54 protein-coding genes, 1 tRNA gene, 1 other RNA gene and 1 pseudogene (1 of these 57 running past the window's edge) are annotated in these 57,671 nt (G+C 30.4%); 32 read left to right on the forward strand and 25 right to left on the reverse strand.

Annotation, left to right across the window (positions count from 1 at the left end):
• The 9 genes and pseudogenes from AJ886_RS02965 to AJ886_RS03005 form a co-directional block, all read right to left on the reverse strand.
• Positions 1–341: pseudogene (locus AJ886_RS02965) on the reverse strand (motility associated factor glycosyltransferase family protein); the annotation flags it as partial.
• 9 nt (positions 342–350) lie between these two features.
• Positions 351–1,601 carry a DUF2920 family protein gene (locus AJ886_RS02970; RefSeq protein ID WP_070287098.1) on the reverse strand — a complete coding sequence of 417 codons (1,251 nt, stop codon included), beginning with the start codon at positions 1,599–1,601 and terminating at the stop codon, positions 351–353.
• Positions 1,601–2,116, reverse strand: a complete 516-nt coding sequence (locus tag AJ886_RS02975) for a type II secretion system protein (protein ID WP_070287099.1) — start codon at positions 2,114–2,116, stop codon at positions 1,601–1,603. The genes AJ886_RS02970 and AJ886_RS02975 overlap by 1 nt, the downstream gene beginning before the upstream one ends.
• Entirely contained in the window at positions 2,117–3,124 is a 1,008-nt protein-coding gene (gene tsaD / locus AJ886_RS02980; protein ID WP_052776840.1) for a tRNA (adenosine(37)-N6)-threonylcarbamoyltransferase complex transferase subunit TsaD, read from the reverse strand.
• Positions 3,121–4,515, reverse strand: coding sequence for a M99 family carboxypeptidase catalytic domain-containing protein (locus tag AJ886_RS02985; protein WP_070287100.1), 1,395 nt, complete (start codon positions 4,513–4,515; stop codon positions 3,121–3,123). The genes tsaD and AJ886_RS02985 overlap by 4 nt, the downstream gene beginning before the upstream one ends.
• A gap of 1 nt (position 4,516) precedes the next feature.
• On the reverse strand, positions 4,517–5,587 hold the full coding sequence (dxr, locus tag AJ886_RS02990) for a 1-deoxy-D-xylulose-5-phosphate reductoisomerase (RefSeq protein WP_070276017.1): 1,071 nt from the start codon (positions 5,585–5,587) through the stop codon (positions 4,517–4,519).
• Positions 5,584–6,309, reverse strand: coding sequence for a phosphatidate cytidylyltransferase (locus tag AJ886_RS02995; protein ID WP_070274853.1), 726 nt, complete (start codon positions 6,307–6,309; stop codon positions 5,584–5,586). Before AJ886_RS02995 ends, dxr begins: the two co-directional genes overlap by 4 nt.
• 8 nt (positions 6,310–6,317) lie before the next feature.
• Complete coding sequence (locus tag AJ886_RS03000; protein WP_002855905.1) at positions 6,318–6,656, reverse strand: hypothetical protein; 339 nt, start codon at positions 6,654–6,656, stop codon at positions 6,318–6,320.
• 1 nt (position 6,657) lies between these two features.
• Positions 6,658–7,965, reverse strand: coding sequence for an NFACT RNA binding domain-containing protein (locus tag AJ886_RS03005; protein WP_070287101.1), 1,308 nt, complete (start codon positions 7,963–7,965; stop codon positions 6,658–6,660).
• A 61-nt stretch (positions 7,966–8,026) separates the two neighbouring features.
• Between AJ886_RS03005 and AJ886_RS03010 the strand changes: the two genes are divergently transcribed.
• The 8 genes from AJ886_RS03010 to AJ886_RS03045 all read left to right on the forward strand — a co-directional run bounded on the left by AJ886_RS03010 (position 8,027) and on the right by AJ886_RS03045 (position 13,989).
• A complete protein-coding gene (locus AJ886_RS03010) occupies positions 8,027–8,602 on the forward strand; it encodes a molybdenum cofactor guanylyltransferase (protein WP_002855734.1) in 576 nt (191 codons plus the stop codon).
• A complete protein-coding gene (locus AJ886_RS03015) occupies positions 8,599–9,588 on the forward strand; it encodes a phospholipase A (RefSeq protein WP_070276014.1) in 990 nt (329 codons plus the stop codon). The genes AJ886_RS03010 and AJ886_RS03015 overlap by 4 nt, the downstream gene beginning before the upstream one ends.
• A gap of 85 nt (positions 9,589–9,673) precedes the next feature.
• Positions 9,674–10,642, forward strand: coding sequence for an ABC transporter permease (locus AJ886_RS03020; protein WP_002862026.1), 969 nt, complete (start codon positions 9,674–9,676; stop codon positions 10,640–10,642).
• A complete protein-coding gene (locus AJ886_RS03025) occupies positions 10,635–11,573 on the forward strand; it encodes an iron chelate uptake ABC transporter family permease subunit (RefSeq protein ID WP_070287102.1) in 939 nt (312 codons plus the stop codon). The genes AJ886_RS03020 and AJ886_RS03025 overlap by 8 nt, the downstream gene beginning before the upstream one ends.
• Positions 11,570–12,325, forward strand: a complete 756-nt coding sequence (locus AJ886_RS03030) for an ABC transporter ATP-binding protein (RefSeq protein ID WP_002871403.1) — start codon at positions 11,570–11,572, stop codon at positions 12,323–12,325. Before AJ886_RS03025 ends, AJ886_RS03030 begins: the two co-directional genes overlap by 4 nt.
• A 12-nt stretch (positions 12,326–12,337) precedes the next feature.
• Positions 12,338–13,330: an enterochelin ABC transporter substrate-binding protein CeuB gene (ceuB, locus tag AJ886_RS03035; protein WP_002862029.1), complete on the forward strand. Its 993-nt coding sequence runs from the start codon at positions 12,338–12,340 to the stop codon at positions 13,328–13,330.
• 155 nt (positions 13,331–13,485) lie between these two features.
• Positions 13,486–13,707, forward strand: coding sequence for a hypothetical protein (locus AJ886_RS03040; RefSeq protein ID WP_070287103.1), 222 nt, complete (start codon positions 13,486–13,488; stop codon positions 13,705–13,707).
• Positions 13,708–13,989: a type II toxin-antitoxin system RelE/ParE family toxin gene (locus AJ886_RS03045; RefSeq protein WP_070287104.1), complete on the forward strand. Its 282-nt coding sequence runs from the start codon at positions 13,708–13,710 to the stop codon at positions 13,987–13,989. It abuts the gene before it with no gap.
• 207 nt (positions 13,990–14,196) lie between these two features.
• On the opposite strand, the gene AJ886_RS03050 is transcribed toward AJ886_RS03045, so the two are convergent.
• The 4 genes from AJ886_RS03050 to nrfH all read right to left on the reverse strand — a co-directional run bounded on the left by AJ886_RS03050 (position 14,197) and on the right by nrfH (position 17,398).
• A tRNA-Ser gene (locus AJ886_RS03050) sits at positions 14,197–14,286 on the reverse strand.
• Between the two features lie 58 nt (positions 14,287–14,344).
• Complete coding sequence (locus AJ886_RS03055) at positions 14,345–14,899, reverse strand: hypothetical protein (protein ID WP_070287105.1); 555 nt, start codon at positions 14,897–14,899, stop codon at positions 14,345–14,347.
• A 136-nt stretch (positions 14,900–15,035) separates the two neighbouring features.
• Positions 15,036–16,868 carry an ammonia-forming cytochrome c nitrite reductase subunit c552 gene (locus AJ886_RS03060; protein ID WP_070287106.1) on the reverse strand — a complete coding sequence of 611 codons (1,833 nt, stop codon included), beginning with the start codon at positions 16,866–16,868 and terminating at the stop codon, positions 15,036–15,038.
• 14 nt (positions 16,869–16,882) lie between these two features.
• On the reverse strand, positions 16,883–17,398 hold the full coding sequence (gene nrfH / locus AJ886_RS03065; RefSeq protein ID WP_010891930.1) for a cytochrome c nitrite reductase small subunit: 516 nt from the start codon (positions 17,396–17,398) through the stop codon (positions 16,883–16,885).
• 187 nt (positions 17,399–17,585) lie between these two features.
• On the opposite strand from nrfH, the gene AJ886_RS03070 reads away from it, so the two are divergent.
• Entirely contained in the window at positions 17,586–19,670 is a 2,085-nt protein-coding gene (locus AJ886_RS03070) for an RNA degradosome polyphosphate kinase (RefSeq protein ID WP_053872787.1), read from the forward strand.
• An 85-nt stretch (positions 19,671–19,755) separates the two neighbouring features.
• On the opposite strand, the gene ssrA is transcribed toward AJ886_RS03070, so the two are convergent.
• Together ssrA and AJ886_RS03080 are read right to left on the reverse strand one after the other, a co-directional pair.
• Positions 19,756–20,114, reverse strand: a transfer-messenger RNA (tmRNA) gene (gene ssrA, locus AJ886_RS03075).
• Positions 20,115–20,525 (reverse strand): hypothetical protein, encoded by a 411-nt coding sequence (locus tag AJ886_RS03080; RefSeq protein WP_002783915.1) that lies wholly within the window; start codon positions 20,523–20,525, stop codon positions 20,115–20,117.
• Positions 20,526–20,615: 90 nt separating this feature from the next.
• On the opposite strand from AJ886_RS03080, the gene ruvB reads away from it, so the two are divergent.
• Both ruvB and AJ886_RS03090 read left to right on the forward strand, forming a co-directional pair.
• A complete protein-coding gene (gene ruvB / locus AJ886_RS03085) occupies positions 20,616–21,623 on the forward strand; it encodes a Holliday junction branch migration DNA helicase RuvB (RefSeq protein ID WP_070287107.1) in 1,008 nt (335 codons plus the stop codon).
• A 3-nt stretch (positions 21,624–21,626) separates the two neighbouring features.
• Entirely contained in the window at positions 21,627–22,670 is a 1,044-nt protein-coding gene (locus AJ886_RS03090) for an AI-2E family transporter (RefSeq protein ID WP_044778858.1), read from the forward strand.
• A 29-nt stretch (positions 22,671–22,699) separates the two neighbouring features.
• Here the strand turns inward: AJ886_RS03090 and fumC are convergent, their stop codons facing one another.
• The 3 genes from fumC to AJ886_RS03105 form a co-directional block, all read right to left on the reverse strand.
• Complete coding sequence (fumC, locus tag AJ886_RS03095) at positions 22,700–24,091, reverse strand: class II fumarate hydratase (RefSeq protein ID WP_002854099.1); 1,392 nt, start codon at positions 24,089–24,091, stop codon at positions 22,700–22,702.
• Positions 24,092–24,224: 133 nt separating this feature from the next.
• Positions 24,225–26,021 carry a glutamine--fructose-6-phosphate transaminase (isomerizing) gene (gene glmS, locus AJ886_RS03100; RefSeq protein ID WP_070275966.1) on the reverse strand — a complete coding sequence of 599 codons (1,797 nt, stop codon included), beginning with the start codon at positions 26,019–26,021 and terminating at the stop codon, positions 24,225–24,227.
• A gap of 3 nt (positions 26,022–26,024) precedes the next feature.
• Positions 26,025–28,373: a nucleotidyltransferase gene (locus AJ886_RS03105; RefSeq protein WP_070287108.1), complete on the reverse strand. Its 2,349-nt coding sequence runs from the start codon at positions 28,371–28,373 to the stop codon at positions 26,025–26,027.
• 142 nt (positions 28,374–28,515) lie between these two features.
• On the opposite strand from AJ886_RS03105, the gene mqnE reads away from it, so the two are divergent.
• From mqnE to AJ886_RS03135, 6 genes are read left to right on the forward strand one after another with little or no spacing between them, the layout of a single operon-like run.
• A complete protein-coding gene (mqnE, locus tag AJ886_RS03110) occupies positions 28,516–29,580 on the forward strand; it encodes an aminofutalosine synthase MqnE (protein WP_070284116.1) in 1,065 nt (354 codons plus the stop codon).
• Positions 29,581–29,589: 9 nt separating this feature from the next.
• Positions 29,590–30,909 carry an NCS2 family permease gene (locus AJ886_RS03115; RefSeq protein WP_070287109.1) on the forward strand — a complete coding sequence of 440 codons (1,320 nt, stop codon included), beginning with the start codon at positions 29,590–29,592 and terminating at the stop codon, positions 30,907–30,909.
• A 14-nt stretch (positions 30,910–30,923) separates the two neighbouring features.
• A complete protein-coding gene (locus AJ886_RS03120; protein ID WP_002870634.1) occupies positions 30,924–31,367 on the forward strand; it encodes a phosphoribosyltransferase in 444 nt (147 codons plus the stop codon).
• 44 nt (positions 31,368–31,411) lie between these two features.
• Entirely contained in the window at positions 31,412–32,110 is a 699-nt protein-coding gene (locus tag AJ886_RS03125) for a VacJ family lipoprotein (protein ID WP_070287110.1), read from the forward strand.
• Positions 32,111–32,119: 9 nt separating this feature from the next.
• Entirely contained in the window at positions 32,120–32,689 is a 570-nt protein-coding gene (locus tag AJ886_RS03130; protein ID WP_002893960.1) for an ABC transporter substrate-binding protein, read from the forward strand.
• Positions 32,689–35,160 carry an efflux RND transporter permease subunit gene (locus AJ886_RS03135; RefSeq protein WP_070287111.1) on the forward strand — a complete coding sequence of 824 codons (2,472 nt, stop codon included), beginning with the start codon at positions 32,689–32,691 and terminating at the stop codon, positions 35,158–35,160. Before AJ886_RS03130 ends, AJ886_RS03135 begins: the two co-directional genes overlap by 1 nt.
• Before the next feature lie 30 nt (positions 35,161–35,190).
• On the opposite strand, the gene rdgB is transcribed toward AJ886_RS03135, so the two are convergent.
• Positions 35,191–35,793 (reverse strand): RdgB/HAM1 family non-canonical purine NTP pyrophosphatase, encoded by a 603-nt coding sequence (gene rdgB, locus AJ886_RS03140; RefSeq protein ID WP_070287112.1) that lies wholly within the window; start codon positions 35,791–35,793, stop codon positions 35,191–35,193.
• A gap of 166 nt (positions 35,794–35,959) precedes the next feature.
• On the opposite strand from rdgB, the gene AJ886_RS03145 reads away from it, so the two are divergent.
• Positions 35,960–37,255, forward strand: a complete 1,296-nt coding sequence (locus AJ886_RS03145; protein WP_002862049.1) for an MFS transporter — start codon at positions 35,960–35,962, stop codon at positions 37,253–37,255.
• Positions 37,252–38,061, forward strand: a complete 810-nt coding sequence (locus tag AJ886_RS03150) for an alpha/beta hydrolase (RefSeq protein ID WP_070287113.1) — start codon at positions 37,252–37,254, stop codon at positions 38,059–38,061. The genes AJ886_RS03145 and AJ886_RS03150 overlap by 4 nt, the downstream gene beginning before the upstream one ends.
• On the opposite strand, the gene AJ886_RS03155 is transcribed toward AJ886_RS03150, so the two are convergent.
• Positions 38,054–39,715 (reverse strand): 4Fe-4S dicluster domain-containing protein, encoded by a 1,662-nt coding sequence (locus AJ886_RS03155; RefSeq protein ID WP_070274170.1) that lies wholly within the window; start codon positions 39,713–39,715, stop codon positions 38,054–38,056. The two genes, AJ886_RS03150 and AJ886_RS03155, sit on opposite strands and share 8 nt — an antisense overlap.
• A gap of 77 nt (positions 39,716–39,792) precedes the next feature.
• On the opposite strand from AJ886_RS03155, the gene selA reads away from it, so the two are divergent.
• The 4 genes from selA to AJ886_RS03175 are packed head-to-tail and all read left to right on the forward strand — an operon-like array spanning position 39,793 to position 44,212.
• Entirely contained in the window at positions 39,793–41,115 is a 1,323-nt protein-coding gene (selA, locus tag AJ886_RS03160) for an L-seryl-tRNA(Sec) selenium transferase (protein ID WP_070287114.1), read from the forward strand.
• A complete protein-coding gene (gene selB, locus AJ886_RS03165) occupies positions 41,112–42,917 on the forward strand; it encodes a selenocysteine-specific translation elongation factor (protein WP_070287115.1) in 1,806 nt (601 codons plus the stop codon). Before selA ends, selB begins: the two co-directional genes overlap by 4 nt.
• 48 nt (positions 42,918–42,965) lie before the next feature.
• Positions 42,966–43,676, forward strand: a complete 711-nt coding sequence (locus tag AJ886_RS03170) for a thioredoxin fold domain-containing protein (RefSeq protein ID WP_002882674.1) — start codon at positions 42,966–42,968, stop codon at positions 43,674–43,676.
• A 5-nt stretch (positions 43,677–43,681) separates the two neighbouring features.
• On the forward strand, positions 43,682–44,212 hold the full coding sequence (locus AJ886_RS03175; RefSeq protein WP_070209801.1) for a hypothetical protein: 531 nt from the start codon (positions 43,682–43,684) through the stop codon (positions 44,210–44,212).
• Positions 44,213–44,256: 44 nt separating this feature from the next.
• Here AJ886_RS03175 and fldA read toward each other — a convergent pair whose 3' ends face one another.
• The 3 genes from fldA to AJ886_RS03190 are packed head-to-tail and all read right to left on the reverse strand — an operon-like array spanning position 44,257 to position 45,751.
• Positions 44,257–44,748, reverse strand: coding sequence for a flavodoxin FldA (fldA, locus tag AJ886_RS03180; protein ID WP_002855629.1), 492 nt, complete (start codon positions 44,746–44,748; stop codon positions 44,257–44,259).
• Positions 44,748–45,434, reverse strand: a complete 687-nt coding sequence (locus AJ886_RS03185; protein WP_070287116.1) for a hypothetical protein — start codon at positions 45,432–45,434, stop codon at positions 44,748–44,750. The genes fldA and AJ886_RS03185 overlap by 1 nt, the downstream gene beginning before the upstream one ends.
• Before the next feature lie 2 nt (positions 45,435–45,436).
• The gene (locus tag AJ886_RS03190; protein ID WP_002855637.1) at positions 45,437–45,751 is read right to left on the reverse strand and encodes a DUF2325 domain-containing protein; all 315 of its coding nucleotides are present in this window, start codon (positions 45,749–45,751) and stop codon (positions 45,437–45,439) included.
• Positions 45,752–45,921: 170 nt separating this feature from the next.
• On the opposite strand from AJ886_RS03190, the gene AJ886_RS03195 reads away from it, so the two are divergent.
• Together AJ886_RS03195 and AJ886_RS03200 are read left to right on the forward strand one after the other, a co-directional pair.
• A complete protein-coding gene (locus AJ886_RS03195) occupies positions 45,922–47,346 on the forward strand; it encodes a catalase (RefSeq protein ID WP_053872848.1) in 1,425 nt (474 codons plus the stop codon).
• Between the two features lie 56 nt (positions 47,347–47,402).
• Positions 47,403–47,873 carry a Cj1386 family hemin-binding protein gene (locus AJ886_RS03200; RefSeq protein ID WP_002862058.1) on the forward strand — a complete coding sequence of 157 codons (471 nt, stop codon included), beginning with the start codon at positions 47,403–47,405 and terminating at the stop codon, positions 47,871–47,873.
• On the opposite strand, the gene AJ886_RS03205 is transcribed toward AJ886_RS03200, so the two are convergent.
• Positions 47,870–48,529: a transcriptional regulator gene (locus tag AJ886_RS03205; protein WP_070284101.1), complete on the reverse strand. Its 660-nt coding sequence runs from the start codon at positions 48,527–48,529 to the stop codon at positions 47,870–47,872. The genes AJ886_RS03200 and AJ886_RS03205 overlap by 4 nt on opposite strands.
• Before the next feature lie 166 nt (positions 48,530–48,695).
• On the opposite strand from AJ886_RS03205, the gene AJ886_RS03210 reads away from it, so the two are divergent.
• The 7 genes from AJ886_RS03210 to feoB all read left to right on the forward strand — a co-directional run bounded on the left by AJ886_RS03210 (position 48,696) and on the right by feoB (position 56,547).
• Positions 48,696–49,058, forward strand: a complete 363-nt coding sequence (locus AJ886_RS03210) for a RidA family protein (RefSeq protein WP_002862060.1) — start codon at positions 48,696–48,698, stop codon at positions 49,056–49,058.
• Between the two features lie 3 nt (positions 49,059–49,061).
• Positions 49,062–50,501 (forward strand): C4-dicarboxylate transporter DcuC, encoded by a 1,440-nt coding sequence (gene dcuC / locus AJ886_RS03215; RefSeq protein WP_070287117.1) that lies wholly within the window; start codon positions 49,062–49,064, stop codon positions 50,499–50,501.
• Positions 50,502–50,513: 12 nt separating this feature from the next.
• Complete coding sequence (locus tag AJ886_RS03220; RefSeq protein WP_070287118.1) at positions 50,514–51,677, forward strand: trans-sulfuration enzyme family protein; 1,164 nt, start codon at positions 50,514–50,516, stop codon at positions 51,675–51,677.
• Between the two features lie 9 nt (positions 51,678–51,686).
• Positions 51,687–53,054, forward strand: coding sequence for an adenylosuccinate lyase (gene purB, locus AJ886_RS03225; protein ID WP_070284097.1), 1,368 nt, complete (start codon positions 51,687–51,689; stop codon positions 53,052–53,054).
• 8 nt (positions 53,055–53,062) lie between these two features.
• On the forward strand, positions 53,063–54,403 hold the full coding sequence (locus AJ886_RS03230) for an MmgE/PrpD family protein (protein WP_070287119.1): 1,341 nt from the start codon (positions 53,063–53,065) through the stop codon (positions 54,401–54,403).
• An 81-nt stretch (positions 54,404–54,484) separates the two neighbouring features.
• Positions 54,485–54,709 (forward strand): ferrous iron transport protein A, encoded by a 225-nt coding sequence (locus AJ886_RS03235; RefSeq protein WP_070287120.1) that lies wholly within the window; start codon positions 54,485–54,487, stop codon positions 54,707–54,709.
• Positions 54,706–56,547 (forward strand): ferrous iron transport protein B, encoded by a 1,842-nt coding sequence (gene feoB, locus AJ886_RS03240; protein ID WP_070287121.1) that lies wholly within the window; start codon positions 54,706–54,708, stop codon positions 56,545–56,547. Before AJ886_RS03235 ends, feoB begins: the two co-directional genes overlap by 4 nt.
• On the opposite strand, the gene AJ886_RS03245 is transcribed toward feoB, so the two are convergent.
• Positions 56,544–57,671: the 3' portion of a hydrogenase small subunit gene (locus AJ886_RS03245; protein ID WP_070287122.1), read on the reverse strand. 366 nt of this gene lie beyond the right edge of the window; 1,128 of the gene's 1,494 nt are visible here — the last part of the coding sequence; the start codon falls outside the window, past its right edge; the stop codon is at positions 56,544–56,546. The two genes, feoB and AJ886_RS03245, sit on opposite strands and share 4 nt — an antisense overlap.

Below are 57,671 nucleotides of genomic sequence, written 5' to 3' on the forward strand. Positions count from 1 at the left end.
GTACTTAAAGCTAGGATAAAAAGTTCTATTTCACTTTCAAATACAAAAAGATGTTTATAGTGTTTAGCTAAATTTTTAATAAGCAAGGCATTGCCTATACCATAAATACATACGAAAGGATATCTAGGAGTTTTTTCTAAAATACTTTGATAGAAAAAATTTAATTCTTCTTCTAAGTTTTCATACATGAAAACATTATGAGTTTTATCAAAGATATTTAAATTTTCATCTATATTAAAATGAGAACAAGTTTTATTTTGTATGAAATTTAAAAGTTTATTTCCTAAGGGTTCATTTACTCCACTTAATAAAGCTTGTATGTTTTTTTCTAGTATGGTCATTAGGTTTCCTTAAATTTTATCTATTTTGAGTGATATTTTGTCATCTTTTTCGCTAAATTGATACAACAAATCCTCACAAGGATAAGAGATACATTTTTCTTTACGATCTTTTTTTGAGTTTTGTTTTATTTTTTCTAGCATTAAAGGAAGTTCTTTAGAAATCAAAGTTTTTATAGACATTCCCATGCCATGTTCTAGATTTTTAATAAATTTACCATCAATTTGATTTGGATTTTTTATCATATAAAGTTCTGCATCAAACCCAAATTGTTTTAAATATTTATAAAGTTCTAGTTTTTCATCAGGTGGAGCTATTTCTTTATCATAAAAAGAGTGATAACTAATACAACATGGTTTTGGATAATTTGCTTGAATTTCAAGATGTATTGGCTCTAAGATATATCTTATCATTCTTCTTGACACTGAAAAAAAATTATTTGAACTTGAATTACTTGTCCAAAAAGTTTTGCTAGAACAACAAACTCTAATATTTTGATAAAAATCAAAAGTACCAAACTCTGAATATTCCATAAAATCAACTTCTTTACCAAACCCAACAAGCTTCCAAAGAAATTTAGCATAACTTGAGTTATCTATAACTCCATCTATTAGCCAAGGTGCAATTTTAGCGGCTAAATGTGCCAAATATCCCCCATGAGAACTACCTATCATGATAACTGGTATACCCCCCCCCATAGTATCAAAAGGAGTATGTTTTTTAAGATAAAGCGCAACATTTAAAAGATCTTGAGCTTGCATGATCCCAAAATTTTGATACTCATTTTTTGTAGGTTGCAAACTCACATGTAAATTTAAAAAATAATTTGGCGTAAAATCACCTTTTTGCTTGCCTTTGGTTATTTGATTATTTATAAAATGAAAAATTTCACTCATTTGTTTATAGTCTTGAATTTTATCAATATCATAAGGAAGCTTGATATCCGTAGCTTCACAACTTGCTTTTAAAATAAGCTTGTCTATATCATCCAAATAAAAAGTAGAGCCTGTTTGAGGACGATTACCTATACAATGATAATTCACACTTGCTACAGCCACATTAAATTCGTCTGCTACAAATTCAGCTAAGTGTTCACGGTAATTTTCATCCGCATCTCCACCAAGCCCAGGGATAATAAACACTAAAGCTTTTACTTCTTTTTCATCATCAAAACAAAGCTTAAATTCAAGCTTTGATTCTCTTTTTATACCAAGTTCTGCATCATCACAAGAGTCAATCTCATAAGTTTTACTCACTATCATTACATTCCCCCTATTAAAAGATAAGTTTTGCTCGCTAGGTTTTTAAAATTTTCATTCTTGCTTAAGATCACACAAGCTTTATTGCTTGAAGGGCTTGTAAAGTTTACATCTTCCAAATCTTCATGGCTTTGATTGGCTGCGTTGATGATAGCATTTTTACTTGCTTCATTGCTTGAAATTCCCATGAGTATAAAATCAGCTTTATTTATAAAAACAAGTTTTAAGCATTCTTTATCATCGCCTACGCGAAAATTTACTTCTTTTACGCCGTTAAAATTACTAAGATCAACATTTTCAATCCCACTTACATTACTCATCGTTTTTATAGAACTTAAATGATCATTTTTTAAAGTATAAATGCTTATATCATTGATCAAAGTTTTAAGGTTGTTTAAAGACTTGCTAACTTCAGCTTCATCCTTGCTCGAACTCATTTTTGGCAAAGCAATAGCAGCTAAAATTCCTAAGATAACAATCACAAAAACAAGTTCTAATATAGTAAAAGCTTTTCTCATCTATATCCTTGAAAAATTTTTATTTTTAGGGCTTAAAATATCTTCTTCTATGCTTACAAATTCCTTTTTTTCGTAAGCATCAACCGCGGCTCTTGCTATCATCAAAGCATTATCAGAGCAGAATTTTAAAGGAGCTAGTTTTAAATTTGCATTATATTTTTGACATAAATTTTGCAAACGCGAACGCAAGTTAAGGTTTGCACTAGCTCCTCCTACAACGCCAAAATTTTTAAATTTATAAAGATTAAAAATTTTTTCTAATTTATCCATGATATGATCACAAGCCGTATTTTCGAAGGCATAGGCTATTTCTGCTTTTATATCATCGCTTAAATTTTCATGCTTTAAAATTTCCAAACGCACTGCATTTTTAAGTCCTGAAAAACTGAAAGCAAGTTCTTTAGAATGCTTTAAAGGTATGTTAAAAGAGATATTTTTAAGTTTGGCATTTTTTGCTAAATTTTCTATGATGACCCCACCAGGGTAACCTAAATTCATCATTTTAGCCACTTTATCAAAACTTTCTCCAAAACTATCATCATTTGTGCTTGCTAAAAGCTCTAAGTTTGCATCATCTTTAAGATAAAGCACCATAGTATGCCCACCACTAACAAGCAAAATTCCCATATCTAAAGAAATTTTTTCTTCTAAAAAAAGACTATAAATATGACCTTTAAGATGATTTATAGGGATTAAGGGTAAATTTAGAGCACTTGCTAAGGTTTTTGCCATAGAAATTCCACTGAGCAAAGAAACGCTAAGCCCAGGTTCATTTGTCACAGCTATGGCACAAAGATTTTTAAAATGCTCTTTGCATTGCTTAAGTATCTTTGGTAAAGCCTCGCTATGAAGTCTTGCAGCAAGTTCGGGTACCACTCCCCCATAGATACTATGATCTAATTCTTGGGAAATTTTTTTATGAAATTTACACTCTAAGGTATTTTTATCAATGATAGCTATAGAACTATCATCGCAAGAACTTTCTATAGCTAGGATAAGATTTTTCATTCAAATTCCACTAAAATAGAACCTAAGAATTTATCTTTTGATCTTGCCATTTTAAGAGTGTTTAAATCCAAATTTTTAGCATTTTTGATCAACTTGCTATTGGTATTTGCCTCTAAAAGTTGTTGCAAATTCGCCCCTCTTAACTCATAAAATTCCACTCTATAAATTTTGCCTGCCATATCTAAAGAGTATTGTGTTTGCATATTTTTTTTATGAACTAAAATACCACTTTCATCTTTTCCATGATCAAAGCCTATGATATTTACGCGCACATTAGCTATCTTTGGGATAAGAAAATTCTCTTTTACTTTTACCTTAGTTCCAAAAGGAACGGTGGTTTCATTGCCATCAACTTGAAAAGTTACCTCATTAAAAGCATCACTAAATTCTAAATACTCAGGATATAATCTTGTTTGAAAACGATTGCCATACTGGATATAAAAAGAATTTCCTTCTGCGATAACAGCGGTAAGTTCATTACTTGTATTATAATTTAACTCTTTATTTACCGGAAAAGGCACATAGTTGATAACCTTTCTTGGATTTTTTAAAGAAAGTAAAATTCTATCATCAAAAAGTTTCACTTCAAGCTCTTTATTTATGGCTTTATCAACCCCTTGTGGGGTAAGTTCAAAATCTCTGCTAAATTCAATTCCAGCGGTTTTTAGATAATTTTCAATTGCCAAAAGATGATAATAAGCTCTTAAATTTACAGGTAGATTTTTACTCGCTTCATTTGCAAAAGCAGCTTTGTGATTTGAAATCACAAAATAAGTTAAAGCTTTAAGCATTTCCGTATCACCAAGCTCTTGGGTTTTGGTGTTTTTAAGATGATAAGCATGCTTTGGATCAGCAAGTGAAGAATTGACACTATTTACGGTTTGAGTAGCGATATTTTCAAGATCAGGGTATTTACTTGCATTGATTTCGCTTGTGTCAATCACACTTGAATTTCCCCAACGCTTAGGATTTTGCATCGCATCAATATAAGTAGGTTTATAAAAACCCCAACCATCGTGAAGATTGATCACCATACTAACTTCAGGAAGTAAAATAAGCTCTTTAATGCGTTGAACTCTTTTATAATCAGGATCTTTTGGGCTAATACTTGCAAATTTACGGTTTAAATCCCCATTATTCCCACGCGAACGCTTGATAATGCTATCAAAAGCTAAATTTGGAGCCACTATAATCTTACCCTTAGTGATATTATAATCACTCAAAAGCAAACTTGCCGCATGAAATCCACCAGGCTCATCGCCTTGAATTCCACCAAAAATTAAAACCGTATTATTATCATCTAGGCTTTTTCCATTTTCTCCTACGCTAAAGTCTAGTTCTAAAGCAAAAATACTTGTTATAAAAAATAAAATTGTTAAAAAAAATTTCATTTTAACTCCTTAAATACTCTCTTGTTTTAAAATCATACTCAAAAACTTCTTCTATGCTTGAAATTTTAGGCACTCCAAAGTGATCAAGAGCTTTAAAAATGTATTTAGCAATGTCTAAAAATCTACTTTTATTTTCTAAAAAATTATAAACACCAACTTCATTAGCAGCATTGATGATAACACCTAAATTTGGCTCTTTTAAAAATGTATTTTTAAGCTTAAAAATAGGATATTTTTTTGTGCTGATTGGATGAAATTTTAAAGCGGGCATTTTGCTAAAATCAACAGCCTCTAAAATAGGTGTATCTTGTTTTTCAAATATAGCATCTGAAATAGCTAGTTTCATATCTGCTTTTGAAAAATACGCCGTGCTAGCTCCATTTTTAAATTCACACATTGCATGCACTAAAGATCTTGGTTCTATTAAAGCATCAATTTCTTTAAAATCATATAAATGATAAGCCTCTATAATCTCAAAAAGCTTATTTGCCATAGTCGCACTATCTATAGTGATCTTTGCTCCCATGTTCCAATTAGGATGTTTTAAAGCATCTTTGACACTAACTTGATTTAAATCTTTGATTTTGTACTTATAAAAAGCTCCACCACTTGCTGTGATATAAAGTTTTGCTATATTTTTTTTACCTTCGAGTAAAAATTTTAAAGCCGCATGCTCACTATCAACGGGTAAAAATTTAGCCCCTTTTAAAAAACTCCCCGCCACCACAAGACTTTCTTTGTTAGCTAAGGCTATATTTTTGCCAAGTTCTTTAGCCTTTAAAGTGCTTTTAAGTCCTGCAAAACCTACAATAGCATTGAGCAAAAGTTTGTCTTGGCATTCTGTTAAAATTCGCTCTAAACCTTCTTGCCCTATAAAAACTCTATCGTGTTTAACTAAATGCTTATTTTTTGAATCTTTTATGGCAACAAATTTAGGCTTAAACCTTGCGATTTGTTCATTTAAAAGAGCGATGTTATCTCCACAAGCTAAAGCAGAAATACGAATGTTTTTTAAAGCAGCAAGTTTAAGAGCATTTACTCCTATACTACCCGTACTTCCAAAAAGTATCATAAAAGAGCAACCATCACAAAAGCAGCAATGATCACCGCATCGATCCTATCAAGCACACCCCCATGACCAGGGATAAGATCTCCACTATCTTTTACACCTGCTTCTCTTTTAAAATAACTCTCAAGCAAATCTCCAATTACTGCAAAAATCGCTACAAAAAACGAACAAAGCAAAGAAAGCCAAAAACTATAAACAAAAACTCCCAAAATAGTTCCAATAACACTCGCACAAATCAAGCCACCTATAACACCTTCTAAGGTTTTGTTTGGACTTGTTGGAGAAAAAGGAGTTTTACCCATAAGTTTTCCGATAAAATACGCCCCACTATCACAAGCTGCAACGATAATGATAAGCCAAAAAAGCGCAAACATACCCTGATCTAAATACACTTGCCAAAGTGCTAAAATAGGCAAACTAGGATACATATAAATAAGAGCTGGTTTTAAGGAAGCCTTTTTATAAACCAAATATCCAACAACTAATAACAAAGCTAAAATCCCAAAAAGTAAAGCTTTATGCGATAAACTTCCCAAAATAAAAGCTATAACCAAAGGGATAATAGAAATATTTTCTAAAGCAAAAAGTTTTTTTGCTTCACTAAAAGATAAATACAATAAAACCGCAAAAACGATAAAATTGATAAAAAATTGATCAATCAACGCGATAATAATAATAGCCCCTATCATCACAAGAGCTGAAATAATTCTAGTTGTATTAAACATATTTTTCCTTATATACTAATATCTAAGCGATGAATGCTTTGTGCGTCTTTAAAATTTGGATCTTTAGACTCATCTTCTTCATTTTTCTCATCATCGCTGGTTTTAGCTTCTTGATTGTGTTTTTTCTTTTTTTCTTCTTGTTCGGCTTTTTCTTTGATCTCTTCTTTGATTTCATGAGTCTCATTGACTTTTTCAAGCTTGTTTAAAGTTTTTTCTTTTTCATTAAATTCAGCCATATTTAGCGTAGCTGCAAAACCTTCTTTTGCAAGCTCATTGCTTGCTTGTGTAGCTGGATAAGCCATATTTTGATTTATATAATTGACATTTCCTAATGGGCTAACTGGCATTTTAATCCTTTGTGATATTAATACTTTTAAAATTTGTATAATTTACAAACGCCTTTTGCTGAACCTTAACAAAATTTTTTAAGGTATAATCGACCCAATACGAACCTTTCTTTAACTTAGAAAAGCTTACACAAAGCCTTGCGGCAAATTCTATCACATCAAGGCTGATTTTTTGCTTGTTTGATACAATCAAAGTATGTGCACTAGGAATATCCCTTACATGAAGCCACAAATCATCTTTTTTAGCATTTTTAAGTAAAAATTCATTGCCTTTTTCATTTTTACCCACGCAAATTTTAAACTCATTAAAATAAAAATTTGCTACAAGATCTTCTTGTTTATGATCTTGATTTTTTTTGCTATTTTTTTTAGGTAGTAAAATTTCAAGTTCTATCTCACTCTTAGCTTGAAACAATAATTCTTTCAAACTCAAGGTAAAATCTAACTTTTCTTTTAAATTTTGCCTTTGTATGTTTAAATTTTTAGCTTTTTGTTCTAATTTTTTAGCATTTTTATAATATAAATTAGCGCTTTGCTTAGGACTAAATTCAAGCTTAAATTCAAGCTCTTTGCCTTCAAAATCATCAAGCTTAAATTCCCTTTCATAATCTTTTAAAACACTCAAATTTGCAAACAATACATCTGCCCTTTTTCTGTATTCTAAAGCTTTTAAGAGTAAAGAATTTTCTTCATCTAAACTAGAAAATAGTTCTTGTAAATTTTGTATTTTTTTATCCACTTGTGTAAGTTTTAAATTTTTTATTTGTTTGATTTTACTCTCATAAATGCTTGTAAATTTGTGAGAAAAATAATCTTTAAAATCTTTAATTTCCTCAAAACTTTCATCCATTTTATAAGGTTTTAAAGACTCTAAAATCACATTAGGTTTTACGACACGATAGCTTTTATCAATATGCCTTAAAGCCTCTATGATCAAATCTTTTTCATCTGTAAGAATAACATTGGTATTTTTACCCGTAAATTCAAAATAAATCTTGCTCTCATAGCTTTTATAAGCCTTATTAGCTTTTACACTAAAACATAAAATACGATTGCCTTCAAGGACTTTAACTTCCTTTATAAAAGCATTGCTAAAATACTTTTTAAGCATAAAATCAAAAGGTGCATTATAGTTTTTTGCATTAAATTTAGCTGTATAAATCGCACTCATTGCACGAGTGAGATCGAAAATAAATCTTTCTTTATCAAAGCTTAATTCCAAAATATTGTCATTGATACGCTTGATAAAATCGATTTTTTTAAACTGAGAAAAAAAAGTTTGCAATTGTAAAAGTTCTGTGTATTTCATAAAAGAAATTATAAAATATTTTAGCGAATTTGTGGTAGAATTAAACTAAAAAAGGAAATTTGTGCAGCTTAATGAGCTAAATTGCGTGATTTTATGTGGTGGTAAATCTAGTCGTATGGGACAAGATAAAAGCAAATTGATTCTTAAAAATCAAAATTTAACTCAATTTCAAGTAAATAAATTTTCTAAAATTTTTAAAAATGTCTATGTGAGCGCAAAAGAAGACAAATTTGAAAACCATTTTAGCTTGATAAAAGATTCTTTAGAATTTGAAGTTTACTCTCCTATGCTTGCGCTTTACTCTATACTTTCAAATTTTAAAAATGAATTTGTTTTTGTTTTAAGTGTAGATAGTCCTAAAGTAGGTGAAAATGAGCTTTTAAAAATGCTTCCTTTTTTAGAGCAAAACTATAAAATAATCATAGCCAAAACCCCTTTACATAAACATCCCTTATGTGGCTTTTATCACAGCTCTTTAGCTCAAACTTGTAAAAATTTCTTAGAAAAAAATGAACAAAAAATAGGACTTTTATTTTCTGAGATTAAAACCAAATTTGTGGAATTTGAAGATGAAGATGCTTTTTTAAATCTTAATTTTTATGAAGAATATGAAAAATTTAAAAGTGAGTTAAAATGAGAAAAATTGCTTTATTTTTAAGCTTATGTGTTCTTATATGGGCTAGTGATTTGCAACAAGCTTTAGAGTATGAAAAACAAGGCGATTATAAAAAAGCTATGGAAATTTACAAAAAACTCGCTTTAAAAAATTCACCTGTTTTAATTTCTCAAGAACAAAATAAAACTAAACAAACTACTCAAAATGAAAAATCTATTATTGCAGCCAAAGAAGAAAGACAAGATTTTGCTCGTCTTGCTTTGGCAAATTATCTTGAAGAAGATGAATACTTTAACCCTCTTGGCATTAGCGCTTATAAAATGAATTATTTTCTACCTTTGGCTTATAGTTTTAACTCTCTAGAAGAAAATCACAATAAAAGTGAAGCTAAATTTCAACTTAGCATTAAAAAAAGGCTTTTTGAAAATTTGCTAGGATTGGATGAAAAATATTATATAGCCTATACTCAAACTTCTTGGTGGCAAATTTATGAGCATTCTTCTCCTTTTAGAGAAACCAACTATCAGCCCGAATTTTTTATAGATTTTCCTTTGTATCTTAAAGATTATGAATTTTTTAACAACCTACGCGTAGGCATATTGCATGAAAGCAATGGCAAGGGAGATGAGAATTTGCAATCTCGCTCATGGAATAGAATTTATGTATCTACTGCTATTTTATATAATAAATTTTTATTTGTTCCACGCCTTTGGTATAGAATTCCTGAAAGCAAAAAAGATGATGATAATCCTGCCATCTTGCATTATATGGGAAATTTTGATGTAAATTTAGCGTATTTGGGTGATGATTATTTTATCAATCTTATGCTAAGAAACAATCTTAAATTCCGCAATAACAAAGGTGCTATACAAGTTGATCTAGGATATGATATTTTTAACAATGGGATTTATTGGTATTTACAATACTTTAATGGCTATGGAGAAAGCCTTATAGACTATAACAAACACCTGCAAAGACTTTCCACTGGATTTTTGATTTCTTACTAAAATATCCTTTGTAGTTTTATCATTTCTTAAAACAAATTTCATTACAATTTCATTTTTGATAATTATTATTACTATAAGGAAAGATTTGTTTTTTAAGCATATATTGAGTTTAAAAGTGCTTATAGCTTTACTTTTATTCTTTGGAATGATAAGTTTATTTATAGGAGTTATCAGTATCAATGTAAAAGATATTCTTAATCTTAACTCCACTCAATTAGAAATCATAACTCTCACAAGAATTCCTAGACTTATAGCGATTTTACTCACAGGAATGAGTCTTAGTATATGCGGGCTTATCATGCAACAACTCACGCAAAATAAATTCGTTTCTCCAACTACAGCAGGGACTATGGATTGTGCTAAATTTGGCATACTTATTTCTTTAATATTTTTTGCTGGAACGTCTTTTTTCACTCAAGCTATCATTGCATCTGTATTTGCGCTTTTGGGTTCTTTTATATTTATCCAAATTTTAAGAAAAATCAAACTCAAAGATGTGATTTTTGTACCTTTGATAGGCTTGATGTTTGGAGGCATTATTAGTGCTATAACCACTTTTTTTGCCTATGCTTTAAATTATATACAAAATATCCAAGGCTGGTTACAAGGCAGTATGGCAAATGTTATGCAGGGAAATTATGAATTGCTCTACATTTCTTTACCACTTTTTATACTTGCTTATTTTTTAGCTCATAAAATCACCATAGTTGGCATGGGCGAAGATATAGCTTTAAATCTTGGAATCTCTTATAATGGTATATTATTTTTAGGCTTGATGATTGTAAGCATTATCACTAGTTTAGTGATTGTAAGCGTTGGGATTATCCCTTTTTTAGGGCTAATTATCCCAAATTTAGTAGCTCTTTATCTAGGTGATAATCTTAGAAAAAATCTTATCTATATAGCACTTTGCGGGGCTCTGTTTTTACTTGTTTGCGATATCATTTCAAGACTTGTCATCTTTCCTTTTGAAATGCCTTTAAGTATCACTACAGGTGTTTTAGGATCTTTAATCTTTATCCTTCTTTTGCTAAAAAGGAAAGTTTATGCGTAAAAAAATGCTGATTTTAAGTTTTTTAACACTTGGTATGATAGGGATTTTTATACTTGTGGGTTTAAGTGGCTTTGATGAGTATGCTTTAAAAAGTCGTTTTTTACAAATTGCAGCTATTATCATAGTAGCTATTTGCATCGCTGTTTCAACAGTGATTTTTCAAACTTTATGCAATAACAAAATTCTAACCCCTGCTATCATAGGATTAGATTCTTTATATATGTTGCTTCAAAGTGCTCTTATCTTTTCTTTTGGTGCAGCTAATTTAAGTGTTTATAAAAACGATATCAATTTTTTAATCACTCTAATTTGTATGGTAGTTTTTTCACTAGGACTTTATAAAATTTTATTTAGTAGCGATAGAAGCATTTATCTTATCATGCTTTTAGGCTTAGTTTTTGGAACACTTTTTAGCACTTTAAGCTCTTTTTTTGAAGTATTAATCGACCCTGATGAATTCATGGTAATACAAGGAAGAATGTTTGCTAGTTTTGATAATATTGCTTTTGATGTTTTAATTCTTGCTTATATCATTAGCTTTTTAAGTTTTATATGGATTTTTCGCTATATGAAATTTTTAGATCCTTTAAATTTAGGCAAAGATTTGGCGATAAATTTAGGGATAAATTACCAAAAAATTTCAAAACAATTGATGATTATCATAGCTATTTTAACTTCTATTAGCACCGCGCTTGTAGGTCCTATAACCTTTTTAGGGCTTTTGGTAGTAAATATCACTTATGAGCTATTTAAAACTGCAAAGCATAGTATTTTGCTAAGTGCTTGTATACTCATTAGCATTTTAGCTTTGCTTGGAGGGGTGTTTTTTGTCTCTAGAGTTTTTGATTATAATGCCACTATAAGCGTGGTTATTAATTTCTTAGGTGGGATATATTTTATCTATCTTGTATTAAAGGGTAATAAATTATGATTAAACTAAAAAATATCACCAAATTTTATGACAATAAAGCCATTATTTCAGATCTTAGCCTTGATTTTCATAAAGGCAAAATCACTTCTATAATAGGAGCCAATGGTGCTGGAAAATCCACTCTTTTAGCTCTAGCAAGTCGTTTGATAAAACCTAGTAGTGGAGAAATTTATATCGATGGAATGAATTTAAAAGACTATAAAGAGCAAATCTTAGCACAAAAAATTTCCATTCTCAAACAACAAAACAATATCAATTTAAGATTAAAAGTTGAAGAATTGGTCGCTTTTGGACGTTTTCCGCATTCTCAAGGAAGACTTAATGCAAACGATAAAATCAAAATCAATGAAGCTTTAGAATATATGGGGCTTAGTAACTTAAGAAATGAATTTTTAGATACATTAAGCGGGGGACAAAAACAAAGAGCTTTTATAGCCATGATCATCGCTCAAGATACTGAATTTATAATGTTTGATGAACCTTTAAACAATCTTGATATGAAGCATAGCGTACAAATCATGCAACTAATGAAAAATTTAGTCAAAGACTTTAACAAAAGTATAGCTGTTGTATTGCATGATATTAATTTTGCTTCGATTTATTCTGATGAAATCATAGCCTTAAAAGATGGGAAGCTTTTAAAACAAGGCTCAAAAGATGAAATCATCAATCAAGAAAATTTAAAACAAATTTATGATATGGATATACCCGTAAGTCAAATTGATGGTAAGAAAATTTGTATTTATTTTTAAAAAGGAGAAAATATGAAAAAATCTTTAGTTTTTGCATTTTTTGCATTTTTTTTAAGTCTAATCTTAACAGCTTGTAATTCAAACTCAAATGAAAACAACGCAAGCTCTACAACAAAAACCAACACTGCTACGGTGAAAGTTTTGCCTATCAGCATGAGCGATGAAGGTGATAGTTTTTTAGTAAAGGATAGTCTAGGAGAAAATAAAATCCCTAAAAATCCTTCTAAGGTAGTGATCTTGGATCTTGGAATTTTAGATACTTTTGATGATTTAAAATTAAACGATAAAGTCGCAGGCGTTCCTGCTAAAAATTTACCAAAATACCTACAACAATTTAAAAACAAACCTAGTGTAGGTGGAGTGCAACAAGTTGATTTTGAAGCCATTAATGCTTTAAAACCTGATCTTATCATTATTTCTGGACGCCAAAGTAAATTTTATGATAAGTTAAAAGAAATAGCTCCAACTTTATTTGTAGGTCTTGATAATGCAAATTTTTTAAGCTCTTTTGAAAATAATGTTTTAAGCGTTGCAAAACTTTATGGTTTAGAAAAAGAAGCTTTGGAAAAAATTTCAGATATTAAAAATGAAATTGAAAAAGCCAAAAGCATAGTTAATGAAGATAAAAAAGCTCTTATCGTTCTTACAAATTCTAACAAAATTTCAGCCTTTGGCCCTCAATCTCGCTTTGGGATTATTCACGATGTTTTAGGGATTAACGCAGTAGATGAGAATATAAAAGTAGGCACACACGGCAAAAGTATCAATTCTGAATTTATACTAGAAAAAAATCCTGATTATATTTTTGTTGTTGATAGAAATATCATTGTAGGCAACAAAGAACGCGCTCAAGGCATACTCGATAATGCACTTGTTGCTAAAACCAAAGCAGCACAAAACAAAAAAATCATCTATCTTGATCCAGAATACTGGTATTTAGCAAGTGGAAATGGACTAGAGTCTTTAAAAACTATGATTTTAGAAATCAAAAACGCTGTAAAATAATACAACCTCGCAAGGGCTAGTCTCTTGCTTTGATACTTAATAAAATACTTGGAATTCTCAATAAAGTTTTAATGGCAGACAGAGAGGGATTTGAACCTTTTTTTTAAATAAAAAATGTTTTTATGTTATAATAAATCTTTAAAAAGGAGTAACAAATGAACTTAGAATTTTCAAAAGAAACTCAACATTTTTTAACCAATTATTGCAAAGATAACAATTTAAGTGAAAAAGAAGTTTTAGAACTTGCTTTAAGTTATTTAGAACATAAAATAAGAATTGACGGTTATAAAAAGGATATAGAACTTTACAAGCAAGATAAATCAAAAACTTTAGATTTTGATGAAACTTTTAATGATATTAGAAAAGATTTAGAATAAATGAAAATTGTTCCAACTCCTAAATTTAAAAATGAGCTTAGGCATATTGTTAATTTTAGAAAATTAGATAGTTCTTTTTATGCTAAAGAATTTCTTAATGATATTAATTCAATTTGTAAAAATCTTTCTTTTACGCCTTATAAAAATAGAAAATCTTTGTCTTTTGATAATGAAAATATAAGAGATTTGATTTTTAAAGGTTATATTATCCCTTATCTTATCGATAAAAGTAAAAATGAAATTGTGATTTTAGGCATATATAAAAGTAATCTTTGGGATTGATTTTATATTTTATTTTTTTAAAATTCTTACTTCCATATTAGCATTCTTTTTCATCTAATTTCTTAAATAATTCCAAAATATCTTATTTTCTAATGGATTATTTTCCAATTTTAGAATAATATTTATTTATTATAGTTCTAGATTATTCTTTTTTTCAAATATATAATGTTGATATATAAATACTTGGAATTTTCAAGAAAGTTTTAGTGGCGGACAGAGAGGGATTTGAACCCTCGAGACCCGTTAAGATCTGCACCCTTAGCAGGGGTGTGGTTTCAGCCGCTCACCCATCTGTCCAATAAAGTGTGATTATACAAAAAAATAAATAATACCTAGCTTAAAAAGCTAGGAAAAATCAAAGGCTAAGATAAGCCAAAAGCAAAGTTACAACAACCCCTACTCCAAGAACTGCAAATTGTTTACTTCTATCTTTTTTATTTGCAAACAAAGTAATCATAAGCCCTGAAATATAAAGCATAAATAAAGTAATACCAAAACCTACGCTAAGCACAGAAAAATACCAAGCACCCTTATCTTTATGAAGCATAATCATATCTCCAAGTAAAGATCTTGTTTTTAAGGTAATATTGTATTCATTAGTAGAATTTTGAGTTATATTAACACTATAATGAGTTCCACCTATTGTTATACCTTTATCTTTACTTTTAATTATATTTGTATTAGATGGCACTTTTAAACCATTTGTTTTTAAATACTCTATTAAAGCTTCTCTTTCTTTACCACTTTCTATAACTTTTGACAATTGATACTGCTCAACTTTTAAACCCACATCTTGATTAATACCAAAAATATATGCTATACCCGTTAAAGCAAAAAGAAAAGCGCAAGGTAAGAAGAATAAACTAAGATAGATATGAACCTGTCTAAACAATTTATTTTTATTAATCATTTCAACTCCTTTTTGATTATCAAAATTTGTGATATTTTGACAAAACAAAGTGAAGTAAAAGTGAACTTCAAATAAAAAGTTTATATTTTTTAAAACAAATAAAAGAAAAAGCCCTATGATTTATAGGGCTTAAGAATTATTTTTTATCAATCACTTGATAATTATAAGGAACAAGCTCTTTATCATGCTCTAAAAGTTCTTTTGGAGGATTACCATTAACATCTTTTTCATCTGCATAGTAACGCTCTCCAGCTTTATGGCCATTAACATCTACTTTATAGTAAAGCTCTCCTGGATTAAATTTTTGAATATCTTCAAAACCTAAATTTGAAGTTTTAAAATCTTTAATTCCGTTTGCTGTCGCAATTTCTACAAGTTTAGTTTGTCCCATTCTTGCCATATCAACAGCTTGCAATAACATTCTTGAAGCTTCGCGAGGATTATGGAAACCAGTTGAGTTTTCAGCATTAACAAAATCCGCTCTCATTTGGGCTTTACGATGAAGTTCTAAAACTTCTTTTAGTTCTTCGCTAATTTTTTTCGCATCAGCTTTTCCATCGCTTTGGAATTTTTCCATATTGCCTAATTCATCGCGTAGTTTTTTAGTATCCATAATCAAACTAACAATTGCGTACTCTGCAGTTCTTTGATCATGTGCAACGCTATTTTGTATGTCAAGTACTTGAGCTTTTAAATAATCTTCGCTTTGTTTATGACAAGACTTACAAGCAGAGTTAATATCTCTTAAAGGAGAAGTGATATTGTGTTGAGTAACCTTTTTAGCCCCTTCTCTAACATAAGGCATATGACAATCCACGCAACTTACTCCATTTGCAGCATGCACACCGCCACTATAAAGTTCACTTTCTGGGTGTTGAATTTTAATAATTTGTGCCCCTGTTAATTTATGAGTAAAATCAGCTCCAAATACTCCACGAATTTTATCATAATAATCATCTAGCATTTCAATTCTAAATGGTTGTCCTTTTTTCCACTCACTCCAAGGAAAAGTTAAAACTATACCATCGGTTTCAATCTCTTTAGCTTTATTTCCATCTCTCCAAAATTCATACTCATCATAATTTTTCTGAGTTCCATTCCACCATTTTTTAGAACTATCATCTATAATAGTTTCACCCATTACTTTTACTTTTTCCCCTGTTGGTTTAAAATAGTATTCAACATGGCATTGAGAGCAAACTAAAGTTCTCATTTCTTCCCTTGTAGCTTTTACGCCTTGTACCGGATCTTTTTCATATCCCCTAGAAACTAAAGCATTAATAGCTGCTGGACGAGTAAGTCTTAAACTCATATCATTTGGATTGTGACAATCTGCACAAGTTACGCCCATTCTTTTACCACCATGTGGGCCTGCATGTTCAGGTGAATTTTCTACTATACCATCAACAGCTGGGATATTTTTAATCATAGTCCAATAATTTGTAGAATTAAAAGCAGTAAAATCCCCTTTAGCAACATTTTTTATAAGCCATGGAGTCCATCCACTATGACAATTCATACAAGCTGCAGGTTGACCTTTAAAAGCAGCAAGTCCATGGGCATTAAGAAAATCTTTGTTGTTTCTTGCTGTTTTCATTTGATCTACTTGAACCCAAAAATGCCCTCTTTCTTCATTGAAATCAAGGCTAAAAGGATATCCTGCCCAAAGTATGGTTAATTGAGGAAAGCGAATCAATTTTGAATAAGCTAAATTACCACCAAACTCAGTAGCCTTAGGCTCTTCTTTTTCAACTGTTAAATACATTTTTAGTTGCTCTGGGAAAACCTTACCCCATTTTTCAAAATTTGGATCATCATCGCTAAGCAAAGAAAAATCAGCATTTGCTGCAATAGCATTTTTATTTGCTTCATCTTCTTTTTTTTGATTGATATCATTATTTAGCCATAAAACTCCCGCTATAAGTAAAACCAAAACAACAATACCCAAGCGTAAAATATTTTTTTTCATTCATCTTCTCCTTATTAAATTCCGTGTTTATGTCCAACATCTTTATGACAAGAAGCACAATTTAATGACTTGTCTGCATGTGGATTTGTTGTAGCATTGATAGCTGTTTGAGCAAAATCTGCATGACAGCGTATGCAGTTTTCTTGCACCATTTTTCTGCTTTTTTCAGTCGCACTCAAATTTGTAGGCAACTCATCAAGTTTAAAAGTAAAAGCATAAGCATGCCCTAAACCACTTTGCGCTTTAGCTATCCATTTAGCTACAAAATTATGTGGCAAATGGCAATCCACGCAAGTTGCCCTAGGTTCGCCTTTGACTTTTTGAGAGTGCGGCCCTGCCATGTATTCATTATAAACTTCATTCATAATATGGCAGTTATTACAAGATTCGCTTGCATTGCTTAAATAAGATGTGCCCTTAGCGTTATAAAAAGTATAAAACCCAACCGCAAAGAAAACAAAAAGCAAAACAAGAAAAATAGTAAAAAGATTCGAAGTTTTCTTCAAAATTTTCCTCCTTAAAATTATCATTTCTTAAAATCTTCAATAGAACAATAATGTCACAGAATTTCCCAGAAATAAATTTTGTAATTTTAACATAGATGAATTTAATATAATTTTAAAGATATATTTACTCTTAATTAACCTAAAAAATTTGAAACTTTTATTCAATAATTTTAAAATAAATGATAAAATATAACAAAAAAAGGAAAAATTAATGCAAATAAGTCCTGATATGTTTATCAATCGCGAACTTTCTTGGCTTCGCTTTAATTCTCGTGTTTTAGACCAATGTTCTAAAAATTTACCCTTATTAGAAAAATTAAAATTTATAGCTATATATTGCACTAATTTAGATGAATTTTATATGATACGCGTTGCAGGCTTAAAACAACTTTTTTCAGCTGGAGTTAATGCAAGCAGTAGCGATGAAATGACCCCTTTACAACAATTAAAAGCCATACGCAAATATTTACACCAAGAAAAAGAGCTTTTGGAGCATTATTTTAATGAAATCACAAGTGAATTAGAAAAAGAAAATCTTTTCATAAAGCATTATGAGAATTTAGATGAAAATTTAAAACAAAAATGTGATGAGTATTTTTTCTCTAATATTTTTCCTGTTATTGTTCCAATAGCTGTTGATGCGACTCACCCTTTTCCGCATTTAAACAACTTATCTTTTTCACTAGCGGTTAAAATTTGTGATAAAGCACATCCTGAACTTGTAAAATTTGGAATGATTAGAATTCCAAGAGTTTTACCTCGTTTTTATGAAGTAAGTGCAAATATTTATGTTCCTATAGAAAGTATAGTCCATCAACACGCAGAAGAAATTTTTCCAGGCTATAAACTCTTAGCTTCAGCAGCATTTAGAGTGACTAGAAATGCAGATATAGTAATAGAAGAGGAAGAAGCTGATGATTTTATGATGATTTTAGAGCAAGGCTTGAAGCTTCGCAGAAAAGGAGCTTTTGTAAGATTGCAAATTCAAAAAGATGCAGATGAGCAAATCGTAGAATTTCTTAATACTCACATGAAAATTTTTCATAAAGATGTTTATGAATATTCTATTTTACTCAATCTCCCTAGCCTTTGGCAAATCGCAGGAAATAAAACCTTTACACATCTTTTAAGCCCACTTTACACGCCTAAAACTTTACCACCTTTTGATGAGAATTTATCTATTTTTGATGCTGTAGAAAAAGAAGATATACTCATCATACAACCTTTTGAAAGTTTTGATCCAGTTTATAAATTTATCAAAGAAGCAAGCAAAGATCCTGAAGTAATTTCCATAAGAATGACACTTTATAGAGTTGAAAAAAATTCCAATATAGTTCAAGCTTTAATTGATGCTGCAAGCGATGGAAAACAAGTAACTGTGATGGTAGAATTAAAAGCACGTTTTGATGAAGAAAATAATCTTCATTGGGCGAAAGCTTTAGAAAATGCCGGAGCTCATGTTATTTATGGCATTACAGGTTTTAAAGTCCACGCTAAGGTTTCTCAAGTCATACGCAAACAAGGGGATAAGCTTAAATTTTATATGCATTTAAGCACAGGAAATTACAATGCAAGCAGTGCTAAAATCTATACTGATGTGAGTTATTTTACAAGCAAAGTAGAATTTGCAAGAGATACGACAAAATTTTTTCATATCTTATCAGGCTTTAGTAAAAACCGTCGTCTTCAAACTCTTTCAATGAGTCCAAATCAAATCAAAGAAAAAGTTTTAGAAATGATACGCATTGAAACAAGCAAGAAAAATGAAGGTGTGATTGTAGCTAAAATGAACTCTCTTGTAGATAGTGATATCATACAAGCTCTTTATGAAGCAAGTATGGAAGGAGTGCAAATCGATCTTATCATACGCGGAATTTGTTGCTTAAAACCTGATGAAGAATACAGCAAAAACATACGCGTTAGAAGCATCATAGGAAAATACTTAGAACATGCTAGAGTATTTTATTTTAAACATAGTGAGCCAAATTATTTTATATCGAGTGCAGATTGGATGCCAAGAAATTTAGAGCGTCGCTTAGAACTTATGACTCCTATATATGATGAAAGAAGCAAAGCTAAATTAGCTCAATTTTTACGCTTACAGCTTAGCGATAATGTTTTAGCTTATGAGCTTAAAAACAATGGAGAATATGAAAAAATTCCTTCTTCTGAAAAAACCATAGATTCTCAACAAACCTTAGAAGAATATGTAAGTAAAATTTATAAAACACTTAAAAAAGATACAGATCAAAGTCGTGCAACGCACTTAGCTTCCAAACTTTTCAAAGAAAACTAAAAGTTTTTAGGGTTTTATACCTTAAAAACTTTAAACTATGAATTTTTATTAATCTTCAAATTTCAATAAATATTAATTTTAAAACTGGTGGAAGCGAGGGGAATCGAACCCCTGTCCAAAAATAATCCCACAAAGACCTCTACATGCTTAGTAAAGATGACTACTTCACCCTACTTCGCTCATCTTCCAAAACTCAAAAGCAAGGCTAAGACTTTATTTCACCTAAACGCTTGTCAAACGCAAGGCTACACTATCAAAAATGACCGAAAATTAAGCTAGATAGTATGACTTAAATTTCAGGCTCGACTGAACTTACGCAGCTTTAGCGTAAGCAGGAGCGAATTTAACGTTGTTTGCGTTTAATTTTATTTGGGCTTTTTACGCTTTGCCCAAAGCGACATGCCATCTAAGCAGACTTACTCCTGTCGAAGCCAAGTCGCTCCCTTATTTAGAAATAATATTTGGAACATTAACAATTAAAGGATTAAAAACCGCTAAAACAGAATCATCATTTTCATATGAACGACAATATTTTTCAAACTGATCACTCATCAAAAGCATCCAATCCGTAAATTCATCACTAGCAGGCCCGTTAAAGCGATTTGCTTGTGCCATCATCTCTTCGCAAAATACGCAAAAATCAGTCACTTCTTCAAGATTTAAGCGTCTTGCTGCCCAAGCGGTATTGTGTGCTAAAGTTTCAAGCTCTTTTATGGCTTCTTTATAACGCACACTATCGCTTCCAAGCTTGATGATTAAAGGTTCAAACCTATCGCACATGGTTCTAAAAAATTGTAAAAATTTTTCTATATCGTCAATTTCATAATCTAATTCTAATTTTGTTAAAATTCCCATTTTTAAACCATAATCATTAAAGTTTAATGTAAATTCTAGCAAATTTTAGCTAAAATCTTATTTTAATTTTTCCAAAATATAAGCAAAGATATGGATAGAATAGTAGAAATAGAAAAATACTCCTTTGACGAAACTTATGAAACTTCGTTGCGTCCTTCAAATTTTGATGGTTATATAGGTCAAGAAAGCATTAAAAAAAATTTAAATATCTTTATAGCTGCAGCCAAAAAACGCAATGAATGTTTAGATCATATACTTTTTAGTGGTCCTGCAGGACTTGGAAAAACAACACTAGCTAATATCATCTCCTATGAAATGGGTGCAAATATCAAAACAACGGCCGCTCCTATGATAGAAAAAAGCGGGGATTTAGCAGCCATTTTAACCAATCTTAGCGAAGGGGATATACTTTTTATCGATGAAATTCATCGTTTAAGCCCTGCTATCGAAGAAGTACTTTACCCTGCGATGGAGGATTATCGCCTTGATATTATCATAGGTAGTGGTCCAGCCGCCCAAACCATAAAAATCGATTTACCAAAATTTACTCTCATAGGGGCTACAACGCGTGCAGGTATGCTTAGCAATCCTTTACGTGATCGTTTTGGTATGCAATTTAGATTAGAATTTTACAAAGATAACGAACTTGCTCTCATCTTGCAAAAAGCAGCTTTAAAACTTAATAAAACTTGCGAAGAAAAAGCCGCACTTGAGATCGCTAAAAGAAGTCGTTCAACTCCTAGAATAGCCCTAAGGCTTTTAAAAAGGGTAAGAGATTTTGCTGATGTTAATGATGAAGAGATTATCACAGAAAAAAGGGCTAATGAGGCCTTAAATTCTTTAGGAGTGAATGAGCTTGGTTTTGATGCGATGGATTTAAGATATCTTGAACTTTTAACCGCTGCTAAGCAAAAACCTATCGGGCTTGCAAGTATTGCTGCGGCTTTAAGCGAAGATGAAAATACCATAGAAGATGTAATTGAGCCTTATTTGCTTGCTAATGGCTATATAGAACGCACTGCAAAAGGACGTATAGCTAGCACAAAAAGCTATAGTGCTTTAAAATTAAACTATGAAAAAACTTTATTTGAGGAGTAAATTTTGCAAAATGGAAAAATCTTTCTTATAAGCTTTATTTTAGTTATTTTATTTCTTTTGCTTTATCTTTTTAAAGGTTTTTTACTTGTGATTATCATAGCTAGTTTAATGGCGGTAGCTACCTCAAACATCAATGCGAAATTTTTAAATCTTACTAAAGGACATAAATTTTTAGCTTCCATTCTTACAACAGCTTGCATGGTTTTGCTTTTCTTTGCACCTTTTGTTTATGCCATGATAGAACTTGCCAAAGCTTTAAAGAATTTTGATATCAATTTAGTCACACAAACACTTGATTATGTCAAAAACTATCAATTTACCTTGCCTGAAAGCTTTAATTTTTTAGAACCTAAAATCAAAGAATTTTTAGCTTCTATAGATTTAAATAGCATTTCCAAACAAATCCTAAGTTATGCTTCAAGTTTTACAAAATCAGGAGCTAAATTCCTTATAGATATGGTTTTAATTTGCGTGTTTTATTTCTTTGCAAATCTATATGGAACAGAACTTGTTATCTATCTTAAATCCATCATTCCTATTGATAAAAAAGAACTCGATGATGTTTTAAGCGAAGTGGGTAATGTTATGGCTGTTGTGCTTTACTCTATGGTGATTGTAGCGATATTTCAAGGTGCACTTTTTGGTTTAATCACAATATTTTATGGTTATGATGGAATTTTAATGGGAGTAATTTTTGCTGTAAGTTCTCTCATACCTGCTATAGGAGGAGCTTTAATTTATGTGCCTGTAAGTCTTTATGAATTTGCCTCAAACAATCTTAACTCAGCTCTTGTTATTTTTATTTATTCTGTAATTGTAATTTCTTTTATAGCAGATACTTTAATCAAACCCTTAATCATCAAATGGATCAACAAAAAACTTGTAAAAACTCCAACCAAAATCAACGAACTTTTAATTTTCTTGGCTATGATAGCAGGAATTTCTACCTTTGGTTTTTGGGGTATTATACTAGGTCCTGCGATTTTAACCTTTTTTGTATCAACTTTAAGAATGTATGTGATTTTAAAAGATAAGAATTTAATTTAACTTGCCTTAAAAAAGGCAAGTTTTATGTTCTAGGCTTTTGGACCTATCATTTTAGTAGGATCAACAAATTTATTGAAATCTTCTTCGCTAACCAAACCAAGCTCCATTGCGCTTTCTTTTAAAGAAATACCTTTTTTATGGGCATTTTTGGCTACTTTAGCAGCGTTTTCATAACCTATGTGTGGATTTAGAGCGGTAACTAGCATTAAAGAATTATGAAGATTATGATCGATTTTTGCACGATTTGGTTCTATGCCTACAGCACAATGGATATTGAATGAATGCATAGAATCAGCCAACAAATCAAGACTTTGCAAGAAATTATAAATAATCACAGGCTTAAACACATTAAGCTCAAAATTTCCTTGACTTGCTGCAAATCCAATAGCTGCATCATTTCCCATCACTTGTACAGCAACCATAGTAACAGCTTCGCACTGGGTAGGATTTACCTTACCTGGCATAATCGAACTTCCTGGCTCATTTTCAGGGATGATAAGCTCACCAAGACCGCATCTTGGGCCTGAAGCTAACCATCTTATATCATTTGCAATTTTCATTAAATTTGCAGCCAAACCCTTCATTGCTCCATGAGTGAAATTGATCGCATCATGACTTGTTAAAGCATGAAATTTATTTGGACTTGAAACAAATTTCGTACCTATAAGTTGAGTTAGTTCTTCACTTACTTTTTGGCTTAATTCTGGATGCGCATTAAGCCCTGTTCCTACTGCGGTTCCTCCTATGGCAAGTTCTCTTAAAGTTGGTAAAGAAGCGATGATTTGCTCTTTTGAATGCAAAAGCATAGAAAGATATCCACTAAATTCTTGTGCTAGAGTAAGTGGCGTAGCATCTTGTAAATGCGTGCGTCCTATCTTGATAATACCATCAAATTCTTTTACTTTTTTTTCAAAAGTTGCAATAAGCTCATCAAGCGCAGGGATGAGCTTTTTCTCTACTTGCTCAACCGCAACAATACTCATAGCAGTTGGAAAAGTATCATTTGAACTTTGACTCATATTAACATGATCATTTGGATGTACAAGCTTTTCTTTTCGAAAATCTCCGCCCATGATTTCAGTGGCACGATTTGCAATAACTTCATTCATATTCATATTGCTTTGCGTACCTGAACCTGTTTGCCAAATCGCAAGTGGAAAATTATCATCAAATTTACCTGCGATAATCTCATCACAAGCTTGAACTATAGCATTTTTTTTAGCATCATCAAGTTTGCCAAGTTTGTTATTGACTAAAGCTAAAGATTTTTTAAGATTTGCAAAAGCATAGATTAAAACCTTTGGCATTTTCTCACAACCGATTTTGAAATTTTCAAAACTTCTTTCAGTTTGAGCTCCCCAATATTTGTCATTTGGGACCTTAACTTCACCCATGGTATCATGTTCAACTCTGTATTCCATAGTGTTTCCTTTCTAGAAATATTGTTAGAATTATTTAAGCAAAAATAAGCATAAAATTAGCTTATAATTTAAAATTTATTTATAATTTTTGAAGTATTTGAAAGTTATGTGCAGTTTCTTTAAACTGCACGGATTATTCCACTGTTACGCTTTTAGCCAAATTTCTTGGCATATCCACATCATTACCAAGTCTTATAGAAATTTCCATTGCTAAAAGTTGAGTAATTACCATCATTTCAAAAAATTCACACATATAATGATCTTGCTCATTGGTTTTTATAAAATCATCACTCAAATCAAATTCTAAAGGCGAAATGCTAAGCACTGTAGAATCCCTAGCAATAAGCTCTTCAACATTTGATTTTGTTTTTTCATAAAGCATATGCTTTGGCATTAAAGCTATAGTATAAAGTTTAGAATCAGCCAGAGCAATAGGGCCATGTTTCATCTCTCCTGCAGGATAACCCTCAGCGTGAAGATAAGATAATTCTTTAAGTTTTAAAGCTCCTTCTAAGGCCAAAGGATAAAACACATCTCTACCTATAAAGAAAAAGCCATGTCCATCTAAATAACGCTTGGATAAACGATGAATTTTTTCATGTAAAGCCTGTTTTACACTCACACAATTTGGAGTATGTAAAAGCGCTTTAATTTCAGCAGAAACATTTAAATTTCTTTTTTGTGCCATAAAAATAGCAAGCATCCAAAGTGTTAAAACCTGAGTGGCAAAAGCTTTAGTTGAAGCAACTCCTTTTTCTATGCCCGCACGAGTTAAAAGGCTTAGATGTGCTAAACGCACTATATTAGAATTATCCACATTACAAATTGCAAAAGTCTTAGCACCCTGCTCTTTTGCAATCTTTAAAGCCTCTAAAGTGTCTGCTGTTTCTCCACTTTGAGAAATAACAATAAATAAAGAATCTTTTTTTATAATTGCTTCACGGTATCGAAATTCACTTGCAATTTCTACTTTAGCTTTAACTTTAGCAATTCTTTCAAACAAATAAGCACTTGCCATTGCAGCATGATAGCTTGTTCCACAAGCACAAAGCGTGATTTCATCTACTTGACTTAAATCTTCATTGTTTAGCTCATCAAAAACGACTTCATCGCCTTGAATACGCCCCATTAAAACTTCACTCATCACGCGATTTTGTTCATAAATTTCTTTTTCCATAAAAAAGCGAAAGCCGTCTTTTTTTGCATAAGCCTTATCGCCTGAAAGCTTAGAAAAACAAAGTGATTTTAAAACATCATTTTCATAAACGACAAGCTCATCTTTACTCGCGTATCCCAAGCTTAAATCTTCAAGATACATCACCTCATCACAACTTCCTATCAAAGGTGCATCACCTGAAGAAAAATACCATTCTTTATTTGCATTTTTACCGATAATCAAAGGAGCAGCATTTTTTGCAAAATACACATGATGGGGATCTTTTTTTGTTACTAACAAAGTAGCAAAAGCACCGCGAAGTTCTTTGATGGTTTTTTGCCAAGCTTCAAAAACTCCCAAATTTCTTGCATAAAATTCAAAAAGCTGAACAATAACTTCAGTATCTGTTTGGCTTAAAAAACTCACGCCTTCTTTTTCAAGTTTATCTTTGATTTCTTTATAATTTTCTATAATACCATTGTGAATCACGCAAGAATACTGTCCCAAATGAGGATGTGCGTTGATTTCAGTAGGCTTACCATGAGTTGCCCATCTTGTATGACCTATAGCAAAACCATAACCTTGACTTTCAAAATCCGTGCATTTATTCGCCAAATTTTCAAGTTTTCCTACAGCTTTAAAAAAACTAAGCTCTCCTTCTTGCATCACTGCCATACCCGCACTATCATAGCCACGGTATTCTAATTCTTTAAGTCCATTTAGTATAATTTGTTTTTTTTCATTATTTCCTATATAGCCTACAATTCCACACATTTTTTACTCACTTATTAATAAATTAACTAACTTTTGCTCGCTATGTTCTAGTTTTTCATTCTTTTGAAAAATAAAAATATTACGCGTCCTTTGTCTTATGGTTTGAATTTTTGCTGCGCATAAAACAAGTTCAAGTTCATTAAAAACATTCATCAAATACGCCATTAAACCCTGCTGATCTTTAGTATTAAGACCTAATTTGGCATACATTTTAGAATAATTTAAGTCTAATTTTAACTCATCTTTTTTAATGATTGGCTTTTTAATTTTTTTCAAATTAAAACCAGAAAGATTTGAATTTAAAAGCTCGCAAAGTTTTAGTTTTTGCTCATCACTAATAATATTATCATATTCAAATCTTAAATAAATTTTATCATCAAAAAGTTCAAAAAAATTCATGAAAATAAGATTTAAATTTGTTAAAGAACTTAAAATAATGGCAATATTAAAATGAAGTGGTGCAACAATTTGCAAACTAAGATTTGTTTCATTGCTAAACCAAAATTTAAAATCATTTTCTTTGGCTAATTTAGAAATCATAACAATATCTTCAAAAGTATTTTTTATAATAAAAAGATTTGATTTGATATGTATGATTTTATCTTGCAAAATTTCATCTTGTTCTAAAAAAATCTTACTTCTTTTAAGTGTTAATTCTTTTTTTACTCTTCTCGCGCTTTCTTCAAGTAGATTTTCATCTTCAAAACCTTGTTTTGCATTTTCTAAAAGTTTATCAAGAACTCTAAAATAAAAAGCATTGTAATTTAAAGCCTTAGCCTTTAGCCAAGTTAAAGTGTATAAAAGCTCTAAATTTTCTAAATTTTCTAATTTAGAAACCAAACTACTTACAACAATAGGATTATATATATCTTCTTTTTCTACAAGATCTTTTAAGGCATTATTGTTTTTAAATATTTTAAGACCCCATTCTAAAATTTCATTCTTTAAATCAAATTTGGAGCAATACGCTCTATATATGCCTGCTAAAGAAATTTCATTTTCACTTTCTATAGCGCTTAAAAGTATCACAAGCTTTAAAATCATTTTTTCATCGGTTTTAAGTTTTTGGAGTATCTCAAGCTCATCTTCGTATTTTTCAAATTCACTTAACATAAGAAAAACTTGCTCATCAAAACTATAATTTCCTTCTTCATCGCTTAAAAAACGAACTGTCCAAAAAGGCTTGCATAAATCTTTTAAAATTCCACTATCAAGCAAAAGTTTTAAAACACAAAAACTATGCCTTTTATAAAAAATTTTCTCAAAAAGTATTAAAGCTTTTTCTATATCTTTTTTACCGTATTTCAATCTTCTTAGGGCAAAAACTAAGTTAAGATCGAAAATAACCTGTTTATCTTCAAGTTTTAATAAGTATTCTAAAACTTCCACAAGAGTTTTAAATTTATATTCTTGTTTAAGAGCATGATTTAATCCATCTTGAATTTGCTTTGCTAAAAAGTGTGTATAAAAACCTATAGTATGCATACTTTGCAAAGCTTTTTGAACCAACAACTCATTTGCTCCAAAATGTTTTTTAGCTTTTTTATACATTAATTCACTCAAATCATGAACATTAATAAGTAAAAATTCATCCTCATCTTTAGCACTTAATAAATTCATCGCTGATTTTAAAGAAAGTAAAAAGTCTCCAGCTAAACGTAACTCGCTTAAATTTTTTTCATCTATAAAATTTAAAGCATAATTTTTTGGAGAAGTCTTAAAAAGAACAAGCAAACCCTCTAAGGATCTTAAATGATTTAATCCGCCAAAATCTTTTAAGATATTAAATTCTTGCTTTATAAATGGAATATCAAATTCTTTAAAATTTTCTAGCAAAAGCTTGGCAAAATCATTTTTATTTTCTTCTAAAATACTCTCAAATTTCGTCTTAATCCCTTTAAATAAAATCCTAGAACCACATATAAAACGAGTTTGTATTATAGAAGTCTTAAGCTCATTGCTAGCATTATAAAGTCCATTAAATTCTAAGACAACCAAATCAATTTGCAAATGTGCATCATTTAAAATTTCGATAAAAGCCTTAATCATAGGTTTTAAATGAAAAGCCTTAATATCTTTATAAACAAAAATCAAAGAAATGCTTTCATTAAAACAAAGACTATTATTTGCATATGCTTTGCTTGCTAAAACACAAAAAGGGATATTATCACTTGGAGGTGAAAAATCATCAAAATAATCTTTAAGAACTATATCATAAGCTTTTTTTATGAAATTATCCATATTTTTAGAATGATATAAGCTAAACGCCCCTTGCTTAAGAAAAAATTTTCTACAACTTTGGGTATAGGAACTAAGATTTTTTTTAAAAATTTCTAATTCTTTATTTAACAAAATTTCCACTCTCTTTAAATTTTAATATTTTAATAATAATCTTAACAAAAATATCTTTTATTTTGGCTTTTTCTATAAACTCTTTTTCAGTAAGCAAAAATTATAATGCTTTATTTAAAAACAGCAAAAGAGTAAAATTAAAATGAAAAATTTAATTACCAAACTAGAAAATGAAGAAAGATTAAATCAAGAAGAAGCCAATGCACTTTGGGATTTAGATCTTTTTACCCTAGGCAAATACGCCCATAAAAAACGCACCAAACTTCATGGAAAAAAAGTTTATTTTAATATCAATCGTCATATCAATCCAACTAATATCTGTGCAGATACCTGTAAATTTTGCGCCTTTTCAGCACACCGAAAAAATCCTAATCCTTATTTGATGACTCATGAAGAAATCATGAAAATTGTTGATGAAACCGTAAAACGAGAAACCAAAGAAGTACATATCGTTTCAGCTCATAACAAAGATACAACTTGGCAATGGTATTTAGAAATTTTTAAAATGATAAAAGAAAAATATCCTAATCTTCATGTAAAAGCTATGACTGCTGCTGAGATTGATTTTTTACATCGTCGTTTTAAAATGAGCTATGAAGAAGTGATAGAAAAAATGCTTGAATACGGCGTTGATTCCATGCCAGGCGGTGGAGCTGAAATTTTTGATGAAGAAGTGCGTAAGAAAATTTGTCATGGAAAAGTTAGCAGTGAAAATTGGCTTAAAATTCATAAACTTTGGCATGAAAAAGGCAAACAAAGTAATGCTACCATGCTTTTTGGACATATAGAAGAAAGACATCACAGGGTCGATCATATGTTAAGACTGCGTGATCTTCAAGATCAAACCGGTGGATTTAATGCTTTTATCCCTCTAGTTTGGCAAAGGGATAATAGCTTTATACAAACTGATAAAATCATAGATAGTGAAGAAATTTTAAAAACCATTGCCATTGCTCGTTTGGTGCTTGATAATATTAAAAATATCAAAGCTTACTGGGCAACAATGACTTTAAATTTAGCCATGGTAGCACAAGAATTTGGAGCTAATGATTTAGACGGCACCATAGAAAAAGAAAGCATACAAAGCGCAGGTGGTGCAAAATCTGCCAAAGGCACAAGTTTAAAAACTTTTATCGATATGATAAAAACTTCAAATCTTATTCCTGTAGAACGCGATAGTTTGTATAACGAGCTAAAAACCTACTAAGGAGAAAAAATGGACTTTTTTAAACTCAAAGAAAACAATACGAGTTTTAAAACTGAAGTTATAGCAGGGCTTACTACTTTTTTGGCTATAGTTTATATTATCCCTGTAAATTCTAGCATAGTAGGAAATACAGGAATGCCTATAGAAGCTTTAATCACCGCAACAGCTTTAATCACCATAGTTGCAAGTGCTTTTAATGCTTTTTTTGCCAATACTCCTGTAGCTATGAGTGTTGGAATGGGTTTAAATGCTTATTTTACCTTTGCAGTTTGTTTAGGTCAAAACATAGCTTGGCAAAGTGCCTTAGGAGCTGTTTTTATTTCAAGTATTATTTTTCTCATACTTTCTTTTACGCATTTTCGCCTTTGGGTAATCCGTAATATCCCAAAAGATTTACGTCTTGCAATTTGTGCCGGTATAGGTTGTTTTATTGCATTTTTAGGCTTAAGTCAAATGGGTGTGATCATGCATAATAAAGATACTTTAGTCAGCATAGGAAATTTCAAAAGTCCTCATGTGCTTTTTGGAATTTTCACTCTAGCTTTAATCATCTTTTTTTGGGCTATAAAACTTCGCGGAGCTTTTATTTTGGGGGTATTAGCAAGCTCTATTATTGCTTGGATTTTCCATTTAGACAATGCAAGTTTTCCTGTGCAAATCTTTTCTTTGCCAAATTTTAGCATGGAAAATGGCCTAGGAGTCATCTTTTTACAACTTGATATCAAAAGTGCCTTAAATATTACTATGATACCTATAATTCTTACTTTTTTTATCACTCAACTTTTTGATAGTATAGGAACTATCACAGGTGTGGGTGAAAGAGGAAAGATTTTTGATGATCCAAAAAATGGAGAAAAAAAACTAAGCAAAACATTAATGGCAGATGCAACAGGATCGGCTTTAGGAGCTATGACAGGCACTTCTACAGTTACAGCTTTTGTAGAAAGCACTACAGGGGTTGAAAGCGGGGGAAGAACGGGGCTTACAGCTTTAGTTGTAGCTATTTGTTTTGCTTTTACACTTTTTTTACTGCCACTTTTTAAAGCCATTCCTGCAAACGCAATATACCCCGTACTTGTAATGGTTGGAATTTTAATGTTTATGGAAGTTAAAAATATAGATTTTAAAGATAGTGCTATAGCTGTAGCAAGCTTTTTTACTATTATCATGATGCCTTTTACTTACTCTATCACCACAGGTTTTGCTTTTGGTTTTCTTTCTTATTTGCTTGTAAGAATTTTTAAACGCGAATGGGATAAAATCAATCTTGGCATTATAGTTTTAAGTTTATTATCTTTGGGTAATTTTTTACTTATGGCACTACAATAAATTAAGGATATATAATGATATTTTACTCCTATGAAGAATTTAAAGAAGATGTAAAAATTCTTGCTAAAGAAATTAAAAAAGATTTTAACCCTGATGCACTTTTAGCTATAGCAAGAGGAGGAATGAGTTTAGGACACTCTTTAGCAGTAGCTTTGAAAACACGTCAGCTTTTTGCTTTAAACTCAATTCATTACGATGATACAAAAAAACTTGATACTATTGAAATTTTTAACATTCCTGATTTAAGCAAGCACAAAAAAATTCTACTCATTGATGATATAGTAGATAGTGGAGAAAGTTTAGTAGAAATAAAAAAAGTTTTGCTTGAAAAATTTCCCCATATAGAACTTAAAATTGCAACCATTTTTTACAAAAAAACCGCTCTTTTGGAGCCTGATTTTAAAGTAAAAGAAGCTACTGAATGGGTGGATTTTTACTGGGATATAAATCTTGATTAAAAATTTGCTATAATCTTACTTTTAAAATTTTTAGGAGTTTTTGCTTGAGAATAAAATTTATATCTTTTATTTTAATTTTTTTTACTATTTTTGCTTTTGCTAAAGAACAAAATTTAGATGATTTTGAACAAGAATACCAAAACTATCAAGTAAACGATCCACTTTCAGGATATAACAAAGCTATGACAAGCTTTAATGTGGCTTTGTATGATTATGGTTTGCGTCCCGTTCTTAAGGGCTATAACGCCATGACCCCTGAATTTATAAGATTAGGAGTAAGAAATTTCTTTGATAATTTACTTGCTCCTTTGCGTTTTGTAGGCAATGTTTTGCAGTTTAAATTTGAAGAAGCTGGAGAAGAATTTAAAAGATTTACCGCCAATACCATTATGGGTTTTGGTGGACTTATGGATGTGGCATCAAAAATGGGTCTTAAAAAACATCCCGCGGACTTAGGAACTGTTTTAGCTCACTGGGGCATAGGAAGCGGTTTTCATATTGTCTTACCTATACTCGGCCCTAGTAATCTTAGAGATACTCTTGCTTTACCTGCAACTTGGTATGCAACTTTTACCGCTTACATTGATCCTACTTGGGCAAGTATAGCTATAAGTGCTTATGGATTTGGTAATGAACTTAGTTTTAGACTCGATGAAATTGATGAAATTTATCACAACACGCCTAATTTATATCCATTCTTGCGTGATGCTTACGAGCAAAGACGCAATGAACTTAGCAAATAAAGGAAAATAATGAAAAAAATATTTTTAATCTTGGCTTTATTTTTTAATGCTTTTGCCTTACAACTAGATGAAATTTCTAGTACTATGCAAAAAAACATTGATGCAAGCTTAAAACTTTTACAAGATAGCAAAGAAGACAAAAAACAAGCTGCTGATGGAATTTTTAAACTTTTTGATAGCATAATAGATTATAAACTCATGGCAAAACTCAGTCTTTCGAAAAACTATTCTAAATTAACCCCAAAAGAACAAGAAAAATTTACCACAGCCTTTGAAACAAGTCTTAAAAAAAGTTTTACCGATAAACTCAGTCTTTATAAAGATCAGGTTTTAAAGGTCAAAAATGGTGAGTTAAAAAATGAAAAACGCTATTTTTTAACTACTTCTATGGTAGTAGATGGGGAAGAAAAAAATATCATTTTCAAATTTTACAATGATAATAACAACTGGCTTATTTATGATGTAGATGTTTTAGGCGTGAGTATAGTACAAACTTATAGATCACAATTTGGAGATATTTTAGCCAACCAAGGCTTTGATGCCCTGCTTCAAAAACTTGAAAGTATTGTCATAGAATAATGTTTGCAAAGCTTTTAAAGTTTTTTATTTCTCGTCCAAAAAGTACTTTTTTTGGAACCTTGTTTATATGCCTGTTTTTAAGCTTTTTTGCTTTTAAGCTTAGTGTAGATGCAAGTGCTGAAAGTTTACTTTTAGAAGATGATGCAGATTTAAAAACTTTTAGAGAAATTTCAAAACATTATAAAAGTGATAATTTTTTACTTTTAGCCTTCAAACCCTATGATGAAAAACCTTTTTCAAATGAAAATTTAGCCAAATTAAAAAAACTTCATGAAGAATTAGAAAAGGCTCCTTTAGTAGAACGCGTTTTTAGTATCATCAATGCCCCTTTGCTTCAAAGTTCGCAAAATACGCATTTAAAAGAACTTTTAAAAAATATCCCAAATATAGAAAGCCAAGATATAAACCGCACAAAAGCCCAAAATGAAATTTTAAATAGTCCCTTTTATAAAAATAATATCATCTCAAAAGATGGAAAAGTAACAGGGCTTATTATTTACTTAAAGCCTGATACAGTTTATAATAATCTTATAGAAAAACGCGATCTTGCTACCGATGAAAAAGAAAAAGATCAAATTCGTCTTGCCATAAAAGAACATCAAGACAAGCAAAAAGTTATCACGAAACAAAGTCTAGATACTATTAAAAGCATAGTTCGCACTTATGAAAAAAATAAAGATACGCTCTACCTTGGTGGTGTAAGCATGATCGCTGATGATATGATAGCTTATATAAAATCTGATCTTGTGCTTTATGGTGTTTCTCTTGTATTTTTACTAGGACTTGCACTTTATTATTTTTTCCGTTCATGGCGTTTTGTTTTTTTACCTCTTTTTATTTGTTTTATAAGCTTAAGTGCGGCTAGTGGAGTTTTTGCACTTTTAAATTTTCAAATCACAGTTATTTCATCAAATTACGTTGCTTTAGTTTTAATTATCACCTTAAGTGTAGTTGTTCATTTGATCACGCATTTTATCGAAAGCACCCAAAATCATCCCAAAGCTAAAGTTGAGCGCATAGTGCTTGAAACCTTACTAGCCAAAGCAAATCCTAGCCTTTATGCCATTGTTACAACGATGATAGGATTTTTTTCTTTAATCCTATCAAATATCGAACCTATCATAAAACTTGGCATTATGATGAGTATAGGTATAGGTTTAGCTCTTATCTTTAGTTATTTGTTTTTAGCAAGTATCTTAGTTCTTTTAAAACCAAAAAATTATCATAAAAAAGAGTTTAAATTTAATCTTTTAGCCTTTTGTGCTAAAACCGCTCTTGATCCTAAAAAGCGTCGCATGATTTATGGAATTTCAGTTCTTGCTATAATCTTAGCTTTAATAGGCATTTCAAAACTCAGAGTTGAAAATTCTTTTGTCAATTATTTCAAAGATGGTAGTGAAATCAAAAAAGGACTTTTGGTTATTGATAAAAATCTAGGTGGAACCTTGCCTTTAGAAGTAATCATTCGTTTTCAAAATAATAAAAACAATCAAAATACAAGCGATACTCTTGATAGTTTTGAAAGTGAATTTGAAAATTTAGCCACACAAGAAACTTATTGGTTTGACTCTAAAAAAACACGCATTGCAAAAAAAGTTCATGAATTTTTAGAAAACAAAGAATTTGTAGGTTCGGTTTTAAGTCTTAATAGTCTTTTAACCCTAGGGAAAAATATCAACGATGGAAAAGAGTTAGATGATTTTGCCCTTGCATTTTTAAATGAGAATTTACCTGCTAAATTTAAACAAGACTTGCTTTCGCCTTTTGTAAGTATAGAAAATAACGAGTTAAGATTTAGTATGCGTATTGTTGACTCTGATCCGAATTTAAGACGTAATGAGTTTTTAATAGATCTTAAAAAACAGCTCAACGAGCTTGTAAAAAACGATGGAGTAGAAGTACAAATCACAGGTATAATGGTGCTTTATAATAATATGCTTCAAAGTCTTTTTTCATCGCAATTTGATACTCTTATATTTGTAATTTTAACTATTTTTATACTTTTTATCATTGTTTTTAGAGATTTAAAATTTTCAGTTGCAGCCATATTAGTAAATGTTATTCCTTTAAGCGTGGTTTTTGCTCTTATGGGGCTTTTAGGTATTCCTTTGGATATGATGAGTATTACTATAGCTGCTATTGCTATAGGTATAGGCGTTGATGATGCCCTGCACTATATTTATCGTTTTGGGGAAGAAATTAAAAACAAAAGCCTAGAAGAAGCCATTATGATTTCTCACCTTAGTATAGGTTCGGCACTTTATTATACCACCATTAGCATAGTTTTAGGTTTTAGTGTTATGATGAGTAGCAATTTTATTCCAACAATTTATTTTGGAATTTTAACCGTTTTTGTAATGATTTTGCTTTTAAGTGGAAGTTTGTTCTTATTACCAAGCTTTTTAATCACTATTTATTCTAAGAAAACCAAGTTTCCAAACCAACATAAAGAGCATATATTAAAACAATAATAGCTATATATTTTAAAAAATTTTTCATTTTTATCCTTTATTTAAAATCTTTAAAATGATTTTTGCAAGCTCTAAAGCTTTAAAACGATGAGAGATATTATTCTTCTCATCCACGCTAAGTTGGGCTAAGGTTTTATCAAAACCCTTTGGAATAAAAAGGCTATCATAACCAAAACCATTTTCACCTTTTTCTGTATCTATTACTTTTCCATGCATGGTTCCATGCGTACTAAATTCCCCCATCAAACCTACCATAGCAATAGCAGCAACATAATGTGCCCTGCTTTGTTTAAAACCTTTTTTTATCATTTCATTGACAAGTTTATCACGGTTACTTTTATCATCGCCCTTACCGCTAAATCGAGCAGAATAAATTCCTGGATTTCCTTCTAAAACATCTACGCAAATGCCACTATCATCACTTAAAGCGATAAAATCTTTTTTTTGCTTTTCATCCAAAGTATTAAAAACCGCTCTTGCTTTAATCAAAGCATTTTCTTTAAAAGTTTTTCCATTTTCTTCAATCTCAAAAGGCGTTAAAACTTCATCAAAAGCATAAATTTCAAAATCTTTTAAAATTTCTTTAAGTTCTAAAACCTTATGTTTATTGCTCGTAGCTAAGATAATCTTCATAACAAAAGCTCCAAAATAATATCAAAAACAAAAATATGATTTTATAAAATTTATCCTTGTGCGTAGCTTTTAAATACAAAATGATAAAACGATGTTAATCAATGCTTAATCCATTTCATAGTAAAATTATCCTAATTTAAATTTCAAATTTAATAGGAAATTGATAATGCTAAATAATGTCTTACCCTTATCTTTCATAGTTGGAACAAGATTTTTTGGGCTTTTTATAGTTTTGCCAGTTTTAAGCCTTTATGCTTTAAAACTTGAAGGTGCTAATGAATTTTTAGTGGGACTTTTAGTTGGTGTTTACGCCTTAACCCAAATGATTTTACAAATGCCTTTTGGTATTTTAAGTGATAAAATTGGTCGTAAAAAAACCATGCTCATTGGACTGATTATTTTTATAATAGGCTCTTTAATCTGCTCTTTTGCAGAAAATATCTACATCATGCTTTTAGGAAGAATGCTCCAAGGTGCAGGAGCTATTGGAGCTGTGGCTACAGCAATGATAAGTGATTTTATCACAGAAGAAAATCGTGGTAAAGCCATGGCGGTAATGGGTTCTTTTATAGGACTTAGTTTTGCAGCTTCTATGGTGATCTCTCCTTTAATGAGTGCAAAATGGGGTTTATCCAGCCTTTTTGATCTTAGCGCAGCTTTGTCTCTTTTATGTATAATTTTACTTTATACCGTTGTACCTAAAGAAAACAAAATCACTCATGAAAATGAAAAAACTCCTTTTTTCCATCTTATTAAACAAAAAAATTTAGCCCTTATGAATCTTACTAATTTCATGCAAAAAATGCTTATGAGTATAGCATTTTTAAGTATTCCTATTATTCTAGTAAAACATTTAGGCTTTGCTTCTGATAAACTTTGGATTGTTTATAGCGCTTCTATGGTAGCAGGTTTTATCGCTATGGGCTTTGCTGGAAGTTTAGGTGAAAAAAGAGGTTTAGCTAAACAAATTTTACTCTTAGGAATTGTTTTTTTCATACTTTCTTATCTTTTTTTTGCTTTTAGTAATTCTATGGATTTTTTTATCATAGCAGTTGTGATTTTTTTTATAGGTTTTAATTTACACGAACCTATTATGCAAAGTTGTGCATCAAAATTTTGTAAAGTTCATGAAAAAGGTGCGGCATTAGGGTTGTTTAATGCTTTTGGATATGGTGGAAGTTTTATAGGTGGTATTATCGGAGGGATATTTTTACATCTAGATGCCTTAAATCTTTTGGCTATTATTTTGGTAATTTTAGCCCTAATTTGGCTTGTGGCATTATTTTTCTTAAAAAATCCAGCTGATTTTAAAAACCTTTATCTACCTTTAGACACACCTTTAAATTTTAGTAGTTTTAGTGAAAATTTAGGGGTTGTAGATATTTATAAAAACTCTAAAAATCTTGTTGTTAAATTTGATAGCAAACTTACAAATAAAAAAGAATTAGAAGAAAAATTATGAAAAAAATATTATTTTTATTCTGTTCTTTTTTTCTAGCTTTTGCAAAACCAAGTCTAGAGATACCCAAGCTCTCAAAACAAGCAAAACAAAACTTTATTTTAGAAAATGTCAAATTTAATTATAATGACACAATATATAAAATTTTTATAGCTAAAAACAAGAATGAAAACTCAAATTATAAATATAAAATCATTTATTTACTCGATGGAAATGCTTTTTTTCCTCTTTTTTTAAATCTTTTCAACACTCCTGTCAAAGAAAATCTTTTAATTATTGGAATAGGTTATGATAATAATTTAGCTTTTGACACACAAAAACGCACTAAAGATTATACGCCTGCAACAAATTTAAATAAACAAGGTGGAGGTAGTAAAGAATTTAGAAATTTTTTAATAACCCAACTCATCCCTTATATCAACAAAATGTATCCTATTGATTTTAGCCATCGAATTCTCTTTGGACATTCTTTTGGAGGACTTTTTGCCATTGATACACTTCTTTATGATAGTAAGATTTTTAGTCATTATTTTATTATTTCTCCTTCTTTATGGTGGGATAATAGTGAGTTTTTACCTAACATCATAAAATTACAAACTTGCCCTAAAATTTACATCGGATTAGGTTCATTGGAAACAAATTCAAGTATTATCAAAGGTGTAGCTAAGCTCAATGCTCAAAAACTTAGCGAAAAAATATCCAAAGAAACTAATTGTAAAACTCATTTTAAACTTTTTAAAAATGAAACTCATGGAAGTATCATATCTAAAGCTATGCTGTGGATGAAAAAGCTTCTTGATTTTAATTAATCATTGCTTTTATCATCACTTTTGCCTTGCAATCTGCACAACAATAAAGTGTTTTGATTTTATTCTCATCATTACCAAATTTAGGTTTCATTAAATTGGCTATTTTTTCTACAGCTTTTTTGGTGGCAAATTCTTTACCGCATTCTATACAGGCAAAAAGCTCATCTTTTGCCATGGTTTGATATTCAAAATAAGAAGCTCTAAACTCCATTCCACTACGAAATAATTTTAAAGTATCTTTTTCGGCACAACTTAACTCACAATACCCACAAGTCGTACAAAGAGAAGCATTAAATTTCAAAGCATTTTCTTGTTTATCAGCGATTAAAGCTCCTACATTACAGGCACCCACACAAGAAAGACAAAGCGTACAGGTGTTAGGATTGATTTCTACCTTGCCATAACGCAACCATTCGCCACTTTCTATACTGCCAAAATCTTCATTTTTTATCATTTCTTGCATTCTTTTGGCAAAATTTTCTCTTGTAGTTAAGGTGTTGTTATGAAAATCATATTTTAAATCTTGTATGAATTCTTGCTCTTTTAAAACATTTTGCAATTCTTTTTCATTTTTAGCAACAAAAATAGCTTTTTTTTGAAATTTTCTTTCAAAAAAAGTATTTAAAAGTACAATAGCCTCATTGCTACCACGAGATACAAAGTCCGTATAAAAAACCAAATTTGCTCCACTATTTTGCAAAAGTGTTAAAAAATGCATGGAAGAAAGCCACTTTTCACCCTCTATCATAAAGGGTAAAACATCTTTTGGTAAAGCAAGATTTAAATTTTCTAAAGACATTTTTTTAGGAATGATTAAAATTTTTTTATCTTTATAAAACTCACAAAGGGTAAAAAAACTTTCTCTTGGCATGGGAGCATAATCAAGTGATCCACTAGGACATACACTAATACATCCTCCACAACCCAAACAATCCACTTGAGAAAATTCTAAATGCTTTTTTTCATCATCTTTTAAAATCGCCACAGTAGGACAAATTTCAGCACATTTTGCACAATGCTCACTGCGTCTTTCGTGGTATTGACACACGCTAGCATTATAGCTAATATAAGTTTTATAATGATATTTTGGACTTTTGCTTTGCAAAAACTCTAACAATACTTCAAGATTTTCAAAATTTAAAAGATTATAACATCCACTTTGTCTTGTAAAATCTTTACGCACAACGCTTAAATCCTTAGCTTTAAAAAGCAAAAAATCAAAATCTATTTCCACTTCTTCGCCTTGATTTTTAACCACAGCACAAAGTTCCCCTACACTTCCAAAAACAGCTAAAATTTCTGCACTGCTTAAAGCAATAACCTTAAATCCATGTTCTTTTAAAAACTCTACGGTTTGAGTATCGCTATCTACTAAAATCAAACGATTTTTCACTTCTTTGCTTTGTTCCAAATCAAGCCCTAAGTCATAAACGCTAGCTCTTGCTTCATAAAGCGTTAAAACATTTTTACTTTGCTCTAAAATTTCATCTTGAGAATTTTTAAGATAAAAATTAATCTCAGGGGCATAAATTTGTGCTTTTTGATTTTTATCATTGCAAACTAATGCTTCTTTATCATTTGCCTGATCTAAAATTTCAATAGCATCAGGCAAAGGGATTAAAACATCATTTTTTATATAAACAAAATCTTGCATTGTCTTCCTTAATCTCTTTAAAACATCATTTTATAAATTCTATGTTAAAATAACCAAATATTTTCTTAAGGCTTAAGATGAACAAATTGAGAACTTTTCCACAGATTAACACTCTTATTGAAGATGAGAGCTTAAAATCCTATCCTTTTTATATCAAAGCATTTTTTTGTAAAAAAGTTGTCGCAAAACTAAAAGAAAATTTTTCCCAAGATGAAATTTCTAAAAATAAACTACTTTTAGAAATCAAAAAAGAAATCAAAACTTTTTACCGCAAAGACTTACAAAGTGTGATCAATGCAAGCGGAGTCGTTATACACACAAACCTTGGCAGAAGTGTAATCCATGAAGAACTTTATGAAGCGTGTAAAGATATAATTTGTAATTATTCTAATGTAGAGTTTGATTTAGAAAATGGAAAAAGAGGCTCTCGCTATGCTTTGGTACTAGAAAAACTTAAAATGCTTTTTGAATGTGAAGATGCTTTAGTGGTTAATAACAACGCTGCAGCAGTTTTTTTAGTACTTAATTCTCTTTGTTACAATAAAGAAATCATAAGCTCAAGAGGAGAACTTGTAGAAATTGGTGGCAGTTTTCGCGTGCCTGAAGTGATAAAAGCTGCAGGTGTAAAGCTTTGCGAAGTTGGAACTAGCAACAAAACACACTTAAAAGACTATGAACAAGCTATCAGCGAAAATACCGCTCTAATTTTAAAAACCCACAAATCTAATTTCGCTCTTATGGGTTTTCACAGTGAAGTAAATATAAAAGATCTACATGAACTAGCAAAAGAAAAAGGACTTTTGAGTTATTATGATCTAGGTTCTGGCTGGTGTGAAAATTTAAATGAAAAACTGATTAAAAATGAACCTAAAATCAAAAAACTCGTGCAAGAATGTGATATTTTAAGTTTTAGTGGAGATAAACTTTTTGGTAGTGTGCAAGCGGGCATTATACTTGGAAAAAAAGAACTCATAGAAAAGCTTAAACAAAATCAACTTTTAAGAATGCTAAGAGTGGATAAATTAACTCTATCTTTTTTAAACGAAAGCTTAAAAGCTTATTTGCAAAAAGATTATGAAAAAATTATTACCTTAAAACTTTTAAATGATGACTTATCCTTTATAGAAAAAAAAGCTTTAAGAGTACAAAAAGAATTAAATTTTCAAACCCAGCTTAAAAAAAGCAAAAGTTTAGTAGGTGGAGGTTCTATGCCTGATAAAAGTTTAGATACTTATATACTAACTTTTCAAGGAGATGCTTTAAAACTACAAACTCGATTTAGAAAAGAAAATATCATAGGACGCATTGAAAATGATGAATTTGTTCTTGATTTTAGAACTATACAAGAAAGTGAACTTCAAAAACTTATTCTTACAATCAATCAAATGGAAAACTTATGAAATCTGTTATTATAGGAACTGCAGGACATATTGATCATGGAAAAACTTCACTCATTAAAGCTTTAAATGGTTTTGAAGGCGATAGTTTAAAAGAAGAACAAGAAAGACAAATCACCATTAATTTAAGTTTTTCAAATCTTAAATTAAAAGATAAAAACATTTCTTTTATCGATGTTCCAGGACATAAAGATTTGGTTAAAACTATGGTAAGTGGAGCTTTTGGCTTTAGTGTTTGTTTGTTTGTTGTAGATATTAACGAGGGTTTAAAAGAACAAAGTTTAGAACATTTAGAAATTTTAAAAATTCTTGATATTAAAAATATTATTTTAGTACTTAGCAAATGCGATCTTTGTGAAAATATAGAGCAAAAAAGTGTAGAAATTTTAGAAGAGTTAAAAAATTTAGATTATCCCATTTTAAAAGTATTTCACACCAGTATAAAAAATAATCAAGGCATAGAAGAATTAAAAAATTATCTTTATACCATAGAAAACAAAGAAAACGATGAAGAACTGATTTTTCATTATTATATCGATAGAGTTTTTTCTCTAAAAGGCATAGGAACTGTCGTTACAGGCAGTCTTAATGAAGGAAGCATCACTTTAAATGAAAAAATCATCTGTTTAGACACTCAAAAAGAACTCATTGTTAAAAATATACAAAACCACGATACTAATTTAGAGCAAATCAAAGCTTGTAACCGTGTGGCTTTAAGTTTAAATTGTGATTATAAAGAGTTAAAAAAAGGTTATTTACTAAGTAAAAAAGGTTATTTTAAAGCCTTTAAAGAATGCGATGCTTTAGTTAAAGCAAAAAATTTACAAAATAGCAAAATGATTTTTTGCGTGGGTTCAAGACAAATAGAATGCAAAATAAATATATTAAAAAAACTAGAAAATGATGAATTTTTTGTGCATTTTAGTTTTGATAAAAATGTATTTTTAAGTTTTGATGAGGCTTTTATTTTATTACAAAACAATCGTGTTATAGGCGGTGGTAGGGTTTTAAATCCTTTAAGCGAACCTTTAAAAAAAGAACAAAAAAATAAATTTTTAATGTTTTTGAAAAATAAAGATTTTAAAGCGGCTTTTTCCTTCTTAAAAGACGCACACAAATATGGCTTTGGCTTGCTTTCAAGTTATCAAAGATTTAAACTCTCTCATCAAAAAGCATTGAAATTAGCAAAAGAATTAAATCAAGTATTTGTCGATGAAAAAAATCTTAATGTATATCATTTACAAAGTCTAGAAGAAATTAAAAATTTCATCAAATTCATACTTGAAAAAAATCCTTATGCCATGCTTTCAGCACATTCTTTAGCCTTAAGGATTACTTGGGCAAGTGAAAATTTTTGCGAACTCGGACTTAAAGAAATGTCAAATTTATTGGATTTTCAAAATGGAATTTATTTTAAAAAAGGTATAGATTTTGAAAAACTTCAAGAAAAAAATAATAATCAATTATATGAAATTTTTAAAAAACAAGGCATTAAACCCGAAGCTCCTTATAATCTTTATGATTTTTTAGAACTTGACAGAAAAAGCGGAGATAATATACTCAAAAAACTTACCCAAAAAGGCTTAGTTGTAAGACTTTCACACAATCTTTTTATAGAAAAACAAGCTCTTGAAAAACTTATGCAAGAATGTTTAGATTTATTAAAAAATCAAAGTCTTGATGTGCAAAGTATGAAAGAATATTTTAATCTTTCAAGAAAATATGCTATTGCTTATTTAGAATACTTAGACAAATTTCCTCAAGTAAGTAAAGAAGCTGAAAAAAGATTTTTAACAAGCATTTAGAAAATCATTATAGAATTAAACATAATTTATTTAAAGGATTTATAAACTATGAAAAAATTAAGTTTAATTCTTGCCTGTTCAGCATCTTTGTTTGCTGCAAGTAATTCAGAAATTAGTGATTTTTATTCAAAAAGCATTAAAGCACAATTTCCAAATGCTACCGTTAGTGTATCAAATCGTCAAAAGATTGGTAATACGGGTTTTGAAAGTGTTATTGTAAGCGTTGAATTAAATGGACAAAAACAAGAAAACATTCTTTTTACAAAAGATAGTCTTATTACCCCTGATCTTATCGATTTGAAAACGGGAATTTCCTATGCTCAAGAATATGAAATGAAAAAATTTCAAGAAGCAAGAGAAAATTTTACAAAAAATGCTAAAGCTGTAGCACAAAAAGAAACCATGGTAATAGCTTTGGGAGATAAAAATAAACCTGCAATTTATGTTTTTTCGGATCCTGAATGTCCATATTGTAGAGAGCATTTAGCTCAAATTGATGATGAACTTAAAAACTATCAAGTTAATTATATTTTAACTCCAGTACATGGAAAATCTGCTTTTGAAAAATCCGCTCTAATCTACAAAGAAGCAAAAAAAGCAAAAAATGATAAAGAAAAAATCGCAATTTTAAACAAATACTATGATGCAAATATCAAAAATTATCCAAAAGTAAGTGATGCAGAATTAAAAGAAGTTTTTTCCTTATATGAAAAATATCGCTCATTAGGTCTTAGTGCTACTCCAACTATTATTAAATAAACCTAATGTCTAAATTTGCTTTAATTTTAAGCTTTTTTATAGCACTCTTTATGAGTGCTTGCACCAATGCAACTTTCATACAAAGCTTTATTCAAACAAGCAATGAAGGCATTTTTATCAGATCGCAAAAACAACAAAGTTTTAAAATTTCCTTTCAAAATCCTAGCCAACTTCGAACTACTTTGGATAGAGATTTGGCTTTAAAACTTAAAAATTTAGGCTTAAAAGAAGTAAAAGAGAATGCAGATTATGAAATTTTAATCAATCTTGTAGATATGAAAAAGCGTTCTTATGCTCAAAAAATCACAACTTCAGCAAGATTTTTTTATGATTTTGATCCTTTCGAAAGTGATGGAGAATGGATGGTAGAAAACTACTATACTATGCAAGTTAATTTACAAATCAACTCTAAAAATTACAATTCTCAAAAAACAAGTCTTCTTGCAAGAACAGCTTATCTTGGAAATAAAGAACGCTGTCAATTATCTTTAGAAAATAAAATTATAAATCAAATAGTGAGTTTTTTTTATTTTTAAGAAAAGACAATCAAGAGTATAAAAACTCTTGATTTTAAGAATTATTAAGCAAAATAAGGTTTGATTTGTTCTACCCAAGCATCAATTCTTGATTCAGTTTGATCTTCTTGATTATCATTGTCAAGAGCAAGTCCAACAAATTTACCATCTACAACCGCATCGCTTGCTTCAAATGTATAACCATCAGTTGAAACTTCTCCTACCAAATTTGCACCTGCATCTTTTAAATTTTGAGCTAATTTACCCATACCACCACAAAAAGTGTCAGAATAACTTTCACTATCACCCATACCAAATACAGCTACAGTTTTTCCACCAAGACTAAGCCCTGAAAAATCAAAACCATCCCAATCATCTTGTAAATCACCACTTCCCCAAGTTGAAGTTCCACAAATTAATTTATCGTAAGAATTCATTTTAGCCGCATCAATATCTGAGATATTAAAAACATCGCTAATTCCAAGTTTTGAAGCAATTGTATTAGCCGCTCCTTCTGTATTTCCCATAGCACTACCATAGATTACTGCTACTGACATTATTTTCTCCTTATAATTTGATTTGATATTTTATACGGAACTAATTTTAACATAGTTTTGTTTAAATCACACAAAAAATGTTTTATTTCAATAAAATGTGTGAAATTTTTGTTACGCGGACAAACAATATAAAATTTTTCAAAATTATTTTCTTTTATTAAATTCAATAATTCATAAATTTCATTTTCAATTTCTAAATTATGTGTATTAATCTCTTTGCAAAGTGGTAAAATTGCAAATTTCTTATCTATTATAATAAGATTACCATCTTGATCTATATTTTTTCCATTATTTTGAAAAGAAACCTTATCATAAACATAAGAGCTAAATAAAATTTGCGCATCAAAACAAATACCATAAAGATAAATTCTTAAAAGTCTTAAAAGATCGATATTCTTAGATATTTTAGTATTAAAAATCAAGCTTTTTCTTTTTTGAAAATAGAAAGCGTATGTATTAAGCTTGTTTTGAATCTTACCAAATGAAACATGCATTATATCATGTAAAAAATTTCCAAATATCATTTTTAAACTCTTGGTATTTTTTGCATATAAAAGAGGAATTTTTAGAGCGCTATCAACACTCGCATTATATTGAGTTAAAAAAGTCAACATAAGTTCTTGATTGTTTAAATAGCGATAAATTTGCGGTATAAATTCTCGCTTATCATCAAATCCAAATAACATCTTTAACCTTTATAGCAAGAAAATTCTTTATTAAGATTAAAAATTTTACAATATTCACAATACACACAACTTACACTTCTTTTTGCACAAACTAATGGAATTTTGCGCTTTTTAGCTTCATTTTTGATTTTTTTCATAGTATTATGATTTAAAAAGCTTGTTAACATTACTATACATTCTGTATCACAAGGAATCGGCTTGCGATTAACTCTATTTTCATTACGCGCATCCCAGTGTTCTATTTTTTTAGCACCTAAATCATGTAAAACAGCTCTAATAGGAGTGATTTCATCTGCACCAATAACCAAAACTGACATAAATTCTCCTTTGTGATTTTTAAAATATATTTTGATAATTATTATTATAATATAAAAAAACTAAATTTATTTTGAAATTTATTATCAATAAAATACAATTATTCAGTTAATTTTAATTTTTAATAGATATAATTTACTAATTAATAAATTTTATTATTTAGGAGAAAACAATGAAAAAATTGACTAACGATTTTGGAAACATTATAGCCGATAACCAAAATTCATTAAGCGCAGGCGCAAAAGGACCTTTACTTATGCAAGATTATCTTTTACTTGAAAAACTTGCTCATCAAAATAGAGAAAGAATTCCAGAAAGAACCGTTCATGCTAAGGGAAGTGGAGCTTATGGCGAAATAAAAATTACAGCAGACTTAAGTGCTTATACCAAAGCTAAAATTTTTCAAAAAGGCGAAGTTACTCCATTATTTTTACGCTTTTCAACAGTAGCAGGTGAAGCAGGTGCAGCAGATGCTGAACGCGATGTGAGAGGTTTTGCTATTAAATTTTACACCAAAGAAGGAAACTGGGACTTGGTAGGAAATAACACTCCGACATTCTTCATCCGTGATGCTTATAAATTCCCTGATTTTATCCATACTCAAAAAAGAGATCCAAGAACACATTTAAGAAGCAATAATGCTGCTTGGGATTTTTGGAGTTTATGTCCTGAAAGCTTACATCAAGTAACCATTCTTATGAGTGATAGAGGAATTCCTGCAAGTTATCGTCATATGCATGGATTTGGAAGCCATACTTATAGTTTTATTAATGATAAAAATGAAAGATTTTGGGTGAAATTCCATTTTAAAACCCAACAAGGGATTAAAAATCTTACCAACCAAGAAGCTGCAGAGCTTATAGCAAAGGATAGGGAAAGTCATCAAAGAGATCTCTATAATGCTATAGAAAATAAAGATTTTCCAAAATGGAAAGTTCAAGTTCAAATTCTTGCTGAAAAAGATATAGAAAAGCTTGGATTTAATCCTTTTGATTTGACAAAAATTTGGCCTCATAGTCTTGTACCTTTGATGGATATAGGCGAAATGATTCTAAACAAAAATCCTCAAAATTATTTTAATGAAGTTGAACAAGCTGCCTTTAGTCCAAGCAATATCGTTCCTGGAATTGGCTTTAGCCCTGATAAAATGTTGCAAGCTAGAATTTTTTCATATCCTGATGCACAAAGATATAGAATAGGAACTAATTATCATCTTTTGCCCGTAAATCGTGCAAAAAGCGAAGTGAATACTTACAATGTCGCTGGTGCTATGAATTTTGATAGTTATAAAAATGATGCAGCTTATTATGAACCAAACAGCTATGATAATAGCCCAAAAGAAGACAAAAGCTATCTTGAACCTGATTTAGTCTTAGAAGGCGTAGCACAAAGATATGCTCCACTAGATAATGACTTTTATACTCAACCAAGAGCTTTATTTAATCTTATGAATGATGATCAAAAAACTCAACTTTTTCATAATATCGCCGCTTCTATGGAGGGAGTTGATGAAAAAATTATCACTAGAGCTTTAGAACATTTTGAAAAAATTTCACCTGATTATGCAATAGGAATTAAAAAAGCTTTAGAAAAATAATTTTTACTTGCCACTTTTGGTGGCAAACTAAAGATTATAATAATTAAGGAAAAACAATGACAACTCTTAGCTTAGAAGAAGAAAAAAGATTTGAAGAGCTTTGCAAAATGGCTTTTAATTTTGCAAGAAATAATGAATGCGAAAATCTTAAAATCATGATAGAAGCAGGTTTAAATGTAAATTTAAAAACTCATAAAGGAGATAGCTTGCTTATGCTTGCAGCTTATAATAATTCTTATGAAAGTGCTAAAATGCTTTTAGAAAAAGGTGCAAAAGTAGATGAAAAAAACGATCGTGGACAAACCCCATTAGCAGGAGTTTGTTTTAAAGGATATTTACCTATGTGTGAACTTTTAGTTAAATATGGAGCAAATATTGACGAAAACAATGGTTTAGGAATGACACCTTATACTTTTGCTATTATGTTTGGACGCAAAGATGTGGCAGAATTTTTACTCAAAAAATCTAAAAATAATTTTTTAAAGAAAATGAGCCTAAAAATACTAAAATTTATCAAAAAATTTTAGTATTTTTTAAATTTCTTCAGATACCTATAAACACTAGGTTCTGAAATTTTTAAAAATTTTGCTACGATAGGAACCGCTCCTTTTATATTAAAAATACCTTTTTCATATAGCTTTTCAGCAATTTCTTCTTTTTGAGTAATACTTAATTGATAATCAGAATTTAAATAACTAGAATCTACACTTTGAACTAAAATATCCTCTATCGAGTAACTTAATGTTTCTATGTTTGAATCATTTTGAGAAAAACTAATATTTCCTAAAATATCACCCATATCTCCAATTTTTTCTAAATCAATCATCTTGCATATTAAATCTCTCATAATGCTAGTATCATGATTGATACACAAAATACCTACTAATTTATCATGATTTTTAATAAAAAAAGTAGATCCTCTAATTAATTTTGATTTTCCAACAAGAGCCTTATAATCACATAAAAAATCTTTTTCTAAATATTTTTTATTTTGCATAAGCTCACTTGCAAAAGCAGTCAAGGGAGAATCTAAACTTCTCCCACTAATGTGATTATTAGCAATTGCCGCAATATAAGCTCCATCTTCAGTAATTACATGAAACACTATCTCATATTGCTCACCTAGGACTTCTCCTAAAAAATATGTCAACTTTATAAATTGTTGTTTTTGTCCCTCATCCATAAAACCGCCTTCAATAAAAATTAATATAATATTAAATTCTACTCTTTATACTTTAAAACATTTCTTAAAAATAAAATTTTATTATTATAATAATAAACTATTGACAAGTTATTATTGTAGTGATAAAATTCACTCTGCTTAATCTATATTCAACAAAGGAGAATTCATGTCAAACTATCCAAAAGCTATTGGTCCATACTCAGCTTACAGAGAAGCAAATGGACTTTTATTTATATCAGGACAACTTCCTATCAACCCTGATTCAGGCGAAATAGAAAGCCATGATATCAAAGAACAAACCAAACAATCTTTGAAAAATATCGGTGCTATTTTAGAAGAAAATGGTATCAGTTATGATAAAGTGATTAAAACCACTTGCTTTTTAGCTGATATTAATGATTTTATAGCATTTAATGAAATTTATGCTGAATTTTTTAAAGATCCTTATCCAGCAAGAAGTGCTTTTGCGGTAAAAGATCTGCCAAAAAAAGCTAAAGTAGAGATAGAGATTATCGCTCAAAAAGGCTAAAATATGCTAGGTATTATTTTATCTCTATTTAGCATTTTTTTACTTGTTTTTATGCTTTATAAAAAAATCAATGCTCACATGGCATTGCTTTTAAGTGGCTTGCTTTTACTTTCCTTAGCTGCTATTTTTGGACTTTCTCCACACATTGTTACCAAAGATTCTTTAAATTTAGGTTTTTTTGATATTTTTCAAGTTTTTAATCAAACCATGTCAAGTACATTAGCAGGGCTTGGACTTACACTTATGACTATAGCAGGTTTTTCTGCTTATATGGATCATGTAGGGGCTTCTTATGCACTTTTTAAAGTTTTTGAAAAACCTTTAAAAGCCGTAAAATCTCCTTATGTTTTACTCATAGTTGCTTATTTTATCGTGCAATTTTTAGTTCTTTTCATCCCTTCTCACGCAGGCTTGGCACTTTTACTTATGGTTACTATGTATCCTATACTTGTACGCTCTGGTGTTTCAAAACTTTCTGCCTTAAGTGTGATTGCTATTTGTCAATATATCGATCATGGACCTGGAAGTGGAAATGTGATCATGGCCTCAGAAAAAGCTGAAGTTGATCCTGCAATTTATTTTGTTCATTATCAACTCCCTACAACCTTGCCTATCATTATAGCTGTAGGTATTGCAATATATCTTTGCAATAAATTTTTTGACAAAAAAGATAATTTTGTCTTCAATGCACAAGAAATTGAAAAAGAACTAAATGAAAATGAAGGCAAAGAAAAAGAACTTAAAAAACCTCCTAGAATTTATGCGATTTTACCTATAATTCCTTTGGTTTTAATCCTAGGATTTAGTTCAGTACTCGATAGCATCTTGGTTTTAATGGGAATAAGTAGCGCTGAAGAAGTCAAAGCAGCTGCTAGTACCGCAATTAAAATGAATGTTCCAGTAGCAATGGTGATTTCAACTTTTGTGGCTATTATTTTTGAAATGATACGCTATAAAAGCATAGTAGAAACTCTTAATTCTATTATGATTTTCTTTAAAGGAATGGGACATTTATTTGTTATCACGGTTTCACTCATCGTTTGTGGTCAGGTATTTGCAAGTGGTCTTTTATCTGTAGGTTTTGTAGATACTTTAATAGAATTTTGCAAAAATGCAGGATTTGGAGTTTTGGCTATTATTATCGCCGTTTCAATCTTGCTTGCAGTTTGTGCTTTCTTAATGGGTTCAGGAAATGCAGCATTTTTTAGTTTTGCTCCACTTATCCCAAATATAGCAAAACACTTTGGAGTTGAAACTATCACCATGATAGCACCAATTCAAATCATGACGGGCTTTGGAAGATGTGTTAGTCCTATTGCACCAGCAATCTTAGCTATCTCAGCTATTGCAAAAGTAAGTCCTTTTGCCGTGATTAAAAGAACAGCTATTCCTATGCTTGTAGCGGCTATTGCAAATGTTATTATGACTTATATTTATCTTTAAAAAGGAGAAAAAATGAACTCAAAAACTAAACTTATTCATTGTGGCAGAGGTGATCAAGGCGCTGAAGTAAGATCAGTTAATCCTACACTTATGCGTGCATCAACCATACTTTTTAAAGATCACGCAACTTGGCAAAAATACAGAGAATTAAGAAAAACGGATCGTGTTTTAAGTTATGGAGCTAGAGGAACAACAACTAATTTTGAACTTGAAAAACTTATTTGCACTCTAGAGGGTGGCTATAGAGCACAACTTTTCCCAACAGGACTTGCAGCATTAGCTATGGTGCTTTTAAACTATGCAAGCAAAGATGCACATTTTTTAATTACCGATGCAATTTATGGGCCTGTAAGAACGATTTGCGAATTATTTTTAGAAAAAATGGGTGTTGAAATTGATTTTTTAAAAGCTGATGCAAGTGATGTAGAAGAAAAAATCAAACCTAATACCAAGCTTATCTTATGTGAAAGTCCAGGTTCTATACTTTATGAAATCATAGATTTACCAAAACTTTGCAAAATTGCCCATGCGCATAATATCCCTGTAGCCATTGATAATACTTATTCTAGTGGATATTTTCTAAATCCTTTAGAACTTGGAGTGGATATTTCAGTTATCGCCGCTACAAAATATCTTAGTGGACACTCTGATGCAACCATGGGTATAGTAGTAATCAACGAAAAAGAATGGAAAAATTTTGACAAACTTCCAGAAGCCTTAGGCTTTACAACAAGCCCTGATGATGCTTACTTAGTACTTCGTGGTATGAGAACACTAGATGTGAGAATGAAAGCTCATGAAAAAAGTGCTGATGAAATTGTAGAGTTTTTACAAAGCAGAAAAGAAATTAAAACAATTTTCTATCCAAAACTCAAATCCCACCCAAATCATAAAATTTTCATGCGTGATCATAAAGGTGCAAATGGTATGATTACCATAGAATTTGCAGAAGGTTATAACAAAGATGATGCTATTAAATTTGTAGATAAACTAGAATACTTTTCAATTGGTGCTAGCTGGGGTGGATATGAAAGCTTGGCCACCGTAACTACTCCACCTAGAACTGCAACAAATTGGAATGCAAGAGGGCCATTTGTAAGATTTCATATAGGTCTTGAAGATACTAAAGATTTAATTGCTGATTTAACACAAGCTTTTGATAGTATTAAAAAATAAGGAGATAAGATGACAGGAATTAGCGTATTTGATCATAGATTACTAGCAGACTCATGGAGCACGCAGGAAATGCGTGCTATTTTTTGCGAACAAAACCGCATACAAAAATGGCTCGATGTTGAAGCAGCTTTAGCAAAAGCACAAGCAAAACTTAAAATTATCCCTAAAAAAGCAGCTGATGAGATCGCAAAAAAAGCTCATTATAAATTTATGGATATGGACTTTATCTTTGCTGAATTTAAAAAGACTAAACACCCTTTAGTTCCTACTGTAAGAGGATTAGAAAAAGCTTGCGATAATAATTTAGGAGAATATGTGCATTTTGGAGTAACCACTCAAGATATCATCGATACAGGACTGGTTTTACAATTTAAAGAAGCAATGACTCTTATAAAAAGCGAATTAAAAGCTATCGCAAAAGCCCTAGCAAAACTAGCTAAAACCCATAAAAATACTGCTATGATGGGAAGAACTTTAACACTTCAAGCTTTGCCTATTACTTTTGGACATAAAGTGGCTATTTGGTTAAGCGAACTTGAGCGTCATTTTGAAAGAATACTTGAGCTTGAAAAAAGACTTTATGTAGGCAGTATAGTAGGTGCTGTAGGAACTAAAGCAAGTTTAAGTGATGAGTGCAATGAGGTAGAAAAACTCACTTTAGAAAATTTAGGACTTGATGTGCCTAATATTTCTTGGCAGAGCGCACGTGATCGCTTTATAGAGCTTGGTTTTGTGCTAGGTAATATCAACGCAACCTTTAACAAAATCGCTCATGAAATTTTAATCCTTTCACATAATGAAATTGATGAAGTTGCTGAACCTTTTGGCAAAGGACAAGTAGGATCAAGCACTATGCCACACAAAAGAAATCCTGCGGTAAGCGAAAATGCAGTTACAGTAAGCAATGCCTTTAAAGCAAATTTAGCCATTTTAAGTGATATTGAAAGACATGAACATGAAAGAGATGGTCAAGTTTGGAAAATGGAATGGAAGCTTTTACCTGAAATGTTTTTAATGCTTTCTGTGGTTTTAGCAAATATGAAATTCGCTCTTAGCGATTTAGAAGTAAAAAGAGACAAAATGCTTAAAAATTTAAATACTCTTAATGGTTTTGTTTTAGCCGAGCGTGTTATGTTTGCATTAAGCGATCATTATGGAAAACAACATGCCCATGAAATTGTTTATGAAAATGCTATGCTAGGTATAGAAAAACAAAAAACTTTTAAAGAAGTTTTACTTGCAGATAAAAGAGTATCTAAGGTATTGAAAGAAAAAGAAATTGATGCTTTACTTGATGCAACAACCTATGTAGGATATGCACCAAAACTTGTAGATGAATTTTTAGCAAAAATCAAAAATAGCGCTATCTTAAAATAGGAAAAATCATGTTCTATAGTGAAATTTTAGCGGATTTTATTTTCAATCTTAAATATGAAAATATCCCTAATACAGTTGTTCAAAGGGCTAAAGAACTTATGCTTGATAGCCTTGGAACAGCTATAGCAGCAAGCAAAGAAGAATGTGTTTTAAATGCTTTTAAAGCTTTTGAAAATTTAAGCACAGAAAAAATTACTCCTATTTGGGTAAATGATCAAAAATTAGATCCTATATACGCAGCCATGCTAGATGGCATTGCTTCTCATGCGTTAGATTTTGACGATACGCATACAGAAGCGATTTTGCATGCAAGTGCGATTTTAACTCCACTTTGTTTAAATTATGGTTTTCATGTTAGCAAAGATGCGAAAAAAATCATTAAAGCTTTTATAGTAGGCTGGGAAATTGCAGCTAGAGTAGGCATTGCAAGTAAAGGCACTTTTCATAAGCGTGGTTTTCATACTACTGCTATTGCAGGAATTTTTGGAAGCGTGAGTGCAAGTGCAATCTTGCTAGATCTTAACAAAGAACACATCATCAATGCTTTAGGACTTGCAGGAAGTTTTGCAAGTGGGGTTAATGAGTTTTTATCCAATGGATCTAATTCAAAAGTTTTACATATTGCCAATGCTATTAAAAACGGCATTATGGTAGCTCATTTTGCTAAAAACAATATGAGTGGGCCTTTGAGTATTTTTGAAGGTAGGGATAATATCTTTAAATGTTTTGGTATAGAAGAAGAATGCGATAAAACAGAACTTAGCAAAGCCTTAGGTGAAATTTGGCAAACCATGCAAGTTTCAATCAAGCCTTATCCAAGTTGTCATTTTGCTCATGGGCTTATTGATTGTGCCATTGCTTTAAAAAATGATGGTTTAAAAGCTGATGAAATTAAAAGTATTCATTGCTTTGTAGATGAAGTTCCTATTTCTTTTATCTGTGATCCTTTGGAAGCAAAATACACTCCAAATAGTGCTTATGAAGCTAAATTTTCCATGCCTTTTTTGATGTCTCTAGGATTCTTTGACGGTAAAATCACTCTTGAATCTTATGAAAATTTAAAGCGTGAAGAAGTACTAGAATTTGCTAAAAAAATCAGTTACGAAAAAAGAAAATCTCAAGGCTTTCCAAAATATTTTCCAGGGCATTTAGAAGCCAGTTTGCAAGATGGACGCATAATCCAAAAAGATGTTTTTATCAATAAAGGTAATTTTGATAATCCACTAAGTTTTGAAGAATTAAAAGCTAAATTTTTAGCCAATACACAAATTTACCTTGATAATGCTAAAACTAACAAAATTCTAGTTCAAATCATCAATCTAGAAAATTTAAACCACTTTTCTTTTTAAATATTAATCCTTCTTTTTATAAGAAGGATAATTTCATTACACTTTTTTATTATAATATTTATTATTAATTTAGGAATTACAATGACTTTAAACGAGTTAAAAGATGGACAAAAGGCTATTATTGTCAATTTAAACGCTTACAAAGAACTCAAAAATAGACTTTTAAGCTTTGGATTTATTAAAAATAAAAACTTGAAAAAAATTCACTCCTCTTTAAAAAATGCCACCATAATGGTAGAACTTGATACAAGTTGCGTTATCCTAAGATCTGATGAAGCTAAAACCATAGAAGTGAATCTTATATGAAAAAAATCAAAATAGCCCTTGTAGGTCAGCCTAATGTAGGCAAAAGTCTTCTTATTAATGCACTTTGCAAAGCCAATATGAAAGTAGGAAATTTTAGCGGAGTTACTATAGAAAAAGCAAGTGCAAAAACTTTTTACAAAAACTATGAATTTGAAGTTATTGACTTGCCAGGAACTTATTCTTTAGATGGATATAGCGAAGAAGAAAAAATCACACGTCATTTTTTAAATCAAAATGACTATGATGTTATTGTTAATGTTTTAGATGCTACCAATTTAGAACGCAATCTTATCCTTAGCGCAGAACTTTTAAGCCTTAATAAAAAAATGCTTTTAGCTTTAAATATGTACGATGAAGCCAAAAAAGAAGGTATAGAGCTTGACACTTCTATTTTAAGCCAAGAATTTCAAAGTCAAGTTATTGAAATTTCAGCAAAAACAAAAGAAAATTTAGAACTTTTACTGCAAAAAATTATTATTTTATTTGAAAGTAAATTTATTCCAAGATCCCAATTTTACACTCCGCTTTGCGAAAAAAGTCCAGAAAAAGAAGATTTATTATATTTTATTAATGAACTTTCAAAAAAAATTATCACACACAAAAAAGAAGAAAGAAATTTAACCAAAAAAATCGATGCCTTACTAATCCATAAATTCTTTGGCTTACCTATATTTTTATTTTTAATGTGGCTTTTATTTCAACTCACCTTTAGCTTAGGACAAATTCCTATGGACTATATAGAATCGGGCTTTAATACCTTAGGTGAATTTGTTAAAAACAATATTTCTAATACCTTTATCGCTTCAGCTTTGGCTGATGGGATTATCGCAGGTGTTGGTGCTGTGATACTTTTTTTGCCTAATATAATGATTTTATTTTTAGGCATAGCTCTTTTAGAAACCACAGGCTATATGTCAAGAGTAGCTTTTTTACTTGATGGAATTTTACATAAATTTGGTTTGCATGGTAAAAGTTTTATTCCACTAATCACTGGTTTTGGTTGTTCAGTACCTGCTTTTATGGCTACACGCACTCTTAAGAATAAAAGAGATAGGCTTTTAACTCTTTTTGTGATCAATTTTATGAGTTGCGGGGCAAGACTTCCTGTATATGTGCTTTTTATCGGCGCTTTTTTTCCAAGTGAAAAAGCAGGAAATTATCTTTTTGGAATTTATATTTTAGGTGCGATTTTAGGACTTTTTGCTGCAAAATTTTTAAGAATGACAGCATTTCGTGGACTTGATGAACCTTTTGTTATGGAAATGCCAAAATATCGTATGCCAAATTGGCATTTAGTTTGGTTTATGGTTTATAATAAAGCCAAAATGTATCTTAAAAAAGCAGGAACTTTCATACTTTTGGCCTCTTTGCTTATATGGTTTGCTAGTAATTTTCCAAAAAGTGAAGAAAATTTAAATGATTTTAATGCTCAAGAAAGAGCTATAAAACAAAGTTATTTAGGACAATTTGGCAAAGGCATAGAACCTATTTTTCAACCCCTTGAGTTAGATTGGAAATTAAGCGTATCTTTAATCAGTGGTTTGGCTGCTAAAGAAGTGATGATTTCAACTATGGGAGTGCTTTATTCACTAGGAAAAGATGTAGATGAAACAAATAATGATTTAAAAGGAATTGTCGCTAAAAATATACCCATACCAAGTGCAGTGGCTTTTATTTTATTTGTAATGATTTATAATCCTTGCTTTGCAGCAACTATAGTGTTTTCAAAAGAAAGCGGAAAGCTAAAATACACTCTTTTTCTCTTTCTTTTTACCTGCACAAGTGCTTATATAGTAGCTTTTATAGGACTTCATATCACTAAAATTTTATTAAATTAACTTGCTTTTAATGATGAAATTTTAGTAATATTATCTTCAAAAGCTTTTAAAATGCTATAAGCAATACCTTCAAAATCAAGTCCGCCGCAAAGATAGATTAAAGTCATACGAAAAGATTTACTCACATCAAGCTTTGGTTTTTCAGCGTTCATATTCAACTTAAAATCATAAGGACTTGCATGTTTAAAAGCGTAATTTTTTGCCGCAATTAAAAAATCATTCTTATCTTTTAAAAACTCACCTTTAACTAAAATAAAACTCATCTCAAGATATTTCCAAAAATCTTTTGAAGGCATGGAATTTTCATCAAAATTTTGCTCTATAAAAGCATAGTTTTTTTCAAAGGATTTTTTATAATTTTCTACAAGCAAAGCGCCTAATTTATTTTTAGCTATATTTTGTAAAATAAGTTTTATATTGCTTTCAAATTCAAAATCTATTTGTTTTAAAATTTTAATTTGCTCTTCTATAAAAAATTCTTGTTTTAACTCTTCATTGCAAAGTTTAGCGTAAGAAAAAATATTTGCCATAGGCTTTTCATAATTTCCAAACTCATCCCAAAAATTTTTCTCACTACAGGCTATGCAACCATGTCCTGCAGCCACTGGCCAAGAAGTTTTAGCATTAAATTTCACTTTAGGGCAGTTATTGTAAGTATAAGGTCCTTTACAACCTATCTTAAATAAACAAGCTCCATTCTTTGCAGCTTCATCATCAAAATGTTCAGCAAAAATCCCACTTTCAAATTTCGCCTTTCTTTCACACATATCATGCAAACATTTACCATAAGCCCACACAGGACGATTTTGCTCATCAAGTTCAGGCAAAATTCCAAATAAAGCAAAAAAACTTAAAGTCGCAATGATATTTACATCACTTGGAGGACAACCTGGAATATTTACTACTTTTTGACTTAAGACTTCACTAATACCACAGGTTTTGCTAGGATTTGGATAGGCAGCTTGAATACCACCATAACTTGAACAAGTGCCCACTGCAAAGATAGCCTTGGCTTTAGCAGCTAGTTTTTCTAAAATTTCATAGCCACTCTCTCCTTGTACTCCTATAGTAAGAAAAAAAGTATCAATCGCTGCAACACCACCTTCAACCGCTAAAATAAAATC

The organism is Campylobacter sp. BCW_6465, from assembly GCF_001762815.1.
Classification (GTDB): domain Bacteria; phylum Campylobacterota; class Campylobacteria; order Campylobacterales; family Campylobacteraceae; genus Campylobacter_D; species Campylobacter_D jejuni.

Coding starts and splice junctions, on each gene's coding strand:
- AJ886_RS02970 (WP_070287098.1), bottom strand. CDS start 1,601: ATGATAGTGAGTAAAACTTATGAGATTGACTCTTGTGATGATGCAGAA.
- AJ886_RS02975 (WP_070287099.1), bottom strand. CDS start 2,116: ATGAGAAAAGCTTTTACTATATTAGAACTTGTTTTTGTGATTGTTATC.
- tsaD (WP_052776840.1), bottom strand. CDS start 3,124: ATGAAAAATCTTATCCTAGCTATAGAAAGTTCTTGCGATGATAGTTCT.
- AJ886_RS02985 (WP_070287100.1), bottom strand. CDS start 4,515: ATGAAATTTTTTTTAACAATTTTATTTTTTATAACAAGTATTTTTGCT.
- dxr (WP_070276017.1), bottom strand. CDS start 5,587: ATGATACTTTTTGGAAGTACGGGTAGTATAGGAGTAAATGCTCTTAAA.
- AJ886_RS02995 (WP_070274853.1), bottom strand. CDS start 6,309: ATGTTTAATACAACTAGAATTATTTCAGCTCTTGTGATGATAGGGGCT.
- AJ886_RS03000 (WP_002855905.1), bottom strand. CDS start 6,656: ATGCCAGTTAGCCCATTAGGAAATGTCAATTATATAAATCAAAATATG.
- AJ886_RS03005 (WP_070287101.1), bottom strand. CDS start 7,965: ATGAAATACACAGAACTTTTACAATTGCAAACTTTTTTTTCTCAGTTT.
- AJ886_RS03015 (WP_070276014.1), top strand. CDS start 8,599: ATGAGAAAAATTGCTTTATTTTTAAGCTTATGTGTTCTTATATGGGCT.
- AJ886_RS03025 (WP_070287102.1), top strand. CDS start 10,635: ATGCGTAAAAAAATGCTGATTTTAAGTTTTTTAACACTTGGTATGATA.
- AJ886_RS03030 (WP_002871403.1), top strand. CDS start 11,570: ATGATTAAACTAAAAAATATCACCAAATTTTATGACAATAAAGCCATT.
- ceuB (WP_002862029.1), top strand. CDS start 12,338: ATGAAAAAATCTTTAGTTTTTGCATTTTTTGCATTTTTTTTAAGTCTA.
- AJ886_RS03040 (WP_070287103.1), top strand. CDS start 13,486: ATGAACTTAGAATTTTCAAAAGAAACTCAACATTTTTTAACCAATTAT.
- AJ886_RS03045 (WP_070287104.1), top strand. CDS start 13,708: ATGAAAATTGTTCCAACTCCTAAATTTAAAAATGAGCTTAGGCATATT.
- AJ886_RS03055 (WP_070287105.1), bottom strand. CDS start 14,899: ATGATTAATAAAAATAAATTGTTTAGACAGGTTCATATCTATCTTAGT.
- AJ886_RS03060 (WP_070287106.1), bottom strand. CDS start 16,868: ATGAAAAAAAATATTTTACGCTTGGGTATTGTTGTTTTGGTTTTACTT.
- nrfH (WP_010891930.1), bottom strand. CDS start 17,398: ATGATAATTTTAAGGAGGAAAATTTTGAAGAAAACTTCGAATCTTTTT.
- AJ886_RS03070 (WP_053872787.1), top strand. CDS start 17,586: ATGCAAATAAGTCCTGATATGTTTATCAATCGCGAACTTTCTTGGCTT.
- AJ886_RS03080 (WP_002783915.1), bottom strand. CDS start 20,525: ATGGGAATTTTAACAAAATTAGAATTAGATTATGAAATTGACGATATA.
- ruvB (WP_070287107.1), top strand. CDS start 20,616: ATGGATAGAATAGTAGAAATAGAAAAATACTCCTTTGACGAAACTTAT.
- fumC (WP_002854099.1), bottom strand. CDS start 24,091: ATGGAATACAGAGTTGAACATGATACCATGGGTGAAGTTAAGGTCCCA.
- glmS (WP_070275966.1), bottom strand. CDS start 26,021: ATGTGTGGAATTGTAGGCTATATAGGAAATAATGAAAAAAAACAAATT.
- mqnE (WP_070284116.1), top strand. CDS start 28,516: ATGAAAAATTTAATTACCAAACTAGAAAATGAAGAAAGATTAAATCAA.
- AJ886_RS03115 (WP_070287109.1), top strand. CDS start 29,590: ATGGACTTTTTTAAACTCAAAGAAAACAATACGAGTTTTAAAACTGAA.
- AJ886_RS03120 (WP_002870634.1), top strand. CDS start 30,924: ATGATATTTTACTCCTATGAAGAATTTAAAGAAGATGTAAAAATTCTT.
- AJ886_RS03130 (WP_002893960.1), top strand. CDS start 32,120: ATGAAAAAAATATTTTTAATCTTGGCTTTATTTTTTAATGCTTTTGCC.
- AJ886_RS03135 (WP_070287111.1), top strand. CDS start 32,689: ATGTTTGCAAAGCTTTTAAAGTTTTTTATTTCTCGTCCAAAAAGTACT.
- rdgB (WP_070287112.1), bottom strand. CDS start 35,793: ATGAAGATTATCTTAGCTACGAGCAATAAACATAAGGTTTTAGAACTT.
- AJ886_RS03145 (WP_002862049.1), top strand. CDS start 35,960: ATGCTAAATAATGTCTTACCCTTATCTTTCATAGTTGGAACAAGATTT.
- AJ886_RS03150 (WP_070287113.1), top strand. CDS start 37,252: ATGAAAAAAATATTATTTTTATTCTGTTCTTTTTTTCTAGCTTTTGCA.
- AJ886_RS03155 (WP_070274170.1), bottom strand. CDS start 39,715: ATGCAAGATTTTGTTTATATAAAAAATGATGTTTTAATCCCTTTGCCT.
- selA (WP_070287114.1), top strand. CDS start 39,793: ATGAACAAATTGAGAACTTTTCCACAGATTAACACTCTTATTGAAGAT.
- selB (WP_070287115.1), top strand. CDS start 41,112: ATGAAATCTGTTATTATAGGAACTGCAGGACATATTGATCATGGAAAA.
- AJ886_RS03170 (WP_002882674.1), top strand. CDS start 42,966: ATGAAAAAATTAAGTTTAATTCTTGCCTGTTCAGCATCTTTGTTTGCT.
- AJ886_RS03175 (WP_070209801.1), top strand. CDS start 43,682: ATGTCTAAATTTGCTTTAATTTTAAGCTTTTTTATAGCACTCTTTATG.
- fldA (WP_002855629.1), bottom strand. CDS start 44,748: ATGTCAGTAGCAGTAATCTATGGTAGTGCTATGGGAAATACAGAAGGA.
- AJ886_RS03185 (WP_070287116.1), bottom strand. CDS start 45,434: ATGTTATTTGGATTTGATGATAAGCGAGAATTTATACCGCAAATTTAT.
- AJ886_RS03190 (WP_002855637.1), bottom strand. CDS start 45,751: ATGTCAGTTTTGGTTATTGGTGCAGATGAAATCACTCCTATTAGAGCT.
- AJ886_RS03195 (WP_053872848.1), top strand. CDS start 45,922: ATGAAAAAATTGACTAACGATTTTGGAAACATTATAGCCGATAACCAA.
- AJ886_RS03200 (WP_002862058.1), top strand. CDS start 47,403: ATGACAACTCTTAGCTTAGAAGAAGAAAAAAGATTTGAAGAGCTTTGC.
- AJ886_RS03205 (WP_070284101.1), bottom strand. CDS start 48,529: ATGGATGAGGGACAAAAACAACAATTTATAAAGTTGACATATTTTTTA.
- AJ886_RS03210 (WP_002862060.1), top strand. CDS start 48,696: ATGTCAAACTATCCAAAAGCTATTGGTCCATACTCAGCTTACAGAGAA.
- dcuC (WP_070287117.1), top strand. CDS start 49,062: ATGCTAGGTATTATTTTATCTCTATTTAGCATTTTTTTACTTGTTTTT.
- AJ886_RS03220 (WP_070287118.1), top strand. CDS start 50,514: ATGAACTCAAAAACTAAACTTATTCATTGTGGCAGAGGTGATCAAGGC.
- purB (WP_070284097.1), top strand. CDS start 51,687: ATGACAGGAATTAGCGTATTTGATCATAGATTACTAGCAGACTCATGG.
- AJ886_RS03230 (WP_070287119.1), top strand. CDS start 53,063: ATGTTCTATAGTGAAATTTTAGCGGATTTTATTTTCAATCTTAAATAT.
- AJ886_RS03235 (WP_070287120.1), top strand. CDS start 54,485: ATGACTTTAAACGAGTTAAAAGATGGACAAAAGGCTATTATTGTCAAT.
- feoB (WP_070287121.1), top strand. CDS start 54,706: ATGAAAAAAATCAAAATAGCCCTTGTAGGTCAGCCTAATGTAGGCAAA.